Origin of the sequence: Paenibacillus sp. SN-8-1 (assembly GCF_050995535.1) — a bacterium.
Classification (GTDB): domain Bacteria; phylum Bacillota; class Bacilli; order Paenibacillales; family Paenibacillaceae; genus Fontibacillus.
On the sequence record NZ_CP194782.1, the window covers coordinates 938,014 to 994,839 of the forward strand.

The 56,826-nt window shown below is 46.7% G+C and carries 60 protein-coding genes (2 of these 60 cut by a window edge); 41 read left to right on the forward strand and 19 right to left on the reverse strand.

Features of this window, described 5'->3' with window-relative positions; translation table 11 throughout:
• From ACRRNK_RS04375 to ACRRNK_RS04390, 4 genes are all read left to right on the forward strand, one after another.
• Positions 1-699 carry the 3' end of a WD40/YVTN/BNR-like repeat-containing protein gene (locus ACRRNK_RS04375; RefSeq protein ID WP_433945588.1) on the forward strand. The gene continues 1,134 nt to the left of window position 1, outside the view, so 699 of the gene's 1,833 nt are visible here — the last part of the coding sequence; its start codon lies off the left edge, out of view; it ends in the stop codon at positions 697-699.
• A 105-nt stretch (positions 700-804) separates the two neighbouring features.
• Entirely contained in the window at positions 805-1,479 is a 675-nt protein-coding gene (locus tag ACRRNK_RS04380; protein WP_433945589.1) for a hypothetical protein, read from the forward strand.
• A 62-nt stretch (positions 1,480-1,541) separates the two neighbouring features.
• Positions 1,542-2,537, forward strand: coding sequence for a Gfo/Idh/MocA family protein (locus tag ACRRNK_RS04385; RefSeq protein WP_433945590.1), 996 nt, complete (start codon positions 1,542-1,544; stop codon positions 2,535-2,537).
• A 329-nt stretch (positions 2,538-2,866) separates the two neighbouring features.
• On the forward strand, positions 2,867-3,043 hold the full coding sequence (locus ACRRNK_RS04390) for a hypothetical protein (protein WP_433945591.1): 177 nt from the start codon (positions 2,867-2,869) through the stop codon (positions 3,041-3,043).
• A gap of 86 nt (positions 3,044-3,129) precedes the next feature.
• Here the strand turns inward: ACRRNK_RS04390 and ACRRNK_RS04395 are convergent, their stop codons facing one another.
• Both ACRRNK_RS04395 and ACRRNK_RS04400 read right to left on the reverse strand, forming a co-directional pair.
• A complete protein-coding gene (locus ACRRNK_RS04395) occupies positions 3,130-3,438 on the reverse strand; it encodes a hypothetical protein (RefSeq protein ID WP_433945592.1) in 309 nt (102 codons plus the stop codon).
• Positions 3,439-4,079: 641 nt separating this feature from the next.
• Entirely contained in the window at positions 4,080-4,847 is a 768-nt protein-coding gene (locus tag ACRRNK_RS04400; RefSeq protein WP_433945593.1) for a hypothetical protein, read from the reverse strand.
• 266 nt (positions 4,848-5,113) lie between these two features.
• On the opposite strand from ACRRNK_RS04400, the gene ACRRNK_RS04405 reads away from it, so the two are divergent.
• The 6 genes from ACRRNK_RS04405 (at position 5,114) to ACRRNK_RS04430 (ending at position 12,450) form a co-directional block, all read left to right on the forward strand.
• On the forward strand, positions 5,114-5,731 hold the full coding sequence (locus ACRRNK_RS04405; protein WP_433945594.1) for a restriction endonuclease: 618 nt from the start codon (positions 5,114-5,116) through the stop codon (positions 5,729-5,731).
• Between the two features lie 577 nt (positions 5,732-6,308).
• A complete protein-coding gene (locus ACRRNK_RS04410; RefSeq protein WP_433945595.1) occupies positions 6,309-7,034 on the forward strand; it encodes an HAD family hydrolase in 726 nt (241 codons plus the stop codon).
• A 38-nt stretch (positions 7,035-7,072) separates the two neighbouring features.
• On the forward strand, positions 7,073-8,836 hold the full coding sequence (locus ACRRNK_RS04415; RefSeq protein WP_433945596.1) for an ABC transporter ATP-binding protein: 1,764 nt from the start codon (positions 7,073-7,075) through the stop codon (positions 8,834-8,836).
• Positions 8,817-10,646, forward strand: coding sequence for an ABC transporter ATP-binding protein (locus tag ACRRNK_RS04420; RefSeq protein ID WP_433945597.1), 1,830 nt, complete (start codon positions 8,817-8,819; stop codon positions 10,644-10,646). The genes ACRRNK_RS04415 and ACRRNK_RS04420 overlap by 20 nt, the downstream gene beginning before the upstream one ends.
• Positions 10,647-10,737: 91 nt before the next feature.
• Complete coding sequence (locus tag ACRRNK_RS04425) at positions 10,738-11,373, forward strand: spore coat protein (RefSeq protein WP_433945598.1); 636 nt, start codon at positions 10,738-10,740, stop codon at positions 11,371-11,373.
• 285 nt (positions 11,374-11,658) lie between these two features.
• Positions 11,659-12,450 carry a nucleotidyltransferase domain-containing protein gene (locus ACRRNK_RS04430; protein WP_433945599.1) on the forward strand — a complete coding sequence of 264 codons (792 nt, stop codon included), beginning with the start codon at positions 11,659-11,661 and terminating at the stop codon, positions 12,448-12,450.
• A gap of 136 nt (positions 12,451-12,586) precedes the next feature.
• Here the strand turns inward: ACRRNK_RS04430 and ACRRNK_RS04435 are convergent, their stop codons facing one another.
• Complete coding sequence (locus ACRRNK_RS04435; protein ID WP_433945600.1) at positions 12,587-13,726, reverse strand: zinc-dependent alcohol dehydrogenase; 1,140 nt, start codon at positions 13,724-13,726, stop codon at positions 12,587-12,589.
• Positions 13,727-13,898: 172 nt separating this feature from the next.
• On the opposite strand from ACRRNK_RS04435, the gene ACRRNK_RS04440 reads away from it, so the two are divergent.
• The 7 genes from ACRRNK_RS04440 (at position 13,899) to ACRRNK_RS04470 (ending at position 18,533) form a co-directional block, all read left to right on the forward strand.
• Positions 13,899-14,888 carry a Gfo/Idh/MocA family protein gene (locus ACRRNK_RS04440; protein WP_433946800.1) on the forward strand — a complete coding sequence of 330 codons (990 nt, stop codon included), beginning with the start codon at positions 13,899-13,901 and terminating at the stop codon, positions 14,886-14,888.
• Between the two features lie 180 nt (positions 14,889-15,068).
• On the forward strand, positions 15,069-15,353 hold the full coding sequence (locus tag ACRRNK_RS04445) for a hypothetical protein (protein WP_433945601.1): 285 nt from the start codon (positions 15,069-15,071) through the stop codon (positions 15,351-15,353).
• Between the two features lie 106 nt (positions 15,354-15,459).
• Entirely contained in the window at positions 15,460-15,684 is a 225-nt protein-coding gene (locus ACRRNK_RS04450) for a hypothetical protein (RefSeq protein WP_433945602.1), read from the forward strand.
• 48 nt (positions 15,685-15,732) lie between these two features.
• Complete coding sequence (locus ACRRNK_RS04455) at positions 15,733-16,323, forward strand: DUF1273 domain-containing protein (protein ID WP_433946801.1); 591 nt, start codon at positions 15,733-15,735, stop codon at positions 16,321-16,323.
• Between the two features lie 141 nt (positions 16,324-16,464).
• Positions 16,465-17,481: a TIR domain-containing protein gene (locus ACRRNK_RS04460; protein WP_433945603.1), complete on the forward strand. Its 1,017-nt coding sequence runs from the start codon at positions 16,465-16,467 to the stop codon at positions 17,479-17,481.
• Positions 17,478-17,651 (forward strand): hypothetical protein, encoded by a 174-nt coding sequence (locus ACRRNK_RS04465; RefSeq protein WP_433945604.1) that lies wholly within the window; start codon positions 17,478-17,480, stop codon positions 17,649-17,651. Before ACRRNK_RS04460 ends, ACRRNK_RS04465 begins: the two co-directional genes overlap by 4 nt.
• A 249-nt stretch (positions 17,652-17,900) precedes the next feature.
• Positions 17,901-18,533 carry a DedA family protein gene (locus tag ACRRNK_RS04470; RefSeq protein WP_433945605.1) on the forward strand — a complete coding sequence of 211 codons (633 nt, stop codon included), beginning with the start codon at positions 17,901-17,903 and terminating at the stop codon, positions 18,531-18,533.
• A gap of 126 nt (positions 18,534-18,659) precedes the next feature.
• On the opposite strand, the gene ACRRNK_RS04475 is transcribed toward ACRRNK_RS04470, so the two are convergent.
• From ACRRNK_RS04475 to ACRRNK_RS04485, 3 genes are read right to left on the reverse strand one after another with little or no spacing between them, the layout of a single operon-like run.
• On the reverse strand, positions 18,660-18,911 hold the full coding sequence (locus ACRRNK_RS04475) for a helix-turn-helix domain-containing protein (RefSeq protein WP_433945606.1): 252 nt from the start codon (positions 18,909-18,911) through the stop codon (positions 18,660-18,662).
• A gap of 8 nt (positions 18,912-18,919) precedes the next feature.
• Positions 18,920-19,090 (reverse strand): YvrJ family protein, encoded by a 171-nt coding sequence (locus tag ACRRNK_RS04480; protein WP_433945607.1) that lies wholly within the window; start codon positions 19,088-19,090, stop codon positions 18,920-18,922.
• Positions 19,063-19,701 (reverse strand): hypothetical protein, encoded by a 639-nt coding sequence (locus ACRRNK_RS04485; RefSeq protein WP_433945608.1) that lies wholly within the window; start codon positions 19,699-19,701, stop codon positions 19,063-19,065. The genes ACRRNK_RS04480 and ACRRNK_RS04485 overlap by 28 nt, the downstream gene beginning before the upstream one ends.
• Before the next feature lie 574 nt (positions 19,702-20,275).
• Here ACRRNK_RS04485 and ACRRNK_RS04490 point away from each other — a divergent pair.
• Complete coding sequence (locus ACRRNK_RS04490; protein WP_433945609.1) at positions 20,276-20,791, forward strand: mismatch-specific DNA-glycosylase; 516 nt, start codon at positions 20,276-20,278, stop codon at positions 20,789-20,791.
• 141 nt (positions 20,792-20,932) lie between these two features.
• Here ACRRNK_RS04490 and ACRRNK_RS04495 read toward each other — a convergent pair whose 3' ends face one another.
• The gene (locus ACRRNK_RS04495; protein ID WP_433945610.1) at positions 20,933-21,880 is read right to left on the reverse strand and encodes an exonuclease domain-containing protein; all 948 of its coding nucleotides are present in this window, start codon (positions 21,878-21,880) and stop codon (positions 20,933-20,935) included.
• Between the two features lie 195 nt (positions 21,881-22,075).
• Between ACRRNK_RS04495 and ACRRNK_RS04500 the strand changes: the two genes are divergently transcribed.
• From ACRRNK_RS04500 to ACRRNK_RS04510, 3 genes are all read left to right on the forward strand, one after another.
• Entirely contained in the window at positions 22,076-22,516 is a 441-nt protein-coding gene (locus ACRRNK_RS04500; RefSeq protein WP_433945611.1) for a MarR family winged helix-turn-helix transcriptional regulator, read from the forward strand.
• A 69-nt stretch (positions 22,517-22,585) separates the two neighbouring features.
• The gene (locus ACRRNK_RS04505; protein WP_433945612.1) at positions 22,586-23,536 is read left to right on the forward strand and encodes a ring-cleaving dioxygenase; all 951 of its coding nucleotides are present in this window, start codon (positions 22,586-22,588) and stop codon (positions 23,534-23,536) included.
• Positions 23,533-24,144: an alpha/beta hydrolase gene (locus tag ACRRNK_RS04510; RefSeq protein WP_433945613.1), complete on the forward strand. Its 612-nt coding sequence runs from the start codon at positions 23,533-23,535 to the stop codon at positions 24,142-24,144. Before ACRRNK_RS04505 ends, ACRRNK_RS04510 begins: the two co-directional genes overlap by 4 nt.
• Before the next feature lie 92 nt (positions 24,145-24,236).
• On the opposite strand, the gene ACRRNK_RS04515 is transcribed toward ACRRNK_RS04510, so the two are convergent.
• Both ACRRNK_RS04515 and ACRRNK_RS04520 read right to left on the reverse strand, forming a co-directional pair.
• Positions 24,237-25,214, reverse strand: coding sequence for an aldo/keto reductase (locus tag ACRRNK_RS04515; RefSeq protein WP_433945614.1), 978 nt, complete (start codon positions 25,212-25,214; stop codon positions 24,237-24,239).
• A gap of 111 nt (positions 25,215-25,325) precedes the next feature.
• A complete protein-coding gene (locus ACRRNK_RS04520) occupies positions 25,326-27,044 on the reverse strand; it encodes a DUF2339 domain-containing protein (RefSeq protein ID WP_433945615.1) in 1,719 nt (572 codons plus the stop codon).
• A 192-nt stretch (positions 27,045-27,236) separates the two neighbouring features.
• Between ACRRNK_RS04520 and ACRRNK_RS04525 the strand changes: the two genes are divergently transcribed.
• Positions 27,237-28,853, forward strand: a complete 1,617-nt coding sequence (locus ACRRNK_RS04525) for an S-layer homology domain-containing protein (RefSeq protein ID WP_433945616.1) — start codon at positions 27,237-27,239, stop codon at positions 28,851-28,853.
• 3 nt (positions 28,854-28,856) lie between these two features.
• On the opposite strand, the gene ACRRNK_RS04530 is transcribed toward ACRRNK_RS04525, so the two are convergent.
• Positions 28,857-29,276: a threonine/serine exporter family protein gene (locus ACRRNK_RS04530; RefSeq protein ID WP_433946802.1), complete on the reverse strand. Its 420-nt coding sequence runs from the start codon at positions 29,274-29,276 to the stop codon at positions 28,857-28,859.
• A 26-nt stretch (positions 29,277-29,302) separates the two neighbouring features.
• On the reverse strand, positions 29,303-30,082 hold the full coding sequence (locus ACRRNK_RS04535; protein WP_433945617.1) for a threonine/serine exporter family protein: 780 nt from the start codon (positions 30,080-30,082) through the stop codon (positions 29,303-29,305).
• Positions 30,083-30,320: 238 nt separating this feature from the next.
• Between ACRRNK_RS04535 and ACRRNK_RS04540 the strand changes: the two genes are divergently transcribed.
• From ACRRNK_RS04540 to cyoD, 5 genes are all read left to right on the forward strand, one after another.
• Positions 30,321-30,581, forward strand: a complete 261-nt coding sequence (locus ACRRNK_RS04540) for a hypothetical protein (RefSeq protein ID WP_433945618.1) — start codon at positions 30,321-30,323, stop codon at positions 30,579-30,581.
• A gap of 280 nt (positions 30,582-30,861) precedes the next feature.
• Positions 30,862-31,782, forward strand: coding sequence for a ubiquinol oxidase subunit II (locus tag ACRRNK_RS04545; protein WP_433945619.1), 921 nt, complete (start codon positions 30,862-30,864; stop codon positions 31,780-31,782).
• 24 nt (positions 31,783-31,806) lie between these two features.
• Positions 31,807-33,789 carry a cbb3-type cytochrome c oxidase subunit I gene (locus ACRRNK_RS04550; protein ID WP_433945620.1) on the forward strand — a complete coding sequence of 661 codons (1,983 nt, stop codon included), beginning with the start codon at positions 31,807-31,809 and terminating at the stop codon, positions 33,787-33,789.
• Positions 33,789-34,394, forward strand: a complete 606-nt coding sequence (gene cyoC / locus ACRRNK_RS04555; protein WP_433945621.1) for a cytochrome o ubiquinol oxidase subunit III — start codon at positions 33,789-33,791, stop codon at positions 34,392-34,394. Before ACRRNK_RS04550 ends, cyoC begins: the two co-directional genes overlap by 1 nt.
• Position 34,395: 1 nt before the next feature.
• Complete coding sequence (cyoD, locus tag ACRRNK_RS04560) at positions 34,396-34,728, forward strand: cytochrome o ubiquinol oxidase subunit IV (RefSeq protein ID WP_433945622.1); 333 nt, start codon at positions 34,396-34,398, stop codon at positions 34,726-34,728.
• A 186-nt stretch (positions 34,729-34,914) separates the two neighbouring features.
• Here the strand turns inward: cyoD and ACRRNK_RS04565 are convergent, their stop codons facing one another.
• Together ACRRNK_RS04565 and ACRRNK_RS04570 are read right to left on the reverse strand one after the other, a co-directional pair.
• Positions 34,915-36,993, reverse strand: coding sequence for a class I SAM-dependent methyltransferase (locus ACRRNK_RS04565; protein ID WP_433945623.1), 2,079 nt, complete (start codon positions 36,991-36,993; stop codon positions 34,915-34,917).
• A 94-nt stretch (positions 36,994-37,087) separates the two neighbouring features.
• On the reverse strand, positions 37,088-37,798 hold the full coding sequence (locus tag ACRRNK_RS04570; RefSeq protein ID WP_433945624.1) for a peptidylprolyl isomerase: 711 nt from the start codon (positions 37,796-37,798) through the stop codon (positions 37,088-37,090).
• 191 nt (positions 37,799-37,989) lie between these two features.
• On the opposite strand from ACRRNK_RS04570, the gene ACRRNK_RS04575 reads away from it, so the two are divergent.
• The 4 genes from ACRRNK_RS04575 to ACRRNK_RS04590 all read left to right on the forward strand — a co-directional run bounded on the left by ACRRNK_RS04575 (position 37,990) and on the right by ACRRNK_RS04590 (position 42,746).
• Positions 37,990-39,066 (forward strand): diguanylate cyclase, encoded by a 1,077-nt coding sequence (locus ACRRNK_RS04575; RefSeq protein ID WP_433945625.1) that lies wholly within the window; start codon positions 37,990-37,992, stop codon positions 39,064-39,066.
• A 117-nt stretch (positions 39,067-39,183) separates the two neighbouring features.
• Positions 39,184-40,557 carry a spore germination protein gene (locus ACRRNK_RS04580; RefSeq protein WP_433945626.1) on the forward strand — a complete coding sequence of 458 codons (1,374 nt, stop codon included), beginning with the start codon at positions 39,184-39,186 and terminating at the stop codon, positions 40,555-40,557.
• On the forward strand, positions 40,550-41,647 hold the full coding sequence (locus ACRRNK_RS04585) for a GerAB/ArcD/ProY family transporter (protein ID WP_433945627.1): 1,098 nt from the start codon (positions 40,550-40,552) through the stop codon (positions 41,645-41,647). Before ACRRNK_RS04580 ends, ACRRNK_RS04585 begins: the two co-directional genes overlap by 8 nt.
• Before the next feature lies 1 nt (position 41,648).
• Complete coding sequence (locus ACRRNK_RS04590) at positions 41,649-42,746, forward strand: Ger(x)C family spore germination protein (RefSeq protein ID WP_433946803.1); 1,098 nt, start codon at positions 41,649-41,651, stop codon at positions 42,744-42,746.
• 89 nt (positions 42,747-42,835) lie between these two features.
• Here ACRRNK_RS04590 and ACRRNK_RS04595 read toward each other — a convergent pair whose 3' ends face one another.
• Positions 42,836-43,165 carry a hypothetical protein gene (locus tag ACRRNK_RS04595; protein ID WP_433945628.1) on the reverse strand — a complete coding sequence of 110 codons (330 nt, stop codon included), beginning with the start codon at positions 43,163-43,165 and terminating at the stop codon, positions 42,836-42,838.
• Positions 43,166-43,370: 205 nt separating this feature from the next.
• Positions 43,371-43,547, reverse strand: a complete 177-nt coding sequence (locus ACRRNK_RS04600) for a hypothetical protein (RefSeq protein WP_433945629.1) — start codon at positions 43,545-43,547, stop codon at positions 43,371-43,373.
• Positions 43,548-43,728: 181 nt separating this feature from the next.
• Here ACRRNK_RS04600 and ACRRNK_RS04605 point away from each other — a divergent pair, with 181 nt between their 5' ends.
• The 4 genes from ACRRNK_RS04605 to ACRRNK_RS04620 all read left to right on the forward strand — a co-directional run bounded on the left by ACRRNK_RS04605 (position 43,729) and on the right by ACRRNK_RS04620 (position 49,574).
• Positions 43,729-45,174, forward strand: coding sequence for a SulP family inorganic anion transporter (locus ACRRNK_RS04605; protein WP_433945630.1), 1,446 nt, complete (start codon positions 43,729-43,731; stop codon positions 45,172-45,174).
• A gap of 308 nt (positions 45,175-45,482) precedes the next feature.
• On the forward strand, positions 45,483-46,259 hold the full coding sequence (locus tag ACRRNK_RS04610) for a Cof-type HAD-IIB family hydrolase (RefSeq protein WP_433945631.1): 777 nt from the start codon (positions 45,483-45,485) through the stop codon (positions 46,257-46,259).
• Between the two features lie 108 nt (positions 46,260-46,367).
• On the forward strand, positions 46,368-47,378 hold the full coding sequence (locus ACRRNK_RS04615; protein WP_433945632.1) for a LacI family DNA-binding transcriptional regulator: 1,011 nt from the start codon (positions 46,368-46,370) through the stop codon (positions 47,376-47,378).
• Positions 47,379-47,681: 303 nt separating this feature from the next.
• Positions 47,682-49,574, forward strand: coding sequence for an ATP-binding protein (locus ACRRNK_RS04620; protein ID WP_433945633.1), 1,893 nt, complete (start codon positions 47,682-47,684; stop codon positions 49,572-49,574).
• A 37-nt stretch (positions 49,575-49,611) separates the two neighbouring features.
• On the opposite strand, the gene ACRRNK_RS04625 is transcribed toward ACRRNK_RS04620, so the two are convergent.
• The 3 genes from ACRRNK_RS04625 to ytaF all read right to left on the reverse strand — a co-directional run bounded on the left by ACRRNK_RS04625 (position 49,612) and on the right by ytaF (position 51,833).
• Entirely contained in the window at positions 49,612-49,875 is a 264-nt protein-coding gene (locus ACRRNK_RS04625; protein ID WP_433945634.1) for an NHLP leader peptide family RiPP precursor, read from the reverse strand.
• A gap of 75 nt (positions 49,876-49,950) precedes the next feature.
• Positions 49,951-50,886, reverse strand: coding sequence for a hypothetical protein (locus ACRRNK_RS04630; RefSeq protein ID WP_433945635.1), 936 nt, complete (start codon positions 50,884-50,886; stop codon positions 49,951-49,953).
• Between the two features lie 329 nt (positions 50,887-51,215).
• Positions 51,216-51,833, reverse strand: a complete 618-nt coding sequence (gene ytaF / locus ACRRNK_RS04635; protein ID WP_433945636.1) for a sporulation membrane protein YtaF — start codon at positions 51,831-51,833, stop codon at positions 51,216-51,218.
• Positions 51,834-52,052: 219 nt separating this feature from the next.
• Here ytaF and tatA point away from each other — a divergent pair, with 219 nt between their 5' ends.
• Positions 52,053-52,256 (forward strand): twin-arginine translocase TatA/TatE family subunit, encoded by a 204-nt coding sequence (gene tatA / locus ACRRNK_RS04640; protein ID WP_433945637.1) that lies wholly within the window; start codon positions 52,053-52,055, stop codon positions 52,254-52,256.
• A 50-nt stretch (positions 52,257-52,306) separates the two neighbouring features.
• Here the strand turns inward: tatA and ACRRNK_RS04645 are convergent, their stop codons facing one another.
• Positions 52,307-53,986 (reverse strand): alpha-amylase family glycosyl hydrolase, encoded by a 1,680-nt coding sequence (locus ACRRNK_RS04645; protein WP_433945638.1) that lies wholly within the window; start codon positions 53,984-53,986, stop codon positions 52,307-52,309.
• 279 nt (positions 53,987-54,265) lie between these two features.
• Here ACRRNK_RS04645 and ACRRNK_RS04650 point away from each other — a divergent pair, with 279 nt between their 5' ends.
• From ACRRNK_RS04650 to thpR, 5 genes are all read left to right on the forward strand, one after another.
• The gene (locus tag ACRRNK_RS04650) at positions 54,266-54,655 is read left to right on the forward strand and encodes a DivIVA domain-containing protein (protein WP_433945639.1); all 390 of its coding nucleotides are present in this window, start codon (positions 54,266-54,268) and stop codon (positions 54,653-54,655) included.
• A gap of 181 nt (positions 54,656-54,836) precedes the next feature.
• Entirely contained in the window at positions 54,837-55,301 is a 465-nt protein-coding gene (locus tag ACRRNK_RS04655) for a Dps family protein (RefSeq protein ID WP_433945640.1), read from the forward strand.
• A gap of 208 nt (positions 55,302-55,509) precedes the next feature.
• The gene (locus ACRRNK_RS04660) at positions 55,510-55,677 is read left to right on the forward strand and encodes a hypothetical protein (RefSeq protein ID WP_433945641.1); all 168 of its coding nucleotides are present in this window, start codon (positions 55,510-55,512) and stop codon (positions 55,675-55,677) included.
• Between the two features lie 429 nt (positions 55,678-56,106).
• On the forward strand, positions 56,107-56,448 hold the full coding sequence (locus ACRRNK_RS04665; protein WP_433945642.1) for a KGG domain-containing protein: 342 nt from the start codon (positions 56,107-56,109) through the stop codon (positions 56,446-56,448).
• Positions 56,449-56,632: 184 nt separating this feature from the next.
• Positions 56,633-56,826 carry the start of an RNA 2',3'-cyclic phosphodiesterase gene (gene thpR / locus ACRRNK_RS04670; RefSeq protein ID WP_433945643.1) on the forward strand. Its footprint extends 370 nt past the window's final position, so the window shows 194 of its 564 coding nt (coding positions 1-194); its start codon is at positions 56,633-56,635; the stop codon falls past the right edge of the window.

The window sequence follows — 56,826 nt, forward strand, 5'->3', positions numbered from 1 at the left end:
TACACGATTGACTATTCCATTGCGCCGTGGCTGGATTGGGGAGAGAACAAGAATCTTCCTGAACAGAATCCTAAGCTCGGCTGGATGATTGGCGATCTGGAGATCGATCCTTTTAACTCAGACCGAATTATGTATGGCACGGGGGCTACACTATATGGTTCAAATAATGTAACCGCGCTTGATCAGGGGAAGAATGTGAATATTTCCGTGATGGCTGACGGGATAGAAGAGACAGCGATTCTAGGTCTGATTAGTCCTCCGTCCGGAGCACCTCTGCTCAGTGCCATGGGTGATATTGGCGGGTTCCGCCATGAGGACCTGACGAAGGCTCCAAGTATGATCACGAATCCAACTCTCGGTACCAGCACGGACATTGACTACGCGGAGCTGAATCCGAATATTGTGGTTCGAGTGGGAAATGCGAGCGGGGAAGCGCCTAGAATGGGCGTATCCACAGATAACGGCCAGACCTGGAAGCCGGCAGCTCATGCATGGCCAGCAGAGAAGGAAGATGAGACCGGGGGTGGGCATGTGGCTGTTGGAGCCGATGGTTCATCCATTGTCTGGAGCCCATCCTATGACAAAGCGCCTCGCCCTGTTAGTTATTCGAAAGATATGGGAGCTACCTGGATGGCTTCCTCGGGGATTCCGAGCGGGGCAAGAGTCTCCTCAGACCGGGTCAATCCAGCCAAGTTCTAAGGGATAGCTGACGGGAAATTCTATCTTAGTACGGATGGCGGGGCTACCTTTACGGCAACTAATGCCGCCGGATTACCAACCCAGCTTACGAGTAATTTCAAAGCTATGCCTGGAATAGAGGGTGACATCTGGATAGCTGCCGCAGGAGATAACAAGAATGGAACAGGTATATTTGGCTTGTGGCACTCGGTTGATTCGGGCAGCACCTTCAAGAGACTGGATCAAGTACAAGAGGCCGCTACGATTGGATTTGGCAAGGCGGCACCAGGCAAGAAGAACATGGCATTGTACTCTTATGCGAGATTAGGTGGCAAATTTGGAATCTACCGTTCCGATGATTATGGGCAAAGCTGGGTTCGGATCAATGATGACCAGCATCAATTCGGAGCTGCAAATGTCACAATTACCGGCGATCCAAGGGTATATGGCAGAGTATATGTAGGCACGAACGGGCTTGGAATCGTAATCGGGAATCCTGCAGGGAAGCCCGCAGACGCGGATAAAAAGGCGCCAAAGATTGAGATGATTAGCAAAAGTAATCCCGTACGCTCGGAGACCTATGTTCTGACGGGTAAGGTGAATGAGGATCTGGAGAACGATGCGGTTACGGTTCATCTTAACGGAGGAGAACCTGAACAGGTCCAAGTAGTGAACGGTATGTTCACCAAGTCTTTTACCTTGGTAGAGGGGAATAATATCTTCGAGATTGAAGCGAAGGACCTGGCAGGCAACCGTTCTATGAAGAGAGTAACCGTTAAATATAAACTTCCAAAGAAATGATCTGATGAGGAGAGACGTGTTAGACTAACCTGGACAGCGGATATTTAAGGGAGGCTTGAACGATGGGAGAGAACAAGGTGACATCAGTAAAATGGGGCATTCTCGGTACAGGATGGATTGCCCGGAAATTTGCAGACGATCTTGCCTTTGTAGAGAATGCCGAGTGTCTGGCTGTAGGCTCGCGGTCAATCGAAAGCGCGTCACGCTTTGCTCAAGCTCACGGGGTAACCCGGGCTTATGGAAGCTATGAGGAGCTCGTACAAGATCCAGACATCGATGTAATCTATGTGGCAACGCCGCATCCTTTTCACAAAGAGAATACACTGACTACTCTGCGGGCGGGGAAAGCTGTGCTGTGTGAGAAGCCATTTACAGTGAACAGCACGGAGCTCGAAGAGATGATTAAGCTGGCCCGGGAGAAGAAGCTATTCCTGATGGAGGCGATGTGGACCCGGTTCCTGCCCCCGATTGTTAAGGTGAGAGAATGGATTAAGAGTGGACGAATCGGCGAGGTGCAGCTGGTAAAGGCTGAATTCGGCTTCAAGACGGAATGGGCCCCCGAGCATCGCCTGTTGAACCTGGAGCTTGGCGGAGGGGCTCTGCTGGACACGGGGATTTACCCGGTATCCTTCGCTTCCATGATTTTTGGAGCAGCGCCAGAGAAGATGTCCAGTACATCCCGAATCGGGACCACTGGGGTGGATGAACAATTCTCCCTACTGCTGGATTACGGCGGCGGCAGGTCTGCCTTGCTCAGTGGTGCCGTCTCATTAGGACTGACCAACGATGCGTATATCCATGGAACTGAGGGTTACATTCATATCCCTTCCTTTCTGAATGCGAAGACAGCAACCCTGCATGCAGACGGGGCAGAGGCGGAAGTGTTCACCGATCATCGTGAATCTGCAGGCTACAACTTCGAGGCGGAGGCAGCCGGGCAGTATCTTCGTGAAGGACTTCTGGAGAGCCCGGTCATTCCATTGGATGAATCTTTGAATATTATGAAGCTGCTTGATGAAGTGCGTGCCCAGTGGGGCCTCAAATATCCGTTTGAATGACATGATCATTCTACAACTAGGCTAACCCAAAAGGGTTCACAATATGATTTTTGAAACTTGGAGGATGCCTCGAAATTGTATAAATGGCGTCACGGATCTTATATCTGTGGCGCTATTTCTCGTCTTCGGCCTATTGCAGCTTTCTTCAGCAATTATGGCCGATTTAAAACCAACCAACCGACAGATCTACGTCTTTTATGCGCTCGGATTGGAAACGGTTGGCGGTCTAAAGTATACTTTTTAAAGAAATCTCACTTTAGGCATCAAAAGAAGAAGAAATCCAGCGGACAAAATTCCTGCTCTCTAAATATACGAGTATGCTCTCACTGATGAGCGACTTCGAGAAGTTTGAGCAAGAATTAAAGCGAGTGGCGGTCGATGGTGAAGCAGCTCGCCGGATGGACCACCGACAGCACGTTCGTCGTAAGATCATCGAAGGAACTGAGAGTATGAGCAATACATTGAAGCTTATGGGTTTCTTAGAGCAGGACAATGAGAAGTTTTAATAAGGCAGAGGGCTACCGATGAAATACGATCGGTAGCCCTCTGCCTTATTAGTGGACTAAGCTCCTCGTTAGTGCAGAAAACGAACTTAAAATGCTGGGGACTGCTTGCCATCAATATCAGGACCCAAAATCGGAAATATCATTCCGAGTATACCCACACCCTTGTAGGTGTCGTATTCAGTCATAATATCAGTCTGTTGCCTTACAATTGATAGTTCATGTATTGAGAAAAATAGATAATTTTTGCTTTGAAAATTAACAGGCTGTAAAGGAGTTCCTCTTTGATAATTACTGACTTCCTTCTTTAGCACCCACTTTTCGAAATCAGATTTATCAGGGTTTGTCCACAGCAGAGTAAGTAATATCACACCCACCAAAAGAATAACCAATCTCACATCGAGCCCCTCCCATATTAAGCAAGTACATTTTAGTCTATGGTGTGTCCCAAAAAAGATGACTTGATTTTGTCTTCTCATTTGGAAGGGGCTCGTCTCAACTAACCTTTCCGTCAGCTTAATAAGCTCATTTATATTAGAGATCATTTTAATATGGAATGAAAGCTAGGTATTTGAACCTAAAGTGAACACAACCTGACTCTAATGTGAACCTAAGATGATGAACACCATATGACTTTTTCCATGATATATTGGTAACGTAGAAATAGGGGGAATGACACGCACGGCTTTAAATGTGGCATATAAGCGGGGCGTACCTCTTTTTGTTTTGTTCTTTAAGTAGCAGAGCTACTATAAACAGGAAGCATGTATAAATTGAAATAACGTAAACACTTTTAATTCAGGTTTGATACTCACTCAAAACGCAGGAAGTAAAGCCCCTCAAATTTTTGAGGGGCTTTACTTACCAAGAAATCATCCCATATAGACCAGTAACGAAATAAATGAATATTAACAAAGCAATGAACCCCAAAAAAAGAATAAATAAATTAATTTTTGTGAAATTAAAAAGCTTCATGTTTACTTCACCACCTGTTATTAGTATTATACCCAAAAGGTGGTATGATGGCACTACATTATGGTTAAGCTGAGGAAGATGTAGCCTTATCATTTTGTACATCCAGAATTAAATACTGGAGGGTGTCTCCAAGTTTGGTCGAATATTTCCAGCTAATCGACGCTTTTGCGCTTTGATAATAAGTTTCAGTTGCTCTAATAATTGTTGGTCCAGATAGGTCACTGTATGATCCAGCTAAACAATAAACAGAAGGTTGATAGACTCTATTAATAGTATCATATCCACCAGTTCCATAAGCGAAAGTATAGTCTGCTAAGAAGTAAGCACTGACCACCCCGTTATCCCACTTTACTTTAGCATCCCTTATTGCACAGTATCCAGATCCACAAACGGTACCTGGCCCGGGAGTTACGTCTTGAGTACTCATTCCTCCATCGTTGGAAGTTGATGATGGTGGTGTGACGCTTACAGTGATATATGATCCATCTGGAAAAACTGTTTTAGAAGAAAAACCTGCTGGAGTATTTGTCGACTTTACAGAGACTTTAGGACGCGTTGTTGTAGTAACGCCATCTTTTGCTTTCTCTGGGTTCATTGAATCTAAAAGTTCGCCATTTTTTATCTTCTCTAATAATTTTTCTTGAGTAGCTTTGTCAACTCCGTTTTTCTCAAAACCTTGTTGAATCGCATTCACGTCAATTTTTGAAACGACAGTCGATACAGGGTTTTCCACATTACTAGTTTCAGCAGATACGCTAACGGAAACAGACATTAAAAGTCCAACTGAGAGAACTGCAGTTACAATACTCTTTTTTACTGTAATAGACTTCATATATTCCTCCTATATTTGTTTTTTGTTCCAATTAAAGGTAACACGCTATTGTTAAAGTTTATATAGTAGACAGGAACTAAAATAAAAAAATGAGTACAAAGGTTACTTGCTTTGTTGATATTCTATAGTGAAGAGGTCCAAAAAATAAAGGATAATATCTAATTCGTCAAAATAAGCTCTTTATGTCAATAATTTATTTTGCTACTTAATAAAAAGAATAATTTGTCGTATGCAACATATACTATTATTGATTCGGGGGATTTATTATGGCAAGACGAAAAAGCAAAGCTAAGCAGCAAGAAGAGTTTTTACAAGCAGTCCTAGGAGCATCATTTGTATTCCCGTCACTACTGACGTATATGGTAACAAGCTCACTTCAGATAGCAGGGATAGTTGGTGGTGTATGCGTAGTAGCTTCTATTTGCTTTATGATCCACATTGCCAACCTTAAAAGGGAACGTTTGAAACGATCTGGAATAGCTGAGATAGATAAAATGGACGGTATTCAATTTGAGAAGTATCTCGGTCATCTCTTTCGTTCCCAAGGTTATAAAGCAGAAGTGACACAAGCAGCGGGAGACTATGGGGCTGACCTGGTGCTAACTAAGGACAGCAAGCGGATTGTAGTACAAGCTAAAAGATACAGTAAGAATGTCGGGCTAAAGGCTGTCCAGGAAGTTCAGGGGGCAATTGCTCATTACCGTGCTTCTTCTGGTTGGGTCGTGACAAACAGCGACTATACGGCCCAAGCATTTAAACTGGCCAAGTCCAATGGGGTAAGGCTAATTAATAGAGATGAGCTCATTGAAATGTTGTTACAAATGAAAGATAAATTATCAGGGGCGAAATCAGCCGCGACAGCAGAAAAGAAGACAAGTGCTTAAAAGAGAAAGTGAGAATTTCCAAGAAAACTGAATCTTATGCCTTGTTATTCCTCTCTAGTAACTAAGTACATATGCTTTTAAGCAAAGAGCGGAGCATTTTTGCGGCGACCGTTTGCGGATGCAATGAACTAACTGATCTCTTAGCACGATAATCCAATATATAACCAAAGTCGTTCCTATCCGGGGGCGGCTTTTTATTTAAAATGGGTTGGTGTTACATGTTAACTTCTATTCAACAAGGTGAGGTTTGTAATGCTTTTAAAATTTATAGGTTAAACCAAAACGGAGCAGGTCGAATGATTCTGGAGAAGCGCCAGCGTCCGCCTTTGTTCGGGGATTCCCTCCTTTGTAAGTTCCGATCAAGGAATCCCCGAACAACAGCGGCCCTTAAGAACATTCGAATGCGCAGTGCATCGGTTACCTAGCCCCCCTTTTTCCGCAAAACAGCTTCGTTCCCGGAAAATTATTAATTCTGAGGAATATACTATGATTTCTTTGATAAACCTTTCCGAAAGTATTAAAATCATATTTACATATATATCAATATTTAAATGGAAAGTAAGTTGAGGTGTAACCGATGAACAAGAAAGCTGTATTTTTCGATGTGGATGACACGCTCTACGATCATTTATCGCCCCTGCGCAGCGCCTTAATGGAGGTTCTTGGATTGCCTAAGGATTTCCCGTATGAGAGGGCCTACTATTTATTCCGCTATTATAGTGATCTTCTATCTGATGAGGAAGGTCTTTCTGCGGTTCCGGATCAGGCCAAAATGGAGCGTATGCGTAAGAGACGGTTCATGCTGAGCCTGGCTGAGCTTGGGGTGAACGTGACGGAGGAACAGGCTGGCAGATTGCAGTCCGCCTATTTAAAGGGACAGTTCGAAATTAGACCGTTTGAAGGTGCGGTGCCGCTCATTCGCTGGTTAAGTGAAGCGGGTTATGTCGTTGGACTGATCACCAATGGCCCGATGGAACATCAAATGAGCAAAATTCTGGCTATGGAAATCGAGAAGGTTGTGCCGGAAAGTCACATCTTCATCTCCGGTGCAGTCGGAGTTGCCAAGCCGGATCCTGGTCTGTTCACTCATGTTAATGCAAGCACGGGAACTCGTGCGGAGGACTGCCATTATATTGGAGATTCCTGGCGTAATGATGTGGTGGGCAGTCTGGGTGCAGGCTGGACCTCCATCTGGTTCAATCACCGGGGAGCGAAGCCGGAGTCGGATCATCAGCCTCATCACGTCGTGTCTAATTACGAAGAGATTGGTAAATTGTATGGAATGAACGAGCTTGGCAAGTAAATGAATTAAATGCCTTCAAAGGCCTTGGAGGAATACTTATGGGAATGGTCTTATCTTTTCTCAAGAAATACCGTGCTGCCTCCATTGCGGCCCTGCTCATGATGCTGATTGAGCTGTCTGTGGAGCTGATGCAGCCTTATCTGATCTCTAAAATCATTGATAACGGGATACGTGTGAAGGATCTGTCCGTCGTATGGCTGTGGGGCGGTGTGCTGCTTGGAAGCTCGGTCATCGCCTTCATTGCCGGCATTTCGAGCTCCTTCTTCGCGTCCCATGCCAGCCAAAGCTTCGCATTTGATCTGCGGGATAAGCTGTATGGTAAGGTGCAGTCCTTCACCTACTCTGTATTCAGCCGGTTTGAATCTTCTTCCTTGATCACACGGCTGACCGGGGACGTTACCCAGCTGCAGGATATGATCTTCATGAGTCTCCGGTTCGCGACCCGGGTGCCGCTTGTCGTATTTGGCAGTATCCTGATGGCACTTATTGTGGATGTGAAGCTGGGGCTGCTGCTTGTCGTGACCGTTCCCTTTTTGATTGTGTTTGTCGTGTGGATGATGAGGAAAGCGGCAGCCAACTTCGGCAGAGTCCAGAGGCGGCTGGATAAAGTGAATGAAATCATTCAGGAGAATCTGACGGGAATCCGGCTGATCCGGGTATTCGTACGGGTAGGGCATGAAATTGAACGGTTCGCAAAATTCAGCCTCGCGCTGATGAAGGATACCGTGGGGTCGCTCAGGCTTATGGAATCGACGGTGCCTTTCATTCTCCTGCTGGTGAACTGCGCGATCATCGCGGTGCTCTGGTTCGGACGGGTAGATATCGCCGCGGGCGATGCCACCGTTGGTCAGGTCGTCGCCGTTGCCAATTACTCCTTGCGGATTATCGGGGCGCTCTCGGCCCTGTCGTGGATACTTATGAACTATTCCCGGGCTATCGCCTCAGCGAAGCGGATACAAGAAGTGATGGATACAGAAGATCATGCCGAAGCACCTCTTCCTGAGGCTATTGGCGGATCGAAGCAATCGAGTGAAATAGCCGCGCCTATCCGCGGGCAGGTTGAATTCAGAAATGTAGGTTTTCGATATCCTGGCAGTGACATTACCGTCCTCCGTGGGATTAGCTTCAAGGCGGAGATGGGTCAACGGGTCGCTATACTTGGAGCAACAGGTGCGGGTAAATCCTCGCTCATTCAGCTGATCCCCCGCTTGCATGAGCCAGCGGAAGGGGAGATCCGTATCGATGGAGTGGATATCCGGGATATCCCCCATTCGCGCCTCCGGGCCTCGATTGGTTATGTGCCTCAGGAGGTCATGCTGTTCACAGGCTCGGTTAGGGATAATATTGCCTGGGGCCGTGAGGATGCTTCTTCCGGACAGATAGAGACGGCGGCCAGGCAGGCCCAGATTCATGAGACAATTGAAAGACTGCCTGAAGGGTACGATACAATGCTCGGTCAGCGAGGGGTCAATCTGTCAGGTGGGCAAAAGCAGCGGCTGTCGATTGCCAGGGCTCTGGTCAGACAGCCATCGATTCTGATTCTGGATGACAGCACCAGTGCGCTTGATGTGGCGACAGAAGCGGCCCTCCTTGACGCTCTTAAGGCCTTGTCCTTCACAACGTTCCTGATTACACAGAAGATCAGCTCTACGAGGTCTGCGGATCTGATTCTGCTCCTGGATGAAGGCCGGCTCGCCGCCTGCGGTAAGCATGAAGACCTTATGGAGACCTCCTCACTGTACCGGCAAATCTATAAATCTCAGTATGGGGAGGGATCACATCATGTTCAAAGCCTTAGCTGAACCGTTTCGACATCCTTTTCCCGAGATTGAACTGCAGAAGGGGAGCGGCGGCAGGAAGCCAAGGGCCAAGGCGAGGAACGTCTCGGGTACGGTGGGAAGGATCTGGTCTTATCTTGCCCGCCGCAAGGCGAAGCTTATCCTCGTTCTGTTCATGGTGGTTCTAAGCTCCGGGCTTGCTCTTCTTGGCCCGTATATGATTGGTAAAGCCGTCGATGATTATCTGGAGAGCCGCCGCGGGGACTTTGGTCTATTTCTTGCAGGGCTTGGGCTTGTATATACGCTATATTCTGTAACCTCTTGGCTGCAGAACATCTGGATGATTGAAATTTCCCAAGAGACGGTATATCGGATGCGTACGGAACTGTTCACCCATCTGCACCAGCTGCCGATTCCCTTCTTCGGTAAAAGGCAGCAGGGCGAGATCATGAGCCGGTTGACTAACGATATTGAGAACGTCAGCTCCACACTGAACAGCTCTGCGATTGAGATTTTTGCAAGTATTCTCACTCTGGTGGGTACACTTGGCGTGATGCTCTATCTTAGCCCGCTGCTGACGCTGCTGACCTTCCTGGTTGTGCCGCTCATGATTCTGGGCATGCGCTGGATTACCCGGCGAACAGGTCCACTATATAAGCAGCGGCAGAATAATCTGGGGGACCTGAACGGATATATTGAAGAGACGTTGTCCGGTCAGCGGATCATTAAGGCATTCTCACAGGAACCGAGGGTAATTCGGGGCTTCCAAGAGCGTAATGAAGCCATTCGCCGCTCGGGCTTCTGGGCTCAGACGATATCGGGCTTCATCCCCAAGCTGATGAACAGCCTTAACAATTTGAGTTTTGCCATTGTGGCTGGCATCGGGGGGATTCTTGCGATTCGCGGTGCGGTCACGATCGGGATCATTATTGTGTTCGTGGAGTATGCGAGACAGTTCACAAGACCTTTGAATGATCTGGCTAACCAGTGGAATACCCTGCTGACGGCGATCGCGGGAGCAGAGCGGGTATTTGAAGTCATGGACGAGGAAGTGGAGATCAAGGATGAGGGCTCTTCTGTGAAGCTGGATCATGTGGATGGAGCGGTGAGCTTCTCCCATGTGTCGTTCTCTTATGAAGAGGACGGGGATACGCTGGCCGATATCACCTTTGAAGCGAAGCCGGGCGAAATGGTTGCACTGGTAGGTCCAACTGGAGCAGGCAAGACCACGTTAATCCAGCTGCTGTCGAGATTTTACGATCCCACAGGGGGACTAATCACAGTAGATGGACGTGACATTACGACCATTCAGCGACAAAGCCTGAGATCACATATGGCCTTCGTGCTGCAGGACTCTTTTCTTTTCCAGGGAACCATTCGTGAGAATATCCGCTTCGGCCGTCTGGATGCATCCGATGAGGAAGTTGAGGAAGCATCCAAACTTGCCAATGCGCATGCTTTCATTATGCGGCTTGAAGGTGGATATGATAAAGTGCTGGAGACTGGAGGAAGCGGAATCAGCCAAGGACAGAAGCAGCTTCTCGCTATTGCCAGGGCCATTCTTGCAAATCCTTCGATTCTTGTATTAGATGAAGCCACGAGCAGTATCGATACGATCACCGAGATCAAGATTCAGGAAGGTCTCCAGCGTCTAATGAAAGGGAGAACCAGCTTTGTGATTGCTCACAGGCTGAATACGATACGGCAGGCAGACAAGATTCTTGTCCTGAAGGATGGAAGACTGATTGAGCAGGGTCCGCATGAAGAGCTGCTTAAGGAGAATGGATTCTACAGCAAGCTGTATCACGGACAACTTAGGAATGAAGATATGTAGTGAGGGCCGCAGCATCTGAATAATAGATCAATTTTTTATGGATACTAATTCAGGTTCACTCATTACATTAACTTCAAAGGAGAATCTACCGATGCAGCAGCAACATGGATTAGGGCAGCAAACCCAAGGTCAGAGTATTCCACAGTTCAATCGCGGTGGGCATGAAATATTTGAAGCACATGAAATTATCCAATGTACCATCAATTTGCTTGATAACTATACCATCTACAGATCATTCGTGAAGGACCAGGAGCTTATGGGTATCCTGGATCGTCAATCGGCTTATATTCGGACCCAGTACGACTTGACGGTGGAGTGCTTCAAGTCAGGGCAGAAACCAAGTCAAGAGACAGAGCCTTACTTGATTCCGCAAATGAAGCAGCCGGTATATGGCATGCAGCAGCAAGGTCAGGCTAAGAAACCAGCAGCCTCACAGGCAGAGATTAATGATGCGGTGATCAGCACGTTAATGCTGAATATCGTTAAGCCGCACGCTTCTGCCCTGGCTAGATCAGCTACAGAAGTAGTTAATCCTGTAGTAAGACGGGTGCTGGCTTCCCAATCGCAGAATTTTGTTGAAATGGCTTATGAGCTGTTCGAATATCAAAATGTTCGCGGTTATTACCAGCTTCCTCAGCTTCCAGGTCAAGATATGCATGCCATGCTGAACGAATTCGCACCATCTATGGGCGGGAACCAAGGTATGGGGATGGGCCAGACTCACTAACTAGCCTTTCAGATTAGGTGCCTCAGTCAATCTGGCTGACCGTGGCAGTGGGAGTCGCTTTACCGAATCACAAAGCAGCGATTCTTCCGTTATGGGAGAATCGCTGCTTTGTTTTTTTCGAACTGTCTTATTACGATTCTGATCAGCTTGTCCGGTTTACAAATTTTAGGACAGTAGGTATAATTCACTGATATTAAACGCGGTTTTCAACCAACAATACAATCTGCCATGGACGTAAGGGTTCGCGGCTTTTTTTGGACCAATACAGAGAGGTGATCTCAACAAATGATGGAGGATAAGATCAGACAGGAGCTGCGAAAAATCGAACAGGAGGAACGGGTACGCATTCTGTATGCCTGCGAATCCGGAAGCCGGGCCTGGGGATTTCCATCCAAGGATAGCGATTATGATGTCCGGTTCATCTACATACGTGAGGTTGAGTGGTACTTATCCATCCATGAGAAGCGGGATGTGATCGAACGTCCGATCAGCGATATGCTTGATATTAACGGGTGGGACCTTAAGAAAGCCTTGTTTTTATTCCGGAAATCCAATCCGCCTCTGCTCGAATGGCTGCAATCCCCGATTCAGTATCTGGAGACCTCAGCTGTGGCGGAACAAATTCGCCGGATATCTCCGCTCACCTTTTCCCCAAGATCCTGTATGTATCACTATCTCAATATGGCGAGGGGCAATTTCCGGGACTATCTAACAGGGGATACGGTGCGGATTAAGAAATACTTCTATGTATTAAGACCGATTCTTGCCTGCGGCTGGATAGAACGTAAGGGTACCATGCCGCCGATGGAATTTGATCATCTGGTTACAGAGCTTATTCCGCCGAATAGTGAGCTTAACAAGGAGATCAGGGAGCTGCTTGAACGGAAGAAGGCTGGAGATGAACTTGATTATGAGCCGAAGCTCAGCCTAATTCATGAGTATCTGGATGAGAGAATTGTCCACTATGAGAATACGATAAGTGAGCAGAAGCAGGCGGATGGAGGACTTGATGGACAGCTGGATAAGCTGTTTGTTGGAGCCCTGCAAGAGGTATGGGGTGTGCCGCTAAAAGTATAGGGAAAAGCGCGGTCAGTCCTCGGAGTGCTCATTCTAAGCACTTAAATTATATCCTGCTCACATTAGCAAGGGGGTGCCCTATGGGAGCCATATGATATGGCTCCCATGAGGCACCCCCTATTTTGTGCTAACGGGATTATGGCTTCAAGATGACTTTAATACAATCATCCTCATGTTCATAGAACGTTTTGTAAGCATCGCTGGCCTGGTCAAGCGGAACCCGGTGCGTAATAATCTCCGTGGGATCGAACTCTCCAGCGGTGATCATTTTGAACAATTTCGGCATGTAGTGAATGACCGGAGCCTGACCCATCTTCAAGGTGATATTCCGTTCAAAAATATCCCCAAGCGGGAACATATTATATAGGGATCCATATACTCCGGTAATCTGCATCGTGCCGAATTTGCGGACCGCGTGAATTCCGATGTCCAGGGCGCTCAGTGTACCGCCTTGAAGCTTTAATTTTTGGCCAATGGCCTCCAAGGCATTCTTCTTCCCATCCATCCCCACACAATCGATTACGATATCGGTTCCGCCATGAGTGATTTCCCTAATATACTGGCCCATATGATCGAACTCATCAAAGTTATACACTTCCGAGTTGTTCATCTGCTTGGCTTTATTCAAGCGGTAAGGAACATTGTCAATGGCGATGACCCGCTTGGCGCCCTTCATCCAGGCGAACTTCTGGGCCATGAGGCCAACCGGTCCGCAGCCAAGTACCGTAACGGTGTCGCCGGGCTTCACACCAGCATTCTCTACACTCCAATAAGCTGTTGGGAGCACGTCGGACATGAACAGCAGCGCTTCATCAGGAAGCTCACAGGATTCGGGAATCACAAAAGGCATGAAGTTGCCGTAGGGTACATGCAGAAGCTCGGCTTGTCCACCGGGGTAATTCCCATACCGCTCCGTGAATCCAAAATAGCCGCCTGTATCGATCTCTTCATTGCGATTCGAGTTGTCGCACTGACTTTCCATATCATGCTGACAGTAATAACACTGTCCGCAAGAAATATTGAATGGGAGAACAACACGATCCCCTTTCTTCACATGAGTCACCTCAGGCCCTACCTCTTCAACAATGCCCATAGGCTCATGGCCGATGACGTAGTCCTTGGCGGTAGGAAGCGCACCCAGATAAATATGTAGATCGGAACCGCAAATGGCGGTTGAGGTAATCCGTACAATAATATCATCTTTCTTCTGCAGCTTGGGGTCCGCCACCTGCTTTACTTGAATGTCTTTGGCTCCTTGAAAAGTGACAGCTTTCATATCTGCTCTGACCTCCTAAGTAGTGATAGTTGAAATATACCCTATGCCTTCTTTTTTAAACGAGACAATGGTAATTAATTTCCAAACTTATGAACCTTGCCTTACGAGGTAGACATCGACTTGACAGAGTGAGAGAATAATCATATCGATGTTCTGAGGGAAGGAATGAGATATAGTGGTACGATTCGGTATTATCGGGACGAATTGGATAACAGAACGATTTGTACAGGCTGCGTTGGAGAATGACCAGTTTGCTCTGACGGCAGTCTATTCACGAACTAGAGAAAAGGGCAGTACCTTTGCCGCGAAATTCAACGATCCAAGGGTGTATACGGATCTTACGGATATGGTCACAAGCGATGACGTGGATGCGGTTTATATCGCAAGTCCTAATTCTTTTCATGCGGAGCAGGCTATTCTCTGTATGAATCACGGGAAGCATGTCCTCTGCGAGAAGCCTATGGCGTCTAACGCCGCAGAGGTACAGCGTATGATTGAGGCTGCGCAGAAGAACGATGTGGTGCTGATGGAAGCGCTCAAGTCCACGCTAATGCCTAATTTCAAAGTGATCAAAGATAACTTGTACAAATTAGACCGGGTCCGTCGTTATACGGCGAGCTATTGTCAATACTCCTCCCGATATGATGCCTTCAAGCAGGGAACGGTACTTAACGCATTTAATCCTGAGTATTCCAACGGATCTCTAATGGACCTGGGGATTTACTGCCTCTATCCGATGGTGGCGCTCTTCGGTAAGCCGGACTCCATTCAGGCCGTAGGCGTCATGCTGTCATCAGGGGTAGATGGGGAAGGCAGTATGATCATGAAATATGACGAAATGGAAGGCGTGGTTATGCACTCCAAGATTAGCGACTCCTATCTGCCGACCGAAATTCAAGGGGAGAACGGAACCATGGTGATTGATAAGATCAATCAGCCTTATTCCGTGAAGATTCATTACCGGGATGGGACGATCGAGGATCTCACCAAGCCTCAGATGCATGAATCCATGTACTATGAAGCCCGTGAATTTATGGACTTGATCCTAAGTGGTGAGCGGAACAGCGAGATTAATTCCCATGCGACCTCGCTTGCCGTGGCGGAGATTATGGAAGAAGCAAGACGGCAGATGGGTCTGAAATATAAGGCGGATCGCATCTAAGAAGTAACCAAATTAGGATATAAAAGGTAGATTCCTGTTGTTGTTTTACCGATTTTGGGAGCGCTGGTCGCAGCAGTCCTGGGTGCCGTACTTTGGACCGTTGTTGGCGTAAGCACCAACCGCGAAGTAGGTTATGTCGCTTTGGGAGTAGGGGCATTAACTGGTTAGGCGGTACTACTCTTGGCGAACAAGCGCACGACAAGAGTTCATCAAATCATTGCAGTAATCACAAGTATTATCGGGGTCCTGTTAGGTAAATATTTATTGTTTGCCTACGTCGGTAATGATGGAATGGATGGCATGTTTGACAGCTATACCTTCCAGATGTTCCAGGAAATGAGCGGAGAAATATTTGATGCTCTAGATATTCTATTCTTGGCACTAGCTGTTGTTCCCGCTTGGCGGATCGCTGCTCCTAAAGTAGCACAGCCTGTTCAGCCTCAGCAGTCAACACCGACAGAGTAATAAGTTTAGAGAATAGGGACGTTCTACCAGGTCAATGGACCTTGGGGAGCGTCCCTTTTTGTGCGCCTGCATGGTATAATGCCTTCACAAGATTAGGCTGTATATAATGAACTTAGAGAAATTGGCATGCAAGGAAGGAGTAACGGAGGGGAAGCTTGGAACTGTAGGAGCGAAAGCGATCGCCTACAAGCTTTCTGAAAGAAAGCTGCATCGGAAGCATATGCTTGTCTCCGGATTTCAACAACTAATGTGGTTTGATAAAGAAATCTGGAGGAGGGCAGCGGCCGAAAGTCCAAGCATTCCTCGTAGTTTCGACCGTACCAGAATGTAAAGATTTTCTGTGGGCTTATATAGCGTAAGGGTGTGACAAGTTATGACTATCAAAAATCTACTCGTAACCGGATACCGTGCTCATGAACTGGGGATCTACAATCAAAAGCACGAAGGAATTACTTATATACGCAAGGCAATTACGGGGAAGCTCATTCCGCTGATTGAGGAAGGACTTGAGTGGGTGATTACACCTGGTCAGTACGGAGTCGATCTATGGGCAACTGAAGCGGCGATTGAGCTTAAGAAGGAATATCCTCATCTGAAATGCTCGATCATCACGGGCTACAAGAATCCCGAAGAGAATTGGAAGGAAGACAAGAAGGAGTACTATGAGCAGATCATCAGAAAGCTGGATTACTATGCATCTGTGAGCAACCAGCCTTATGACGGTGTATGGCAGCTCACGGCCCGGGATAACCTGCTGCTGCGGAAGACGGAAGGGATTCTGCTCTTCTATGATGAGGATGCTGGCGAGGCCAGTCCCAAATTCATGAAGAAGCGGGCTTTGAAGAAGCATGAGGAAGAGGGATATTTGTACCTAAGCTTAACTTCTGAAGATATCCAGAGCATTGCGGATGAGGAAGCTATGAACGAACGACCGGGCGATGAATCCTTAGGCCTGCCTGAAGAGTGGTAATGGTCGACTAACTGGCGTTCGACTCATCACAAGAAATGAAGCTCGGATCTCACCAACTACTTCCTAGTTCTCCGTGTCTTTGGACGACTCTTGCATGCTATAATATTCCAAATGAGGGATTATGGGGATTTGGGGGATAACATGAGTAGACCGTCTGTATTTATCGGCTCATCAAAGGAAGCCATTCCGATTGTTAATGCTGTTCAAGAAGAACTGGAGCACTTCGCACTGGTTACCCCTTGGCACAGGGGAGTTTTTCAGGCGGGACGTTATACAATGGAGGATTTGGAGATCCAGATTCGTGAGAGCGATTTCGCTGTATTTATATTTCATCCGGACGATGTCACCTCGATTAGGGGAAAGTTATATTATACGGCAAGAGACAATACGATATTTGAAATGGGGTTGTTCTGGAGCCGGCTGGGCAGAGAGCGGGTCTTCTTCCTTCTCCCGGCGAGCATTCCAGTTCAGGAAGCAGACGAGGAGATGCAAGTAGACGGATTCCGCACGCCTTCTGATCTTCTTGGCATGACCACGCTAACCTATCAGTTCAATCCTAAGAACTGGAATTCTTCAGTTGGGGTAGCTTGCAGTAAGATGGGCGCGAGGTTTACGGAGCTGGGCTCCAAGAACACAGACCCTGCGGAGCTGCTGAGGCAGTCCGTGGAAGAACGCGAGCGCCTGCTGCGAATTATCGGCTTCTTCGAAGAACTCAATCATAAACCCTCCATGGGAACCGAGCTGTATAACCGGATATGCCGCGCGCTGCGTCTGTCCTTCGTAGCAGCCCCATATACCGTCAGTGGTTCGGCGCTGTTCAAGGCAGAGGAGCGGGTGATCCGCCAGGTAGGCAGTGACGGGATTGGCGAGCTTGGACGCGAATATTCACTCGAAGTGAATCAGGATAAGAAGGCGGCGCACGAGATCATTCACGTGGTTGATGTGCATCTGAGCGGAAATGTATCTTTTAGCCAACGTAACCGTAAATCCATTGTGAAGGAATATATCTTATGTTATCCTCTAGCTAAGAGGTATGTATTCACCATCCATCTGAAAGGTACCGTCCAGGTGAATGAGACGTTGTTCGAGACGATCTGTTATGTGAATAAGACGCTGCTTGATTCAATCCATGATTTGCTGGGAGGGGAAACGACATGAAATCCAGACCAAGAATGACTTTCAGAAGATACAGACTGAAGAGTCCCATTCTGCTGCCTGGTCATTTGAAGATCGTGCTGGCTCCTACCTTGGATGGGGAAGATGAAGAGGCGTTCACGGTTCTTTTTGAACGTAAGGCGGAGTATGATAAGCCGGTATATCGGATCTAAATTAATACTAAGATGACGTTGTACATTTAAGATAAAAGGGTTGTTCTAAGCACGGAGTATGCGTGCGAGGGACAGCCCTTTTTTTGTATAGTTGGCCTTTAAATCATACGGGACGGCGAGGGAGGTCTGGCCACTTCCAAGACCAAAGTCCAGTTCAAAGACTAAACCACAGCCAATTACAGATCCAGACAATTATCGATACAATAAATGTAAAATCTGGAGCAATTTCAGCTTGTTAGGAGCGAATGTATGGAGTGGATCAGTAATCTTTTTGAACACTATGGATATTTCGTTTTATTTCTCGGATTATTTGCGGAGTCCTTGGCTATCCCCTTTCCGGGGGAGCTGGCGATGGCGATTTCAGGTCACTTATCTACGCACGGAAGCTTCAGCATTCCTTTAATTATTGCTTATTCTTACAGCGGAGCTGTAGTCGGCACGCTGTTAACCTATCTTCTAGGTTACAAGCTGGGAACGCCCTTCTTCGAGAAATATGGAAGATACCTTTTTCTTAATGAGGACCGAATGATCAAGCTGACAAGTTGGTTCGGCAAATATGGTGACAAGCTCATTCTAATCAGCTATTTTGTCCCTGGTTTACGGCATTTTACAGGCTATTTCTCTGGTATTCTAAGGGTTAAACTGCGCACCTTCATCTTGTATAATTGCACAGGCGGGATTCTGTGGGTTCTGACCTATGTCATGATCGGCAAGATATTCGGGCAGAAAATAGAGCTGCTGCTTCACCTCATCTCCCAGTATTCCTCAGTCGCTATTGTTGCGGGAGTGATTGTGGTGATATTAGGGCTCTTGATCAAGAAGAACTTCGGGGCTATTCGCCATTGGTTAAGAGCCTTAAGCCGTCAGAAGGAACAGGACTAAGGAGGATATGAAGTGGAGCTTTACATAAAGTATCTTGGGGACTTACCTTGTGATTAAGCCCTAATCGAATGAGTTAAGGGGAACCCGGCCTAGGCTGGTCCCCCTTTCTGTATATAGCTGGCCGTTCTATTTCGTCTCATCACGATCGAGAGAACTTATGAAATCCGTGAAGCTTGGGATACGACTGAGGTCGTACGACAGAATCTTCTCGGTTAGCTTTTCGTGTATACTCTGCTCCAGATCTTCTTGATCGGAGGGGTGGGCCATTCTGCTGTGTTTCTTAATCAGCGGAGAGAACTGGTGAAGGATTTGATAGAGCGCGTCCCGATCCCCTTGCTGGGCCTTGATCACCAGATCAAGAAGTGTATCATTCTCCATTTTGCGTGCTACTCCTTTGCTCTATTTAGGTTGTGGAAATCTGCATCTAATTCTTGGATAGAATGATCCAGCGAACTCAGTTTCTTTTCAAACCGGAAGAACAAATACCCGCTAACCACGATGGGAAAACCGACATTGTTAATGGCGTGCATCAGGAAATTGAGCAGTGCTTCATCCACTTTTCATCACCTCCTTTATCTGGACGGACGGAGGAGCGGAGTTTGTTCAGCGCTGACTGGCGTGTCTTGAATATCGCTTGCGGGCTCACCTGAAGACTTTCTGCAATCTCCGTGTCCCTGTAGCATAGAACATAAGACATTAGCACAATCTGCTGCTGCTTGTGGGTTAATAGGCGAAAGGAGCCGTACAGCTTCTCATCTTCAATGTTCTCGGCAAAGGCCGAATATTCCTTGAAATAGTAATCCACAGATGGGCCATAATCGAATAGGATAGAGTCATTACCGCCGCTTTCCTCAGAGCGGGGCTGGTCAATAATTAGCGGATTGCGCTTATGGATCCTGTGGGTGGACCGGATAAAGGAAATAGTGGACAACTGGACGATCGATGCTATATATCTTACAAAACGGAGCTGAAACAAATGCTGCCGGAAAGCCTCTTGGAGCCGGTCCCAGCTTTCTATATGGCCTTTGATAGCGTTTACCAAAATAGCGACATGGGGCGTGTGGCTGAAGAAGGACTTAATGACAGGATTGCGGAAGGCGGCTTCATGTACGGCTGCATATTTCTCAAAAATATTTAGCTCATCGCGGGTTAAAGCTCTTACTTTCATAAGTCTAAACCCCCTTCATTATATGAATGACCAGGCATCGTCTCTTGCATTCGACCCTATTAATAAGATATTAGCATGTTATCCAAAATAAACCTGTATTTGAACATACGTTCTTGTTTGAGCGAAAAAAAATATGAAAAGTCATTAGATATAGATTATTTCACAAATGGAATTAAATGGCATGAGGCTACAGACTGGTTATCACTCATGCAAATAGAAGGACTTTAGCTGGGAGGGGCGGCAAATAGTGGTGGCATTTCAGTGAATCGAGCCAAGCTAATTAGGGCAAAGCGACCGGCATGGATTTCAGTTATCAGAATCATCAACCTGCCACAACAACCCCTCCCTCTATTTATTTAAGCCTTTGGAATACACAGTGAGCTATGAAAGAAGCATCCATTGTCATTCCATATATTTAGCTTATAGTAATAAAGTGTCCTAAGTTTTGGGAAAAACAACCTATTTTACTTGCTGCCATCAATTTTGTAAATGAGATTTCTCTCACAAAACGTATGAACAGCTCTATCATTCACTTCATATGGTTAATTGTTTTCAGATGAGGAGGAGGTATCCCATGAACGAAGTTGCCGATCATCTTGACTATGGTCTTCAAATTGTTTTTATTGGCTTCAATCCTAGTCTGCGCTCAGGGGAAGTTGGGCATCACTATGCCAATCCCCGCAATAACTTCTGGAGAATTCTGCATAAGTCGGGACTGACGCCCAGGCTATATGAGGCTTCCGAGGATCGGGAGTTACTTAAGCTTGGGTATGGCTTCACGAATATTGTAGCCAGACCGACCCGTGGTGTTCAGGATATCTCCCGGGAGGAATACCGAGCTGGCCGGGAGATTCTGAAGAGCAAGCTGGAGCATTTCCGGCCGCAGGTTGCCTGTTTCGTTGGCAAAGGGGTGTATACGGAGCTTACCCGCAGGACGAAGGTGCATTGGGGCTTCCAGCCGGATTCTTTCATGGAAGGAATTCATGAATTTGTAGCTCCCTCTTCAAGCGGCCTGGTCAGAATGCCGATGGAGGAGATTATAGAAATCTACCGAAGGCTGAAGTCATTCGTCTCTCCAGAGTGGGAGTAGGTACGGTAATAGCCGGCAGTAATGCTGGGGCATTGCGGCCCCGGCAATAGAGGGCACTAATTGTGAATCGTTTCTGAGTCGCTTGCCAGTACGCGAAACAGCCTTGGCCGTGAATCGGCCAAGGCTGTTTGACACTTGTGACTACTTGGGAGCACCACAGGATGAGCTGAGCAAGGGCAGGAATTCCTCCTCCGGTAGAATTCGGATCTTTCGGCCAGAGGAGGATAGCTTCTCGGCCTTTCGAATCTTGCTGTTGCTCTTGGTCCCATTCTGATGCTTCACATAGTCTTTGGAACCCACGACTAGGTAGTGCGTATTGGGCAGCACCTGATCCGCAAGGAGTCCTCCCGCATCAGCCACCCGCTGCATCGCCTCCCGGCGGGACAGCGAACCGAGCGTGCCGGAGAAGACGACATTTTTACGATAAAGGGCATGATTCTCATCGAACTCCGATACGGAGGGGGCAATCTGGCTGGCCCTGACACTGCCCCCGCTGCTGCGGGTTGAGGCAAATGTGATATGGGTATAGTCCGGCAGAATGGAGCCCAGCCGGTATTCGCACCGGGCAGCGAGCTCGGGAGCAAGCGAAGCTTCGGCTGTCTCCATGCACTTCATAAATACAAGTGCGGCAGCTCTTGCATCTTCAAGTGCGTCATGATGGCGGAAGGCATCCAGATCCAGATGCCTGCTTATGGAATTAAGCCGGTAGCTGGTTAGCCCGGGCCATATTCTTTTGGCAAGCAGGTAGGAGCATAAATAGTTGAAGCCATCGCTTGACAGCTCATGTAAGGTCATGCAGTGCCTCAGCACACTCATATCAAAAGCGGCGTTATGCGCCACAACAATCTGGTTGTTAAGATAAGGTCCAATGGAGCCCCAAAGTTCCTTAAAAGTAGGAGCGTTCTCTACCATGTCTTCGGTGATCCCGTGAATCTGAACAACATAAGGATCAAAGTCATCCAGCGGATTGACAAGGGAATAGAACTCCTCCGTGATCTCACCGTCTCTGACGACCACAATCCCCACAGCGCACACGCTGCCCCGGTTCCTCATATTCGCCGTCTCAAAATCAATAGAGACAAAATTCATCGATGTGTCACCACACTTTCTAGTATGTGATTCTATTTTACACGAAATAGATTTGGTTTTTCTAATAAGGAATACATAATAATACAGAATGTTCTAAGAAGTATTTGACAGGTGATCATCTTGGAGGTATAATTATCTTAAATTAAAGATAATTGTTATTAAGATAAATATTTATGTGATCGGAGGGGAACGCTTATGAATAGCGATCAAGAGCTATCGTTGAAGCTGCTGGTTGTTTTGTCCAAATCCTACAAGATCATTATGGATCAAGCGGTCAAAGATATGAAGAAGTATGGACTGTCTACTTCTGAATTTACTGTACTTGAACTGCTGTACCATAAAGGGCAATTTCCACTCCAGCAGATTGGTGACAAGATTCTGGTGACCAGTGGAAGTATTACTTACAATATCGATAAGCTGGAGAAGAAAGGGCTGCTTAAGCGGGTTCCCTGTCCGGATGACCGGAGAGTAACCTATGCTGAAATTACGGAGGCAGGTCAGGCGTTGTTCGATCAGATTTTCCCTGAGCATGCAGAAGTGATTGAATCCTTAATGAAGGGTCTGTCAGCCGAAGAGAAGAATACGACAATTACCATGTTAAAGAAACTTGGTAAATCAGCCAAAGGATCCATATAACCTATTTTTTTATAATAAATCTTAAATTGAAGATAATTAATTTAAAACTATTTAAGGAGAGTGTTCACGATGACACAAAAAACCGCAGGAATTCACCATATCACCGCATTTGTTCGGGATCCACAGGAGAACGTTGACTTTTATGCGGGGGTGCTTGGACTCAGATTGGTGAAACAGACTATTAATTTTGATGCGCCGGAAGTCTACCACTTATATTTCGGTAACCAGATTGGCAGCCCGGGAACAGCCATTACATTCTTCCCATGGCCTGAATCCCGTCTCGGCGAAGTGGGCGGTGGTCAGGTTGGAACGGTGACCTTTGCTGTACCGGTAGGTGCGTTGTCCTTCTGGCAGGATCGTCTGCAGCGGCTGGGTGTACCGGCAGTGGCCTCACGGAGATTCTCCGAGTCTTATCTTAAATTCAAAGACTATGATGGACTGCAGCTTGAAATTGTGGAACGCGCAGAGGGCGCTGAGAGTGAATGGTCATTTGGCGGTGTCCCTGCGAACAAGGCGATCAAAGGGTTTGGCGGTGCACAGCTTCTAAGTATGGCGCCAGCTAAGACGATGGATCTGCTCGGGAATGTAATGGGCCTAACTAAAGTGGGCGAGGAAGATGGCTGGGTTCGTTATCAATCGTATGGAGATTTGGGTAATATAGTTGACGTTAACTCGGAACCGGTGAAGCTTGGAAGAGGCGGAAGCGGTACGATTCACCATATTGCTTGGCGTGCCGCGGACGATGAGGATCATGCCAAATGGAGAGCCCATGTTCTTGAGCATGGATTCAATCCTACCCCTATTGTCGACCGCCAGTATTTCAATGCCGTGTATTTCCGTGAAGCTGGGGGAATTCTATTCGAAATTGCTACGGATACACCAGGTTTCGATAACGATGAACCTGCGGAAGCGCTGGGTGAGAAGCTGATGCTGCCGGAATGGTTCGAGCCGCATCGGGCTGAGATCGAAGCAGGCCTTCTTCCATTCAAAGTCCGTGTACTGGAGGGCGATCAATCATGATTCATTTATTTAAAAAGGGTACGGATTCCTCGGCCCCAACTCTTCTGCTGCTTCATGGAACCGGGGGGACAGAGCAGGATCTGATTCCCCTTGCGGGACTGATAGATCCCAAGGCATCCTACCTAAGTGTTCGCGGGAATGTACTGGAGAACGGCATGCCGCGATTCTTCCGCAGGCTCGCAGAAGGGGTGTTCGATGAAGAGGATCTGATCTTTCGGACCGAAGAGCTGAACACTTTTCTAAATACAGCCTCGGCTCAGTACGGATTCGACCGGAGTAATGTCGTAGCCATCGGTTACTCCAACGGGGCTAACATTGCGGGTAGTCTACTGTTCCATTATCCGAACACTCTAAGAGGGGGGATACTTCATCATCCTATGGTTCCGCGACGAGGCATTCAGCTGCCTGACTTAACTGGAATCCCCATCTTTATTGGAGCAGGGTCCAATGATATGATGTGTCCGCCTGCAGAGACCGAGGAATTGGCTTCACTGCTGGAAGGGGCGAATGCCTCGGTAGAAGTTCACTGGGAACAGCGTGGACATCAGCTAACCCAGACAGAAGTGAACGCCGCGGCGGCATGGTATCAGAATAAGTTCACATCTTGAGCCTGTTAACCCTGATTTCATTTAAATAAGGAAGAAGCTCTGATCGGGTGATCAGGGCTTCTTGTGCTTTGGTCGTATTTATCTCTGGATAGTTATGGCAGATTGACTCCCCGGGAGGAGACATAGAGCTTGTACCATTCATCCCGGGTCATCATTCGCGACTGGCTCTCGGCATCCCGGCAGGCTCGAATCCGCTCGGGATTAATCGTGCCAATAACCGGTTGAATCTTGGCAGGATGTCGCATTAGCCAGCCGAGTACAATAGCTTCGGGAGTGGTCCCTTTATCATGAGCCATTTGCTGAACAAGCGCTGCAGTCGCTCTGATATTCTCAGGCTGATCCTCCAAGGGCCGTCCCGAGAATTTGCCTTGTGCAAGGGGTCCCCAAGCCTGAATCTGAATATGGCTTAATTGGCAGTATTCCATTAAGCCTTCGGAGAAGCCCACCGAGGTTCCGGCCTTCTGATTGACATGAACGCCTTGATCCAGGAAATCCAGCCGCTCCAGACTGAGCTCCAGCTGGTTAACGACCAAGGGCTCTGGGAGAGCTTGCTCCAGGAAGCGGATTTGGGCTGCATTCATGTTAGAGACTCCGAAGTAGCGTACCTTGCCTGTGGATTTCAGCTTGCCGAAAGCCTCGGCTACTTCATCCGGCTCTACGAGCGGATCAGGGCGGTGAAGGAGCAGAACATCGAGATAGTCCGTGCCAAGTCTCTGAAGAATTCCGTTCACAGACTCCAGAATGTGTTCCTTGGAGAAATCAAATCGGCCAGGAACATCCTCGTTCCCAAAGCGGATTCCGCACTTGGACTGAATGACAATCTGTTCACGCATCCCCGGTCTGGCTTGCAGAATTCGGCCAAAGGTCTGTTCCGCCTTGCCACGGGTATAGATATCTGCATGGTCGAACATGGATATGCCGATAGATAATGCGGCATCCACCGCTTTCTCAGCTTGAAGCACATGCTCCTGGGTGATTGGCGCATCGTTCCATTCCCCGCCAAACGGCATACAGCCCAGAATAAGGCGGCTCGTTGATATTCCTCTTTTCTCAAGCGGCATAATTCTCATAGTTACCATACCTCCATAGTTATTCAAGGATGTTAATCGGTCTCTCTAAACATACAGCTTGAAGAACGGCCTTTCAAGAAAGCAACGGAATCAGAATTGTAAAACCGCGTCTTACGTAGATGGAGGGCCCGAAGTGCTGCCTTGATCGTGCTCAGGTGGGATTCGTCTGTACAGCAGCCGGGATACCGCAATTCCAACCGCACCGAGACCCATGAACAGAATAGCTCTGATTGCTATAGATACACCTGGAAGGTCGATATAGATGACTTTGGCCAGCGTCAGGAACAAGAAGAAGATCCCTGCCATTCTTACGCTGCGCTTCTTCAGAACATTGCCGGAGATGATGATGCCTGCGGCATACAGCGCCCATAATGCGGATAGTATAAGGTGCCTGCTGTCAAAGTCCAGCTCCCGTGTAAGAACATCATCAATCTGAGTCATGAATATTAGGAACAGAATCGGAACCGCCCAATTCCAAACGGGACGTTTTAATAGGAAGTAAGGCAGCACAGGCAGGCCGCTTAGCACTCTTGCAACAAGGGCTGCAGAACCTAGCAATACGATCCAGGCTGCGGATTCTAGTGAGATGACTTCCTGAATAGGATGGAGTGCTAACCATAATAATCCCGAAGTGTAGATTACTCCGCCTATCACAAGCTGCAGAGTTCGGCGAGGCTTCATTCCGAGCAGAAGGGTCAGCGTCCCCAAAGTGATAAGGGCAGCGGCAAGACCGGCAGCATGTAATACATCGAAGAGCCAGAGGAACAAGGCGAAAGAGGCTATGCTGGCGTGAATGGAGTAGTCTTTTTTCCAAATGAAGTTCCAGAGAGCAGTTATGCTGTAAATAAATGCCCAGATGGCAGTCACAATCTCGTAAATGATCGCTCTATCTCCATGAAACAGGAGAGCTGTCCAGCCTGAGAGCAGTATGAACCCGGTGAATAATAGAAATGGGATGCCGCGGGTTAGAATGAGCGGCCTAAAGAATGAGAGGACAAATAAGCCCAGGTATTGAAGCATCAAAGCAGTTAAATAAGCATAACGAATGGCTTCCGTGTCTGAACCCAGATACAGGGCGAACAAAGGGATATGAAGCATAAAGAAGGCGGTGAAGTAAGAAATCCGGAATGAATATATTGCCGCGATAACCATGATCGCAACCGAGAACAGCGCCTCATAGCCTGCGAAGATCCAGGCGTCAGGTACCTCCGAGCGGATCAAAAAGGGAATTAAATAACCGCCCACCATTGTAATCATGATAAGTACTTGAGACCTGTGCCGGATGGCGGTGAAGACACCTGCCCCTATAGATAGAATATAGAGAACGAATGAATGTGGAGCCGGAATCAATTCATATAACATATGGGCTGCAAACAAGGTAAGCATAAGAATCGCGATGGACCCGCCCTGAAGAACCTGGCCGAGCGCCTGGCGTTTGTGACGGAACTGAATCTCCCCGTACCAGAACAGGAGTGCTGCAGCGCCAAGTCCCATTATGCAGCGGGCAGGTTCGGTAATAATTCCCGAGCTTACAGCCGCACTGAATCCCCACAAGATGCCCAGCAGCAGTACAAGCACAAATACTCTCGGCAGCCAAATCCGGGCAATCAAATGCTCCCAGTCAATCGGGGGTTCGGGGACGTGAGAGTGAACGGTACTGTATACCGGTTCATTGCGACGATCTGCTTGGGGGACGTTGCCTTCTTGCCGTGTTTTCGGGAAAGGCCGCACTTTCTGATCCTTGCTCTGGTGTTGCTGCAGGCGTTCAAGCTGTCTTTCCAGACGCTGCACTTTCTTCTCTAGCTCATCAACCCGGCGATGGATATCCAAGACTTAGGCACCTCCTTTAAGTTGCCGTACAACTATGCTGCTGCCGTTTTCATAAATTTGGTAATAGTATATCACGAATTCGGGTCTGCAAATCCACGTATGCGCTTTGCCTACCAATATTTTCGTATCGATAGAGCCATCTTTTTCTGATAGTATTGCGGGGGTCAATCAGTTATTCAGAAGAGGTGGGCTATGGTGAGGCAGGCAAAAGTGAGAACAGCGGTATTATTGGTCATTTGTATATTAAGCGGTATTCTGGGTACACAGAGCCAGGTCTCTGCGGGAGCAGAGAATCTTCCATTCACAGACCTCAGCGGTGCATACGGAACTAACGAGATTGCTAGTCTATATAACAAGAGCATTATGAAAGGAACCTCTCAAACCCAGTTCTCTCCGGACAGGCCGATTACGCGGGCCGAGAGCTTGACTGTGCTGATTAGGCTGCTGAAGCTTGAACCGGTACAGGGAGCCGTTGCCGCATTCACGGATGTACCTGCAAGCAAGTGGTATTACGGTACGGTGCAGGCGGGTGTAGATCTCGGAATAACCGAGGGGACATCGTCAACTAAATTTGCTCCTGAGCAGCCTTTAACTCGTCAAGAGGCGGCGGTATGGCTTGTTCGGGCTTTGAAGCAATCGGATACAACAGTCGAGACAGCGCCAGCATTCAGTGATAAAGGGGAAATGGCAGCCTGGGCTGTACCATCGATTGCCATCGTACAGGAGTTAGGCCTGATGAAGGGGGATGGGGGAGCGTTCCGTCCAAATGATCCGATTACACGCCAGGAGACGGCGGTCATGATGGCAAGAGTTCTGGAGACCCGCGATTGGTCCTCCAAGATTGACCAGCTGCCTGCTTCAAGGATCGAGATGGGCTGGCAGTACGGACAGACCACAAGCCAATATGAACAGAGTATCCTGAAGTCGAATGTGAATACCCTTTCTCCGCGGTGGCTCTTTCTGGAGAAGAATGGGACGATCAGTCAGTCGGTCGACCGATCGCTTGTTACTTGGGCGCATCAGCATAACAAGGTGGTATGGGCGATGCTTGGCAACCGATTTGATGCCGACGCCACACATAGTATATTGGCAGATAAAGTCAAGTCAGCGGCAGTAATCAAACAGATTGGGGATCTGGTTCGGAATTACAGCCTGGATGGGATTAATTTTGACTTCGAGAATATATATCCATATGACAAATCCGGCTTGACCTCATTTATTCAAGATCTTGCGGCACGTCTTCATAACGAACAGGCGAAGCTCTCCGTCTGTGTCTCACCAGATTTGGGGACGGATTGGACAGAAGCGTTCGATTATGCGGCGCTGGGCACAGCAGCGGACTACATGGTGCTGATGGGATACGATGAGCATTGGGGAGGGGGAAGTGTGGCGGGTTCAGTATCTTCACTGCCTTGGCAGCAAAGCGGACTGGATCGGCTTATTGCTAGTGTCTCTGCCAAGAAGGTAATACTAGCCCTTCCATTCTATACGAGAGATTGGTCACTGAATAAAGATGGCTCAGCAGCTTCCTCGGCAGAGCTGACTCTGGCACAGCAGAATAAGCTGATGTCAAGTTATAGCCTTCATCCTAAATGGAACGGGGCTGTCCAGCAGTACACGGCCGAATATACGCTAGGAAGCGTTCGCCACCGGATTTGGATGGAAGATGGCCGTTCCCTGTCAAGGAAATATGTAATGGGGGCAAGCCGCCAGATCGCGGGCTTCGCGTATTGGTATATGAACAGCGAGAGCGCGGATGTCTGGTCGGCTCTGCGAAATGCTAACCGGTACACCGGGTACTCATTCTGAGGATTACTTCCCTCTGCGGAGCACTTGATTCAATACCTCGGATAAAATAAGTCCCATAGCTATGGCGCCCGAGATTAGAAACGCCTCGGCAGCGAGTTGGACGGCTGTGTTATATTCGTTCTCGACAAATTTGCGCATAGAATCATAAGCGAGGCCGCCGGGGACCAGAGGAATTATACCGGCAACACTGAATATAATGACAGGCATCTTATAGAATCGGGCAAAAAACAGGCTGATCATTCCCACAATCGCGGATGCGGAGAGTGAAGCCAGAACTGGACCAAAGCGCGGCTGCAGCATGAGATAGATCACCCAGCTCAGCATGCCAGCAAGGCCGCATTGAAGCAGGGAGCGCTTAGGCGCGTTGAACAAAATTGTGAACGCGGAGGATGCTATAAAGCTGGCGACCAGCTGGGCTACCATAACCATAACTGAAGACCTCTTTCATCTTAGAAAAATATAAACACTACGGCGATGCCCGCACCAATGGCGAAGGCGGTAAGAAAGGCTTCCGCTCCGCGGGAGAGACCGGATACCAAATGGCCAGCCATTAGGTCTCGGACGGCGTTCGTGATCAGAAGGCCGGGTACGAGGGGCATCACCGAGCCGATGATGATCTTGTCAAGTGAGAGTCCGATCCCTGCACGGACCAGCAGCACGGAGACCAGACCTACGAGAAAGGCGGCGAACAATTCGGCGAAGAATTTGACCTTCACCAGCCTATGAAAATATATGACGGCAGAGTAGCCGAGTCCCCCGCTAACAAGGGAGGGGAGAAGATCCTGCCATCCGCCCCGGAACATGATCATGAAGCAGGCGCTTGCAATTGAGGCCGCGGCAATCAAGACCCACACGGGAAAGGCATGGGCGGCATGATCTATTCTCATCAGTTCCTGATGTGCTTCTTCTGCCTGAATCATACCGCTGGTGAGCTTGCGGGAGACACTGTTCACAGCCGTCACCTTCTGCAGATCCGTGGTTCGTTCAGCAATCCGGATCAGCTTCGAGGATGCTTCGCTGCCCGCTTGAAATATAATCCCTGTTGGTGTTACATAGCTATGGGAAATGGGGATACCGAGACTTGTGGCAATCCGTGTCATGGTATCCTCCACACGGTAAGTTTCGGCCCCGCTTTGCAGCATGATTTTACCGGCTAGCAGACACAAATCAGTAGCCGTGTCAATATCGGCTTTATGATTTGGTTTAGAAATTTCCGGGGTAAGTTCCAAATTGATCTACTCCTCTTGGCTTGCAACTCGATTTGACCGTCCACATTATATCATGTGGAAGCAGGGGGCGGCATGTTTAGCTTGGTGGAGAAAGGGTAAGTGATGAATAAGTGACGCAAGTTATAAATGTGACAGAATTATAAAAATAATTTGAACAAATTATGAACATTTTGTTGCGGTTTGTGGTATACTTAATTCATAAGCAAGCCCTTTCAACATTTAACCAGGAGTGATGAACATGTCAGCTAAAGTATATCCTTTCAGTAAAGTTCAGCAAATGAAAGATGATGGCTATACCGTTGCTTTTTATATGACCGTAATATCCTGGGCGCTCCTTGCATTCGGTGTTGTGCTGTGCCTCTTCAACTTATCTGAGTTCAACGACCGTAATCTGGCCTTGATGGGCGGCCTTGGCGCTATGATCTCCAGTGTATTCGTGTATACGATCGGAACCTCGATATATCTGGTTCAGTCCAATTCGAATAAGAATGATAATTGATTAGCTTTCAAGCGAGATAAAAAATTATTAAAAACCCTTTAGACTGATGTCTTAAAGGGTTTTTTTGCGTCCATATTAATAGTTGTGAACACTTCGTGAAAATAATGCCTTCAAATGGAAAGGAATTTATGACGATTTGGTTAACACGTGACAAATCTCACATGCAATCTGATAAACTGAAACAGCTTTGATGTGTATGGGTAATTTATATTAATAAGTACAGCTTGAACTTGGATATCCATTCGGTTCATTCTGTACCTGATGAAGAGGTGATGGGAAAATGAAAAGCAAGCGGTCCGGCTGGAAACTGCTCACGATTCTGGTCTTGAGCTATGCTGTGATCATCGCAGTGTCCGTAGCCCTCGGATGGGATAAGTTCATCGTGCTTGATCCGAAAGGACCTGTGGCTGAAGTTCAGCAAAAGCTGATCATTCTAACAGGACTAATATGTATGGCCGTCGTGATTCCAGTTATTGTTCTCATGGTGTTCATTGTATGGAAATACCGGGATACTCCAGACAATGATGCGCCTTATCAACCTAATTGGCATGATAGCAAGCTGCTTGAAACCATTTGGTGGGGGATTCCAATCGTTATTATTATTGTGCTTGGTATCTTCACTGCGCGCGATACGTATAAGCTTGCCAAACCCCCTGTAACGGATGCGAATCCGATTACGATCCAGGTTACTTCACTGGACTGGAAATGGTTGTTCCAATACCCGGGACAGAAAATTGCGACTGTGAACTATGTGCAAATTCCGGCAGGCGTTCCGGTACGCTTCCAGCTGACATCGGATGCTCCGATGAACTCCTTCTGGATTCCACAGCTCGGCGGTCAGGAATATTCGATGCCAGGTATGGCTATGCAGCTGTGGCTGCAGGCAGACAAGCCAGGCAAATATTTCGGCTCTGGTGCTAACTTTAGTGGTAGGGATTTCGCTCATATGCAATTCGAGGTGGAGTCCAAGCCACAGGCAGAATTCAATGAATGGGTGAAACAGGTCAAGGCTTCTTCACCGGAGTTAACCAAAGAGGGTTACACTCAGCTGGCGAAACCAAGTACGGCCAAACAAGAGTTCTTCTCGTCCTATCCGGATGATCTGTACACCGAAATTGTTGATAAGAATGGCGGTATTTATATGAATCACAGTATGGATAGTATGAATTCCGGCAGTTATAACGGTTCAACAAAACCATAATGACAGGCGAAAGAGGGTTACGTAATGTGGGAAAATATTAAAGATTTCGCCTCCACTTTTTTCGTCACCGGTGATCCGCTAATTTATGGTGCGGATGTGTCCATTGCACTGACGAGTATCGCAATCGTCTTTGTTCTGACGTATTTCAAAAAGTGGAAGTGGCTTTGGCGGGAATGGATCACAACCGTCGATCACAAAAAAATCGGTATCATGTATCTCATCGCTTCACTGCTTATGCTCTTCCGCGGCGGTGTCGATGCGCTGCTGATGCGTACACAGCTGGCTCTGCCGAACATGAAGTTCCTTCAAGCAGATCACTACAATGCTGTATTTACAACTCACGGTACGATCATGATTCTCTTCATGGCGATGCCGCTGATGTTCGCCTTGTTCAACCTGGTTGTACCTTTACAGCTGGGTGCAAGGGACGTAGCTTATCCGTTCCTGAACTCGATGAGCTTCTGGCTGTTCCTTATGGGAGCCATGTTGTTTAACTTGTCCTTTGTCATCGGGGGTTCACCTGATGCCGGATGGCTTAGCTATCCGCCGTTATCCGAACTGTCTCACAGTCCGGGAGTCGGAGAGAACTTCTACATTTGGGGGATTCAGATCTCAGGTATCGGTTCCTTGGCAACAGGGATCAACTTCCTGGTAACCATCTTGAAGATGCGTGCACCAGGTATGAAGATGATGAAGATGCCGCTGTTCTCCTGGTCTGTACTTTCCAGCTCGATCATGATCATCTTCGCGTTCCCGATTCTGACCGTTACGCTGGCTCTGCTCTTCCTGGATAGATTCCTGGGGGCTCACTTCTTCACCATGGATCTGGGCGGCAATCCGATGATGTATGTCAACCTGATCTGGATGTGGGGTCACCCGGAAGTGTATATCGTGGTTATTCCGGCATTCGGTATCTTCTCTGAGGTTGTAGCAACCTTCTCGAAGAAGAAGATATTTGGTTATAAATCGATGGTATTCTCTATGATGCTCATCAGTATTGTATCCTTCTTCACATGGGCCCACCACTTCTTCACGATGGGTTCCAGTGCGAACGTTAACGTGTTCTTTGCCATCTCGACGATGGTTATCGGTATACCGACAGGGGTTAAGATCTTTAACTGGCTGTTCACGATGTTCCGCGGGCGGATTACCATTTCACAGCCGATGCTGTGGACTCTTGGATTCATCCCATGTTTCGCCGTGGGCGGGGCAACCGGTGTCATGCTGGCTGTAGCTCCTGCCGATTATCAATACCACAACAGTTACTTCCTGATTGCCCACTTCCACCAAGTGCTGATCGGGGGCGTTGTGTTCGGTTATCTAGCGGGGATGTACTACTGGTGGCCGAAAGTATTCGGATTCAAACTGGACGAACGTCTTGGTAAATGGGCGTTCTGGCTGTGGAACATTGGTTTCTATGTATGCTTCATGCCGCAGTACGCACTCGGCTTCATGGGTATGACTCGTCGTCTGTACACTTACGGATCAGACACTGGCTGGGATCTTGGCTGGGCACCGCTTAACCTTGTATCCACAGTGGGTGCGTTCCTGATGGGTCTAGGATTTATTTTCCAAGTGTGGCAGATCAGTTACAGTATCCGAAAAGGCGAGCGCGACCTCACTGGGGATCCATGGGGTGGACGGACGCTCGAATGGTCCATTCCATCTCCTGCGCCAATGTATAACTTTGCGGTAGAACCGCAAGTGACTACAGATGACGCATGGTGGAAAGTCAAAGAAGACAGAGCGAAAGGCATTAAGCCCGCACCTGTCAAGTATGAACCTATTCATATGCCGAAGAACTCGGCGATACCGTTCATTATGTCGGTATGCTGGTTTACTGCCGGATTCGGCTTTGTATTCGATTGGATGTGGATGGCAATTCCGGGTCTGATCGGGGTAGCAATTTGTTTGCTGGCACGTTCCTTCTCGTACGATACGGATTATTACATTCCGGTTGATGAAATTGAACGCACTGAGGCAGCTTTAAGAGGGAGGACCGTCTAATGGCACACGCGACAGCAGAGCATTCCCACGCGCATGAAGCCCACGAGAGTCACGAGTCCTTGAAGGTGCTTGGCTTCTGGATCTTCATCGTTACCGATATCTTGATATTCGGCACATTATTCGCCTGCTATGCGGTTCTTCATACGCATACGAACGGCGGACCTGGCGCCAAAGAGCTATTTGAAATGCCAGGGGTTATCGCAGAGACCTTTATCCTGCTTACAAGCAGCTTCACAAGCGGTTTGGCTGTGCTTGCCATGCATAAAGGCAAGGTGAAGCAGCTGATCGCTTGGCTGGCCGTGACCGCGGTTCTGGGCGCTGCCTTTATCGGGATGGAGCTTAATGAGTTTGTTAAGATGGTCGAAGAAGGCCATAAGATCTCAAGTAATGCATTCCTGTCTGCTTTCTATACACTGGTTGGTACACACGGTCTTCACGTATCGATTGGTCTTGTATGGATGATAGGGCTCATGATTCAGTTGTCCCGTAGAGGCGTTACTGAAGTGACTACCCGTAAAGTAACAAACCTCAGTTTGTATTGGCACTTTTTGGATGTCATCTGGATCTTTGTCTTCACCGTCGTATATTTGATGGGGGTGATGTAAGATGAGTCAGCATAATACCGGACATGAACATGCCTCAGGTGAGGGACATGGTTCACTGAAGTCTTATGTGATTGGTTTTATTTTCTCCATCGTACTGACGATCATTCCACTCTTCATTGTTATGAATGGTCTGCTTAACAAAACTCAGACTGTCATCACAATTATGATTATGGCCGTTCTTCAGCTTATCGTTCAGCTCTTCTTCTTCATGCATATCCGTGAAGGCGAGAAGCCAAGATGGAACGTCATGACGTTGATCGTTGGGATTATTATCGTACTCACAATTGTAGGCGGATCGATCTGGATCATGTCCTTCAACTCTACAGTACAATAGTAAGAAACAGCTCCAGATCATTTGAATCAGATTACAGCGCAGGACGGGAAGGCGCCCTGTATGGTGATCAAATATTAGAAAGCCGGGTCCTATAATGGGCCCGGCTTTCTCTTTATATAGATAATATTTATGATCCTATGGATTTCTACATTTGCGATCAAGGGGTACTCGAATGTGAAATGTATACTAAGCCTTCACTTTCTCGATCACCATCAGGCATGTGCTGTCAGGAAGCGGTGCCGGCATACCCTGCTCGTCCATGAACAGGACCCTGTTCTGGAGAGCTTCCGTATAACCTTCTTGAAGAAAATGACGGTTCTCCACAATTAGAGCGGCGTCTCCCAGGGCTGAATGGATGAAATCCAAGTAGCCGCTTGGAGTGAAATAACCGAACTGCTCCTGGACTTCGTGAACATAAGCCTCTTCTCCCCAAGTGTAGGTGTAGAGGAACTCCATAGCATCATTAATCGGCATCTGTACTTCCTGTTCGCCGCAGATTTCAAACTCAATATTTCGCCCGGCAAAATCTTTCTTATACCTCTGCAGCCATTCCAGCCCGTCCGCTTCCAGAAAGCGAATGCGCCGCTTGAGCGTAGCTGGCTCAGTCATAATACCGTCCCTGATAATAATCCTTCCTCCTGCAGGGAGGACCTCGAAAGCACTGATCAGGGCTGCCGCGATGGTATCATGATTGAATCGCCTTCCTTCAAACTCAATATAGGAATACATCTCATGAAGGATGGACGAGAAGATGATGGTGTCTGCCCGGCCTGGCTTCACATAGCTGGAGAGATGGAGAGCATCTCCCTTGAGCACATTCCAGTTGTGTCCCTCTAGCTGCTTCTTGCGTTCAAGCGCTTCAATGACATTGGCTGAGATATCGATACCGGTTGCCTGAATATGAGGGAGCTCCCGCTCAATCAGATCAAGCATTACACCTCCGCCTGGACCAATATCAATGGCCCTGTCCCCAACGATATATTCCAGAATTACTTTCTTGTAATCGGCTGTCTGGTTCATACCTGCAAGGTAGTCCTCTTCGTTATGGAAGCGGTCATAGGCGTCACGCCGAAGGTCAAACAGGTCGAACAGCATGAGGACTGCCTTCTCATAGAGGGGCGACTTCTCTGCCTCGATACAGAATTCAATTAGCTTCTCTGCCGCAGGAGAGAACTCGAATGTGAAGAACAGGGTATCTGGAATCTCTGGATGATGCTGAAGGGCGTGCTTGAGATGCGGACTTGCTATGCTTTGTCCGTTCACGATCATCGGCAAGGAGAGATCAAGCAGGTACTTTTCGATAATCCGTTTCTTATAGACATTTATTTTCTTGGTGCCCTTATAGTCGTAATACATTAGATTCATCAGTCTCTCGAAGCTGACATGACGTACCGGAAGGACGGTAGTCTCATGCCTTACAGCTAGAAGGAGTATCTTGATGAATTCGTCCAGTGAGAAATCCTGTAGAGCCGATTCTACATACCAAAGCGTCTGTGTCTTCATTGGATCAAGACTATGCTCAAGGTCTATCTGCTCCTGGATCAGGCTGATCTCTGTGTCGAAACGTTCACCGTTACGAATGGAAAGAGTTCTTAGCAGTCGCAGCCGCTGGAGTACAGTTGGCTCCCCTGAATAGGTATGATAAGCAATCTGCTTAATCAGCGCCTCTACTTCTCCCTTAATTGAAGCCCATAGGTCCTCGGACACCCCGGCGATAATGCATTGATTGAGAGGAAGCAGGATATTCACAAGTTCATCCGGAGAGAGCATACCGGTGCTTACCAAGTCCTGTAGAGGTTCATTCTCTATAAATGGAACCTCACCACGGAGCTGTTGACCGATGAGTCCATGTGTCGCAACCAGGGTATTAATGACTTTAAGGCGTTCATTTTGAACTGTTGAATGATTCTTCTCAATATAAATTTGAGCAGAGCCGATATTATGTACAAATAGATTTATACCTTGCTTCTGCCAGGCTTTGCGCTGACGAAGGGTGCCTCCTTTGGATACCTCGGACCAGATGAGTACTTCTTCTATAATCTCTTTGATCCAGAAGGACAAGGGAAGCTTATCCAGAATAAGTAAGGTTCTTTCAACATAATCGAGCACCGGATTAACATCTTCCAGTTCGTGAAATGAGTGGATACGCTCCAGATTGAAGATGGTCTGTTCTGCGGTGACAATATAACTCAGCCATTCGTTATGGCTCGTAACTGATTCATGACCTTCACGATAATCAGCAATTGCTGAGAGTGATGCAAGCATCGATCATTCCTCCTCTGCAGGTTCTAGTATCAAATTATAACAAAAGACAGGCCAGGGATGAATTCATCCCGGCCTGTCCCTGATAACCTGATAATTATTTGATCGTCTCCGGCTCTTTGTAATCAACACCAAAGGTATCTACGGTGACTTTCTTCATGACCTGCTTGGTGTTAGGGGCATCATTGGCGTCGCGGGGTTGGTTCACAATCTCATCGACAACATCCAGGCCATCGGTTACTTTACCAAATGAGGCGTACTGGCCATCCAGGCTTGGATAATCGGCTGCCATAATAAAGAACTGGGATCCGGCTGTATCCGGCATCTGGGTTCTGGCCATGGAAATGACGCCGCGCGTATGCTTAAGGTCATTCTCGAAGTTATTTTGGGTGAATTCGCCCTTTATGTTGTAGCCAGGACCACCTGCACCTGTGCCTTCAGGGTCCCCGCCTTGAATCATAAAGCCGGGAATGACACGGTGGAAGATGGTTCCATCATAGAAGCCCTTTTTGACTAGAGAGATGAAGTTGTTCACCGTGTTCGGTGCAACTTTAGGATAGAGCTCCACTTTAATGGTTTTGCCGCTGTCCATCTCAATGGTTACGACCGGATTCTTGCTGTCTTTGTTCGCAATTTTGTCCTGCAGACTTTCGGCAGCCGTATCTTGGCTAGTCTCGACTGGAGCGGCAGGGGCAGCCTGGGACCCGATATCAGCGGCCTTCTTCTTGCCCCCGCAGGCTGAGAGTACGAGGACGAACATCACCAGCATGATGATGAAGATCGGCCGGGTTTTCATTGCATTCTTCATTTGTTTTCTTAATCTCCTTTGTATTTGTCTCAGGATCTATTATACCTTCTTTAATCACAGGAGAGAAATAAGCTGATAGAACTTGAGAAGTTCACGCTGTCATTCTTCAAGTATGCTATGCTGGAAACAATTGCGTAAGATATTCATAACACTGCCTATTCAACATCATGAACGCATGCGAGGTATCTTCTATGTTTGAGAAACTAATTAATAATTTTACGCTGTTGACTTCGTTTCTTTTCTTTGGAAATATGGCCCGGACTCGCTTTCTGAAAGGGAGACTGGATCATAAACTGAATCTTTTTATAAGCGGGGTTGCCCTTGGATTGTTTGGACTGCTGCTGATACACTTCGCTTTTCCGATCAACAGCCTGGTTGTCGCGGATTTCCGGCAGCTTGCCATTATAGTGTCCGTATACTTGGGAGGAGCCGTATCGGGGTTCTGGACGATGCTCATCATCGCGATATACAGACTGATCTTTCTTCACGGACTGAGCTCGGCCTCCATATTCGGAGCCTTGAATGCCGTGGTAACGTTCCTGGTAGCGGTTTGGCTGCTGCCGTCGCAAAGGAAATTCAAATTGAGCAAAGGGGTCCTTGTACTGGCTTTGTCACTGGTCACATCTCTAGCCACGTTCTATTTCACTTTACACGGGAACATAGTTGCTGTGCTTATTCCGTTCTCCTTGCTATTCACACTTGCAGGCATGTTCACCTATTACCTACTGAGGTACTTAAGAAGGTCGGATGATCTGCTCCGTATGATGAAGGAAGCGGCACACCGGGATTTCCTTACAGGTCTGCATAACCCCAGAGCATTTAAAGCTTTTTTCGATTCCAAGGTGGAAGCCAGTTACAGCGAGCCGGATGTGTTCTCCCTGCTTGTCATCGATATCGATCATTTCAAGCAAGTCAACGATACGTATGGACATTCGGCCGGGGATGCTGTACTCTCCCAGCTGGCGAATGTACTTCGGGATACGTTTCATCCTGGAGATTACATTGCCCGTAAAGGTGGAGAAGAATTTGTGGTCATCGTGGACGACTGCGGGGTAGACAAAGTATGGCAAGCAGCTGAGAAATTAAGGAGAAATGTCGAGAATCAGATCTTTGTCCTGCCTGAAGGTGAAAGCATTTGTGTGACGATATCAATCGGCGCTTCAGTCTATCCGGATATTGACCAAGAGCAACTGTTCGAGAAAGCGGATCAAGCGTTATATGCCGCCAAAGAAGCAGGGCGAAACCAAGTTTGTCTTATAAGCAATTAACATTGAGGAAGAATACCCATGGTATTTCTTCCTCTTTTTTGTATGGTTTGCTTCTCTTTGTGCCAAAATAGGTAAACCGTGAATGAAATGGAATTTTACAAGAGGAGGGAATTGCACATGCCAGGTAGCAGGAAGGAATCAGACAGTCTTCTGAAGTGTGCTCGGGAGAAGTTGTCCAAGAGTTCGGACTTGGAGCAGCGCTGCTTGGGCACCTCTGATCAACAGGTGAACCTTATTTACTTGCGAAGTGTATCTAACTCCGACACGGTGAACCAGTTTGTGATTAGCCCTTTCTTTGAAATGAAGGACGAGAAGGTCTATGAAGATTACATTGCTTCTTTTCCTGGAAGTAAGTCAAGTAATGAGATGAAAGAAATCCTGGAGCTGTTGCTTGATGGTTATATAGGTATTTTTTTTAATGAGGACAAGGTGTATTTGTTTGATGCTGTTCGTGTTGAAGCAGGGCCTGTAGAAGATGCACAGACAGAGGTTATCGTTCAGGGGCCATCAGATTCTTTCAATGAGAGCCTTGATGTAAATATGAATTTGATTCGGCGCCGTTACCAGTCGGGTGATCTGAAGGCGGAGACCACAACAGTCGGTCACAAATCGAAGACCAAGATAGCCATTATGTATGATGAGACACGGATTGATCCCGAGGTGTTGAAAGAATTAAAAAAACGTCTGGATGGAATCTCGATTGATATTCTCCAAGCTGCGTCAGAACTGGATAAGTATCTGTCAGGCAATAAATATCGCTTGTTCCCTACAACGATTGTAACTGAACGGCCGGACCGGGCTGTCTTCAACATTTCGGAGGGGAAGATCGTCCTTATTGTGGATACTGCGGGATTTGCGGTCATCCTGCCTGCGGTGTTTAATGATTTCTTCACTGCCATGGATGACAAGCTTCAGGTGCTTCCGGTTGGATGGTTCCTCAAGGGGATTCGCTATCTTGGACTAATTCTTACCGTACTAATTCCCAGTCTATATGTGGCGTTCACCTCGTACAATCCTGAGGTATGGAAGGTGCAGATTGCGTTGTTAGTGGCGGGCAGCAGAGCAACCGTTCCCTATCCCTCTTATATCGAAGTAATAATTATGCTCCTCATGATGGAATTCCTGACCGAGGCGAGCTTACGATTACCTAAAGCCATCGGCCCAACGGCTACGACTGTAGGCGGGCTTATTCTGGGGACGGCTGCTACAGAAGCGGGGCTTGTCAGCAATATTATGATCATTCTCGTCTCGGCGGTGGCGATATCCAACTTTGTCATCCCGATGAATATGATGGGGTTCACGGTAAGGGTAATCAAATATCCCTTTATTCTTCTGGCTACTCTATATGGCTTCTTGGGAATTGTGCTCGGTTTAGTCAGTGTGATCATGTATCTGTCTAGTCTGCGGAGCTTTGGGAAGCCTTATTTCAAGATATTTGCACTTGAGAGAGTCAGAATGAACAATGCACAGAGGGAGAGAGATAATGGTTAAGAACAAATATTTTTACTTTCTCTTTCTACTTAATGCCTTGATCAATATTGTCAATTTCGTACCTCGGGGGCTAATTGCAGAGCGCTTTAACGGAGCTATGATGGCGATTGTAGTCTCTGTTCCAATCGGACTAACGCTTATGTATCTGTGCGTTAAGATGTTGAATAAATTTCCCGGTGAGGGGCTGCCGGAAATTTATAACGCGAACTATCCGAAGCTGGTATCCAAAGCCATGCTATTCGGTCATACGTTATTCTGGTACATGGCGGGATTAATTACCTTAATCTCGTTCGTAGACGTAACGATGAGGTATATTACCAGCGATGTATCGTCACTTTTGATTATGATTGGCTTTCTGGTTGTTGTCTGCCTGGCTATCCGTTTAACAGCTGAATCGATTCTCTATGCCCTTGAAGTAGTGATTATTCTTAATGTGCCGATCATCATCTATGTCTTGATCAAAGCGCTTCTGAATCCTATGTTCAGCTGGGATGCGGTCATGCAGGTAATCACCTACTCATTCAAAGTACCCTCATATGGAGCGATTGCTGATGCCACCTTCATATTCACCGGGTATCTTAACTTAGCCATCTTTAACCGGACATTTAACAAGGTTCGAATAAGACATATCTGGTTGATTGGTGTTGTGGGATTCTTAGTTCTAATTACATCCGTACTTATACCGGTCGGTTATCAAGGGACCTTGGGTGTAGAAAGACACGTATACCCGTGGTTCTCCACGGCGGATGTGCTCCGTACGAAGAATTTCATTATTGAACGGGTACTGTTCTTCTTCTACTTTACTTATTTGACGTTATCGCTAGTGAGCTCCATCGTTCACTGGCATGTGGCACTTGAGATGTTTAAAGGCGTATTTACGATTAAAGAGAAGAAGAAGCGAAAAGTTGACCCGGAATGGTGGATGATCCTGGCATTCTGTATTGCTGCCTTGTTCGCATTGAATACAGGTCAATTTCTCCGGAATCGTGCTGGGCTTTGGTTTCTAAATATTCGGCTTGTTGCTGAAATATTTCTTATCGCAAGTGTATATCTAGCTCATAAATTGAGGGGGGCTAAGAAACGTGAATAGAATGGTGATCTGTCTGCTGGTTCTTTTGTTAATCCTCCCCCTTCAAGGATGCAAATTCAAAGATATTGACCTTAGGCTGTTTGTTATAGCAATAGGCATCGATGAATCGGAGAACAATCCGGGTAAGCTGAGTGCTACTTTCAAGATTGCTATACCTCAGGGGGATCCTAAGAAAGCAGAAGAGCAGGTACAGATCATGACACAGGAAGGAGACACCATCGCAGAGATTGCCCGTGAGATTAAGTCCAGAGTCGATAAAGAGCTTGATTTTGGGCACTGCAAGGCACTCCTTTTCGGGGAGAACTATGCCCGAAAGGATATTAAGGAGGCGCTGGACTGGTTGATGCGCAGAAGAGATCTCCAGCTTACCATCTTTACAGCGGTAGCAAAGCCTTCAGCGAAAGAGGTGCTCAATGTGCAGCCTGTAACGGAGCGCATTCCTGCGAATTCGCTTCTCCTTGCCTTAAGTAAGGATGGAACGGAATCTCCCTTTATTGTTCCGCCTGCCTATTCCTATATCTTGCAGAGACGCATTGATGAGACAGGAGTAGATCCTGTCCTTGCTCTGGTTGAGATGAGGAGTGACCATGAATTTCTGATCAACAAAGCCTATGTGTTCAACAAAAGTAAAGCTGTAGCTGTGTTAGATCCTGATGAGACGAGAATATATAACTTACTCAAAACGAAGAATCTCAAAACCTCATTTAATGTGGATTTCGAAGGTCTTAAATATGCTTACAATGTGGAGACTTCCAAAGCGAAGTATAAGATAGTAACTCCGAAGAATGGTGCTCCCTATATCGAGTATAAAATTAAGATGCTAGCTGAGCTGGAGGAAACTAGTAACGGAGTTATCTCTACCGAGGAGCTGCTTAAAAATTTGTCCAAAGCCGCAGGAGAGCAGCTTAATGATCATGTAAAACAGGCTCTCTCGAAAATGCACCAGACTAAATGTGATCCCTTGGGCTGGGGATTGCATTACTATGCTACGCACTGGAATAATTCAACGGAGCAAAAGGACTGGGCTGATCTTAGTGAGCAACTGGAATTCCGCGTGCAAAGTAATGTGAAAATCAATTATACAGGAATGGTTCGCTAATAAAGTGCAGTCTCTATGGAAAGAACCAAGACAAATGGCCACAGCTTCTATGATGAAGACTGTGGCCATTTGCGATTAAGATTCTAATTCTATTCCTCGTCTCCGCCATCGTACCCATTGATCAAATCCGTACCATGCATAATGATCTCAGGCGGGGTGGCCGGATCAACCGGGCTGTTCTCCTGTATAGCATCTGCATCGGGTACATCCTCAAGAGGAGCATCTACAGCGGTGTCTGTGTAAGTATCCATCTCTTCATCTCCATAGGAGCTTAAGCTTTGAGTAATCCGGGTATCATGAGGGAGCAGGTCATCACTTGGAATGTCGTTCTCCGGGTCATAGTCCGCTAAAATTTTATATTGTTCATATTCCTGATCTCCGCGGTTATCCGGGTTCAATTGGTTACGTTCACGATCCATAGGCGTGGTCCTCCTTCAGGGTTACACTAAAATAGGGTCTACTTGGAGCTTACCCCAAACAGGCTTTTTCCAAACGAAAGAGACTGAGTTGGCAGCCAATCAAAGTTGGGTTCGAAGCGGGGGAGGGAGCATGGCGAGTGGCGGTGAAACGATCAATACCCCGAAGAGCTCGGCTCCTCGGGGTATTCATTAAGTTACTTGAAGCTTAAAATTTAGGGAATACGTATTTGACGAGAAAATAGAGGAATCCGAAGAACAGGATAATGTACGCAGCGTATTTAATGAAGGTTGAAGCAACCATACTGGAATCGGATTTATGCTGAATGTCCCTTCTTTCCACTTCAACATTGTTTACCTCTGTACGTTCCTGGGGATTAATCATGATATTCTCCTCCTTTTCCGTTAAAAGCTGATCTGATTGTGTTATTGATAATTAATACACGCATGCGTAGAAGTTGAAACAAACGGGCAGGGCGCTACTGAAAGTCAGGTTGCTGCACTTGACGTGTGCCTTATACTTGAAGGGATGACTTAAGAGATAAATACAGAGGAGTGGAATTTTTTTGTTTGTGGATTGGTTGAAACGAGGTTTCTTGGGAAATACCCGGAGAGATATATTGTCCGGACTTACCGTCGCATTTGCTTTAATACCCGAGGCCATTGCCTTCTCAATCATGGCAGGAGTCGACCCCATGGTCGGACTTTATGCTTCATTTACGATAGCTGTAAGTATTTCATTCTTTGGGGGAAGACCAGGGATGATCTCCGCTGCAACCGGAGCCATGGCTTCATTAATGGGGCCGCTCATTGCCGGATACGGAATCGAATATTTATTTGCGGCCACGTTGCTTACCGGAATTCTACAGTGGGTGATGGGGGCGCTTCGCTTCGGACGCTTTATTACTTTTGTCCCTCATTCCGTCATGGTCGGATTCGTGAATGCATTGGCCATCATTATATTTATGGCCCAGCTGCCTAACTTCGAAGGAGCTTCCTGGGAAGTCTACGCGATCCTGGCAGGAACGCTGCTCATCATCTACTTGTTCCCGCTGCTGACTAAGGCGGTTCCTTCGGCATTGGTAGCTATTATCGTGATGACGCTGGTCTCCGTATTTGCAGGAGCTGATGTAAGGACAGTTGGCGATATGGGGAATATTACACAATCACTGCCATTCTTCCATCTGCCACAGATCCCGCTGAATTTCGATATGCTGCTCGTGATCTTCCCTTATTCACTGGCTCTGGCCGTTGTAGGGATGACGGAATCTCTGCTTACCGCCACACTGGTTGATGAGCTTACGGAGACGGGGAGCAATAAGAACCGTGAGATCCGCGGACAGGGGATTGCCAATGTGATCACCGGATTCTTCGGCGGAATGGCCGGCTGCGCCATGATCGGACAGACCGTGATTAACGTCAAATCTGGTGGACGCACCCGGTTATCTACCTTTGTCGCGGGCGCTTTCCTACTATTTCTTATTCTGGTGCTGGGTGATGTTGTTCGGGAGATTCCCATGGCTGCCCTAACGGGAGTCATGTTCATGGTGTCCTTCGGAACGTTCGATTGGGGTTCCCTTCGAACCTTGCATAAAATTCCGCGTACCGACGCGGTCGTCATGGTGGCCACAGTCCTCATCGTGGTTGTAACTTCCAACCTGGCTATCGGTGTGATCTGTGGGGTAGTGCTGAGTGCGGTATCCTTTGGCTGGAGAGCAGCACGCCTTAGATCTACTACGGAGACTGACGCCCACGGTGTGAAAAAGTACACTGTGACCGGACCGCTCTTCTTCGGCACGACTGCACAGTTCATTCATTTGTTCCCGGCTTACGAAGATCCCCGAACTATTGTTATAGACCTCTCCAAATCACATGTATGGGATCATTCAGCTATCCATGCGATTTCCAAAGTGACTGCCAAGTATGAAGAGCTTGGAAAAGAGGTTAGAATCCAAGGTCTGAATGAAGAAAGTAAATCTTTGATGGAGAAAGCCGGGTATGCCCAAGGCTAGGCAGGAATTACACTTGACCTGAAATGCATTTCATATTCTATGATTATCCTCGTCAACTTAATTAGCTATATAAGCTGAACTTAAAAATTACAAATAGACAAGAGTGTGAAATGATTCTGGAGAAGCGAAGCGTTCGCCTACAAGCTTTCTGAAAGAAAGCTACATCGGAAGCATATGCTTTGTGACTGGATTTCCACCATATAATTTAATTAAGAAATCTAGGAGCAACAGCGATCGGAAGAATATTTCACACGGCCGTCTTAGGGTAATTCAATAGTTTAACTTATATAATACTGCGAGGGATAATCATGAAGAGAAGATTAATATTTTTTGATATAGACGGCACGCTGCTGGATCATCAAAAGAAGCTGCCTGACTCGACCATTCAGGCTGTTCAGTCCTTGAAGAAATTGGGCCATGAAGTAGCGATTGCTACAGGCCGTGCACCCTATGCCTTCAAGGAGATCAGAGAGACCTTGGGAATTGATTCGTTCGTGTCGCTAAATGGACAGTACGTGGTGTATCAGGGCAAGGTCATATACAAGAACCCTATTGATCCGGCAATTATCCAATCACTCACCGAGTTCTCAATCCAGAAGAACAATCCGATTCTATATGTTGGCGAAGAGGCCATGAAGATGAACGTGGTTCAGCATGATCGGGTCGATGCAAGCTACATCCCCCATCAAATGGACCTTCCGGGATATGATCCAGAGTATTATTTGGACAGGGAGATTTTCCAGTGTATTGTGTTCTGTACGCAGGAAGAGGAGCCTGATTATCTGCTTAAGTTCGATCAGCCCCTTAAATTTGTGAGATGGGATGAGGTAGCTACCGATATTCTGCCACAAGGCGGCTCCAAGGCTGCTGGAATTTCAAAGTTCATAGAGTATGCGGGAGCTAACCGGGAAGAGGTTGTTGCTTTCGGCGATCATCTGAACGATATCGAAATGCTGCAGTTTGTTGGTCACGGTGTAGCGATGGGCAACGCGCTTGAGGCGGTGAAGCGAATCGCGAGATATACAACAAAGGATGTGGGACAGAACGGGATTATGTATGGCCTGCAGAAGCTCGGATTAATATAGAGGGGTGAGCTGTAGGGTAACGGCTTTTATTATTGACTTCTCTGATGCCCTTGTCTACAATTTGCAGAAGAATACATGGCATATCATGAATCCGGGAGTTGAACCCCTTTGATCACCATATACGATATCGCTCGAGTAACCGGTTATTCACCGACCACCGTCTCCAAGGTATTCAATGGCTACACCGATGTGAGTCAGAAGACAAGGCGGATCATTCTGGATACGGCGGCTGAAATGGGTTATGTACCCAATGCGAATGCACGAAGCTTGACCACCAAGCGTTCCTGGACAATCGGAATGCTCTTTATTGAGCCTGCGGGGTCAGGGATTCGGCATCCTTATTTCGGCGGGGTAATTGATGGATTCAAGAAGGTGGCCACTTCCAAAGGTTATGATCTGATGTTCATTTCCAAAGATATTGGGGGCCGAAAGAGCGGATATCTGGAACACTGCAAAATAAGAGGTGTGGACGGTGTTATTGTTATTTTACCGGATCCAGCCGATCCTTACTTCCATGAATTGATGGACAGCAATATACCAATGGTTATGCTTGATCAGCACTCCACTTCGTACAGTACGATCAGCTCGGATAATATCGAAGGAGGAGTTAAGGCTGTAGAATATCTGTATTCGCTTGGTCATCACAGGATTGCCCATATTTCAGGTGGACTGGCTACCTTCGCTGGAGAGAAGCGGCATGAAGGTTATCAGATGGCTTTGAACAAGCTGGGTATTGCCTTGAAGCCGGAATATGTTGTAGAAGGCCCTGCCGATTACTCAGTAGAGAGTGGGTACCATGCGATGAAGCAATTATTAGGCTTGGAGGAGCTTCCTACCGCCGTCTTTGCCGCTGGGGATAATCTTGCGGTGGGGGCGATCCAGGCGATACGGGAGCGGAGACTGCGTGTACCTGAGGACATCTCAATAATAGGCTTTGACGATATTGAAATGGCTCAGTTCCTTACGCCTGCACTGACAACGATTAGGCAGGATACTCATCTGCTAGGCAGCAGGGCAGCCGACATGTTAATCAGCACCATTGAGGGAGCCACTGAGGTTCAGTGCGAGATCCTGCCTACGGAGCTGATCGTTAGAGACTCCTGCCAGCGTAATGCATAGTTTTTATTTGTATCTCTTAAAAGAGACCTCCAGAAATCGGGGGTCTCTTTTCCTATGCAACTGGGTATTTTGGAACTTAATACCTATGAGTTTAAGCAAAAGTATTTACCTAAATGGAAAAATTTGATAGTCTTAAGAGAGTCGGCAAGCAACCTGCCAACTGAGAGATAGGGATTACAAAGCACCATTACAAGGTGCTTTTATTGTGAATACACATAACTTTTCAGTCAGACAAACTTCCAGAATTCTTTCGGTGCTTGAGTAATAAGTGAGAGGGTTCTATTAAATCGTCGAGGTGTATAAATGAAGGGTCTGCTTAAAGGTAGCATTATCGTAATGGTTTTAGTGGGGCTGGGACTAGCCCTGTTCCAAACTGGCCTGTTAAATACCAAGAAGTTAGACGCCTACAGTGTTCCTAAATGGAGTGTGGGCTGGGTGGATAGTCTGGATATGCCTGGAGACAGCACGCAGATTAAGACAATCAATGGTTGGCATTCAGCGGATCTTAGCAATCCCATGCCCGGAAGACCAGGAAATGCCACAGAGGCCTGGATCAAATTTAACTTGCCATCTATGGATGAGGGAACTCAGGCTATATTGCTGGATAAGGTGTTTGCTAGTAAAGTCTATGTATATATTGGTGATCATAAAATTTATGAATCTCCGAGTGAAGAAGTATACGGAATTAAGAAGATTATTGTTCCGTTCAAGACCTCGAACTATGCGGAAAAAGTATATATTGGTTTGGCTTCCGAAACGGCACGAATGGGACTGGTGAAGGATTTAGTTCGAGTTGGGAACTATGATGAACTTCAGAAGTATTATGTGAAGCGAGATATTTTTGATTTTGTGCTGAGCGGGTCTCTGATTTTTATAGCTATTATCATGCTGCTATGTCTGTTCTTCCTAAATATTGAATTGTTATCTATTTGGCTTGCGTTAACTATGGTTATTCTATCCAGCGGCCTATTGGTTGTTACATATTCGTCTTTCTTATACACCTTTTATCAGGTTAATGCGAAAACTACGCCGTGGGTATTTGATATTTCCTTGTTTGTTCTGCTGTATTCTATGAATTTCTTCTTTGAGAAAGTTTTTGGAAAAGGATTTTTCTCGATTATAACGATTCTCCGCAGATTTCACGCAACTTACTCACTGCTTTGTTTTGCATTTGGAATCTTTAATGTTATCAATGATCATAATTACGATACTCTATACTACTTGCTTACCACAACTATAATGGGTTGCATCATGATCACCGAGTTTGTGATTTTGATTAGTGTTGCGATTATTGAGGCTAAGAAAGGGAATATGGAAGCCATCATATTTTCGATAGCATTTACTTTACTAGCCTCACTAAGTTTGGGTGAGTTGGTTTGGTACTATATCGAAGATCAGAAATATGATTTTGTTTTATGGAAATTGGGGTTAATCTGTTTCCTACTAGGACTTATTATTATTCTCGGAAGAAGGTTTGCCAGGAATCATGAACAACTTGTGGAATACTCCCAGCGGTTGGAACTGTTCAATGATGAAATGCAGCGTTCTGAGAAAATGGAGATTATCAGTGAGCTTGCCGCTTCCGTGGCCCATGAAGTTAGAAATCCGCTACAGGTTACACGTGGTTTCCTTCAGCTTTTAGGTGAGAAGCAGCAGTCCCAAGACAAGATCTACCTGAATATGGCTCTGGAGGAGCTTGATCGCGCATCCGGAATTATTACGGACTTTCTTACCTTTGCGAAGCCCGAAGCCGGGAAGAACACGGTTCTGAATATACTGAATGAGTTCATTCATATTGAGGGGATCTTGGTACCTATGGCTAACCTTCAAGGCGGGCGGATTACTATGGATATTCCACCTCTGCTTGAGGTTAAAGGGAATTCTTCCAAGTTCAAGCAGGCCTTCATTAACATCATCAAGAACAGTATTGAGGCTCTTCATGGTCAAGGAGAAATTCATATTTGGGCATATGAGAAAGAAGGACAGATCTATATCCATGTGAAGGATAATGGGGAGGGCATGAATGCAGCGGAGCTTGCTCGGCTTGGCGAGCCCTACTTTTCTAATAAAAGTAAGGGAACTGGACTAGGACTAATGGTTACATACAGTATAATTGAAGTGATGAATGGGGAGCTGATCTTTAAGAGTGAGAAGGGGATAGGAACTGAGGCAATACTCCGGTTTCCTATGGTTTAGGAAACCGGAGATTTAAGATTAAGTATAAGTTAGTTAGTTAGCCTCGATCAGGGGATCCTGTCCCCCAAGCAGATTTTGTTGCAACAACTTTATTCAGAGCCCCAGCCGGATTAGGTGGCAGTATCAGATAGAACTCGTCCGGCTTTTCTTCCACAGCATTAACTCTGATATTTTCTGGAAGGATTACACCTAATGCATCTTGGATAGCTTTCTTGGGATTAGCCAGGAGTTGTTCCTTGAAACTTGGGTCCTGCCAGGCTTTTTGAATTACTTGATTTGTAAGAATAGCATCAGTTGACATAGTAATCTTCCTTTCAAATTAGGTATTTTGTTCCAATTACAATGTATCATATAGTCGATGGTTTATCTAGTAATTTTATACATTTTTAGAAAGCCAATAGTTCAATCCTCCTGTTTGCAACAGGATTCGATCTTTTTCGATATTTTTCGTTACGTTTAGAAGCTCTTCAAGCAAATGATGACTGAAATCTCTTAAGTGTGGTGCCATTTCATTAATGGCTTGAACCTGAAAATGGTTAGCTGAAGCTTGTTCTGAATAATGGATAAGACAGTCGTCTATGTAGATAGCTTGTTCGATCTGTTCCCGTGATATCGCCTGATCAGCTGGAATCTTGAGCTTGGCACGAATAAAGGCGACCAGACTATTGTAATTCGCTTCCTCCATATCTTTCTTCCAATCCATGGCATCATCCAGCATTTGCAGTGTGATTAGAGTGTTATCGGTAGCATCTTCGAGCACAGGAATCAGTGAGAGCTGCTCAGACAGAATGAGGCTGCCTGCAACGGATAACTTGATTGGAGCGGCCTTGTGGGCCATGCGTACCGGATTATCCATGAAGTAGTTCTCTTGATTCTCATGGGTCACAGCCTCAGCCCACTGCTGTAAATAGGTTCGGTAATAGCTCCAGAATAAGGATTCAGCCGGGAAATACGAGCTGTAGATAGAAATGAACTCCAGCTGAAGCAGGTTCGCGAGCGGAAGAATCTCCGGGGAGCTTTCACCCGGGCTATCCATCACATCATCAATGAGCTGGAAATACATCATGCCAAAAATATTAGCGAGTGAGAATCTGCGGCTGTCTGGAATACTTAACTGTGAACAGCCCCGTAGCCATAAGGGTAATAGAAAACTGATGTAGTTACTCGAACTGTCTTCTTTCAATACATTGGCCTGATTCAGTATCTTCAGACCAGTAGTCCCGAAAGTACCGGGCATCTCCCCAATAATTCTCTCTGCTTCTGCGAAGACCCACTGCATGTCCTCTTCATAAGCATGTAACCATCCCTCCATATTTCGTCCCCCCATCATATGATTTTTTGATTACACAGCTGTGTTATATACATAACGTTCTTAATTTTAAATTAGTTCGTATTTGATTTGAATTTTCTTATGGACCTCGAATGGACCCCAATATTAAAAGCCAGACATCGGATGAACGATTGTGTACAAGCGGTAATGGTCGTCTTTGGTTTTAGATTTCATCCGCTAAAAAGTCATTCCGGAAATTTAAAATCAACAGCGTTGGGAGCAACGTTCGTTCTTGCAGTCCCTCGAACTCCAAACTGAACTCCTATACAAATGCAAGGGGCGTCTTTTGAGACAGCCCCTTGCATTTGAATTCAGAGCATCTGATGAATTCCTATGATAATGAGTAGAACTCCCGATACTACTGTAGCACGGTTGCCCAGCTTCTCGGCCGCATAACGTTCCCCGAACAAGGAGCATAGGGCAAGCAGAACAAAGCTAAAGAAGCCCACGGAGAGAGAGGTCAGCCATACATTAAGGTGCGTGATTCCCGCATTGAAGCCTCCGGCCAAGGCGTTCATAGCCAGTGCTATGCCTAGCAGCAGGGATTCCGCAAGGCTGATGGACTGGGAGCTGTCTCTGTCAGCTTCTTCAGGATTACTGAGCAGGCGGGTGAAGTTACTCCCGTTACTGCCCTCAGGTTCTGGCCTGCTGCTCTTCTCCCGGAAGGGCTGCAGCAAGACCCATACACCGACGGCGACGATGACGACGGTGCCAATGACCTGACCGACCCAAGGCTCCATCCATATCGAGATCAGACTGCCGAATAGACCGGATACCAAGGTTGCAAGAAAGGAAATGATGGCAATCGCCAGATTTGAATACCAGGGGATACGAATTTTTTGTACGCCATAGGCAATTCCAACTCCGGCATTATCAAGGTTGGAAGCCAAACCAATTGCTAAGACGGCCATCAAACTATAAGTAATCATGAGGTTCGCCCCTTTACCATTGCTTATGACATCAGCATATGCCCATCTGCTCGGTTTGGTTTCTGGAAATAAGGCGAGGTGAAGCTGGGGTAAGCCAATATATGATCTCCGGTGGAATGATATGCTGCAAGAATTGTTTCCATTTTTGTCGATAAAATGTTACCCACGAGCCGTGTAAACGTGTATAATTTGAGTATGATCCACTGAGGAGTGATAATAGTGCTTGAAAATTTATTGCGGCCAACCCATTTGCTGCTGCTAGTTATTGCTGCATTGCTGCTGTTTGGTCCAAGCAAGCTCCCTGAACTCGGACGCAGCTTCGGATCGATGCTGAAAGAGTTTAAGCGAGGCGCACGCGGAGATGTTGTGGAAGAAGAGAAGCTGACAGATACGAATAAGCTGGAAGAAGCAAATAGTAAATAAATGAGTAGGGCACCCAGCAATGGGTGCCCTTTTTGTATGATTTTTAAAGATTAAGGTGTAAGTATAACGGTACTATACGGAGGAAGCAGCAGCTTCGCCCCATCAAGCTTGGATGCGCTGTCCGTGGACTTCAGGATACTCTTAAAGGCGGGTACACCTGAGGGACTTGTAAGTGAGGTCGTCTGCTCCTCACTCGAAAGATTGTGAACTACAAGCGCAGTATCTTTACCGGATGTTCTAATATAAGCCATCACACTGGTATTATCCTGATTATATTCATCGATTCCACCGCCCTGAAGCGCAGGGATCTGCTTTTTCCAGGTAATGAGCTCTTTGTAGTGGCTAAGTAAGGAATTCGGGTCTTTCAATTCGGCTTCTACACTTGGGGCGTCTTCTCCGCTATTGTTCGCGGCTGTCTCCCAGCTCGTCTGTCCAGTACCATTACCGGCTGCATACCACTGCATGGGTTCGCGAATTTCCTCGTCAGGCTTGGAGCCTTTCATCCCGATCTCTTCCCCGTAATAGATGAATGGATTGCCGGGAAGCGTCAGCAGGATGGATGCCGCCATCTTGGCATGGTGGGTATCGCCTCCAAGGACACTCATCACTCTGTTCTGATCATGATTGGAGAGGAACACGGCATCGATGAACTTGCCGTTTGACTTCTGAGCATAATAATCATAGGTGCGCTTAAGCGTGAAGGCGAGATTATTATCCTTTTCCCCGGAGACGGCATTTAGGATTTGCTCTGCGAGTCCGAAATTGAAGCCTGAATCGAAAGCCCGGTCCAGGTAGGCTGCCACAGATGCAGCCGAGTTCTCCCACACCTCTCCCACCATATAGGCTTTGCGGTTAACTTCATTCATTCTGCTGCGGAACTCCTGCCACCAGGCGGCATTCTTCGCAGTCGTTGCCTCGTTGTGGTCGGACTGCAGATTCTCGTAAATATGCTTGGCTGCATCCAATCTGAAGCCGTCCAGCCCTTTTTTTAGCCAAAATTGACCTATATCCTCAATCTCATTTCGCACCTCAGGGTTGTCAAAATTCAGATCCGGCATGCTGTCCGAGAATGGCGCCAAATAGTGACTCCCTAGAAGCGAATGCCAAGCATTGCCGCTGCCTGTTGCACTGACTCCTTCAGGCTCCAGGTTCTGATCTTCTGCCCATGTATACCAGCTGCGGTATTTGCTCTTCTCATCCTTGGCTGACTGGATGAACCAGGGATGCTGCTTGCTTGTATGATTAACTACCAAGTCCATGATTATCTTGATATTTCGCTTATGTGCTTCCTTAATGAGCGTATCGAAATCGGCCATAGTTCCAAAGTCTGGATTGATAGCTCTGTGGTCGATAACGTCATAGCCATGATAGCTGGGGGAAGGATTGATCGGGGTAAGCCAGATTCCTCCAACACCGAGATCCTTCAAATAATCAAGCTTGGCTGTGATTCCGTTCAAGTCACCGATCCCATCTCCATTACTGTCCGCATAAGATCGGACAAATATTTCATAATAGACGGTTGAGCCTTGTTGTAATGTTGAAGCAGCACTTTCCTGGTTACCCGTCTTATTGTCTGGGGAAGGAGCTTCATTTACTACTTTGGATGGAGTTGTTCCCGTATCAGGAGCAGAGGACGAACTGCATCCGGATAGCAAAGCAGCTAGCAGAGCTGCTGATGTTAACCAGCGGGGAAGGTGGTGCACTGATTTTGGAGCTAAGCCATTGAACATAGGTAAGAAATCAATCCTTTCAAGGGAATGTAGCGATTAACGAATTAATGTCTGAGTAGGAGCTAATTCCCATATTAATAGATGAAAGCGGTTTAGTAAACGTTTGCGCCAGGTTGCTTTGGGATTTGTTCCAACATGATTCTGCTTATTAGGATCAGGTCTGCTGAAGATGGTGCCTTTCACAGGTCGGCAATTGTATTCCTGTATTAGAAATGTGATACATTATAAGAAGAAAAAGAACAATCAGATTTCATTTGTTCAGGTTATGGAGGGATTCAAATGCAGGAGGATTACGAACGCAAGCTAAAGGATCAAAAGGATTTGTTCAGACAACTCGGGATCAAGCTCGATGCGCTATCTATCCATGAGAAGGAGTTCCCTGTGAAAATGAGGGGTTATGAGAAGGAAGATGTCGATCGGCTGCTGGATGAGGTCATTATTGATTATGAGCGCTTTTACGATATTATTACGGATTTGCTCGATAAATATAAAGAAATACAGCGGAGACAGGCTTATTGGGAAGAAGAGAAGCGAGCATTGACAGCCCAGAAGGCCAAGCTTGAGAACACCAATGTAGTAGACCGTCATCTGGTAGATGAAGGAATACGTTCCTTGGAGCGAAGCATTGAGCAATTCAGACTGACCATTCGCAAGGAGTTCGACATTTGATCTAGTGTATAAATATGAAGATATGAACGAATACTTGTTCAGATGATTCACATCCAGTATTCATGCAATCTTCATGTCATAGTGCATCCGGTATGATATGATAATATCAAGATTTAGATCAAGTCTAAAATTAAATTAGATCAATAATTTACTAAGTCTTATCATATAGGAGGAATGACTTGTGGCTAATCAAACACTCTATCAAACAGGTTCCGTACTGGAGCAGAAAATTAATCTTCAGATCGCGAACTGGACGGTGCTCTATACCAAGCTTCATCATTTCCATTGGTACGTGAAAGGTCCTAATTTCTTCACTTTGCATGAGAAATTTGAAGAGTTGTACACAGAAGCTGCCGGTTACATAGATGAGCTTGCTGAACGGCTTCTCGCTATCGGTGGCAAGCCTGTGGCAACCTTGAAGGAGACACTTACGATCGCTTCGATTCAAGAGGCGGAGGGTACGCTGTCAGCTGAGCAAATGGTCGCCGCTGTTATTGAGGATTACAGAGAGGTAGTTACGCAGTTGAAGGAAGGAATTCATGCTGCGGAGGAAGCCGGGGATGAAGCGAGTGCAGATCTTCTGCTTGGAATTCAGACTGCGCTGGATAAGCATATCTGGATGCTTTCTGCCTATATAGCCAATTAATGAACTAAGAATTAACCCTTGGCCCCATGCCTATGCATGGGGTCTTTGCGTATAGTGAGATGGCAGAAATCATAGCCGGATGTTTCGCATTTTGATCGGTGGGTAAATTAATCAAGTAGCTGGTAATTCTTAAGTTCAACTTATCTAACCGCAAATGAAGACGAATAACCGGCAAGACGCCGTGGCAGGTATAAAGGAGAGAATGAATATGAAAGAACAAGAAAAAGCTTTTAAAAGAATTAAAATAACAGTAAATGGTGAACCTGTGGGAAGTGAGCTGTTCATCGATCAAGAGACTTACGTCCCGGTTGCGCGCCAGTATGTAATGACACTGGAATCGGCTCGGACCGAACGGGCTGAGACATCCGCACTATAAATTTAACCATATAGGACATGGGTTGCATTAAAGACACTCGGACGATCATCGGACGAGTGTTTTTGATTTTGAGATGAAGTTTAAATTTAAATGCTTTATAAGTTGAATTTAAAAATTACTTGTAGTCAAGAGTATGAAATGATTCTGGAGAAGCGGAGCGTTCGCCTACAAGCTTTCTGAAAGAAAGCTACATCGGAAGCATAAGCTTTGTGATTAGACTTCTACCTGTAAAAATTCAATTAAGAAGTCTGAGAACAACAGCGATCGTAGGAACATTTCATACGGCTGACTAGCATTAAGTAATTAGTTCAACTTATATAATCCATATAAATTTAAAAAGATGTTTATCTTCTAGAAGGTGGGGTAATAGAATAGCGTAGCAGACAAGACAGTCTGAACAACTTCAAAAACCATAAGGAGTGATTCATAATGGCACGTAATAATGACAACAACAAAATGAGCCGTGAAGAAGCAGGACGCCTGGGTGGAGAAGCTACAGCTAAAAATCATGATAAAGAATTCTATCAGGAGATTGGCCAAAAGGGCGGCGAAGCCACCTCAAAAAACCATGATAGTGAATTCTATCAGGAAATCGGCCAAAAGGGCGGCGAAGCCACAGCTAAAAATCATGATAAAGAATTTTATCAGGAAATTGGTCAAAAAGGCGGCGAAGCCAGAGGGAACTCTGACAGCGGCAGCGGTGATGGTAAAATGAGCCGTGAGGAAGCAGGCCGTAAAGGCGGCGAAGCGCGCGCACGCCAACGTGACTAAGATTAACTTTCAATAACTAAATTTACAAAATATTGACAGAAAATGCCTCGGGTTATTCACAGACCCGAGGCATTTTCTTGATTTTTTAGGTCCGATTAAGTTATAGTGGCTAAATGTGCGTGGAATACTAAATAACAAACTTCACCAAATATGGGATAAAGTTATTTATACAGGAGGTATTACCATGGACCAACGATCAGAGGTAGGGCGTTTATTTATTGCTGTTCCACTTGCGGATTCACTTCAAAAGGCAATTGGTGAATGGACTAGGGAACACCATGGACAGCTTCAGTTTCGGAAATGGGTGCACCCGGCGGATTTGCATATCACGCTTCAATTTCTTGGCGATACACCTATACAGAAGGTGTCGCAGCTTAG

Bases quoted from the DNA above. Each gene is read 5' to 3' on its own strand.
- ACRRNK_RS04380 (WP_433945589.1), top strand. From the start codon at position 805: ATGCCTGGAATAGAGGGTGACATCTGGATAGCTGCCGCAGGAGATAAC.
- ACRRNK_RS04385 (WP_433945590.1), top strand. From the start codon at position 1,542: ATGGGAGAGAACAAGGTGACATCAGTAAAATGGGGCATTCTCGGTACA.
- ACRRNK_RS04390 (WP_433945591.1), top strand. From the start codon at position 2,867: ATGAGCGACTTCGAGAAGTTTGAGCAAGAATTAAAGCGAGTGGCGGTC.
- ACRRNK_RS04400 (WP_433945593.1), bottom strand. From the start codon at position 4,847: ATGAAGTCTATTACAGTAAAAAAGAGTATTGTAACTGCAGTTCTCTCA.
- ACRRNK_RS04405 (WP_433945594.1), top strand. From the start codon at position 5,114: ATGGCAAGACGAAAAAGCAAAGCTAAGCAGCAAGAAGAGTTTTTACAA.
- ACRRNK_RS04410 (WP_433945595.1), top strand. From the start codon at position 6,309: ATGAACAAGAAAGCTGTATTTTTCGATGTGGATGACACGCTCTACGAT.
- ACRRNK_RS04415 (WP_433945596.1), top strand. From the start codon at position 7,073: ATGGGAATGGTCTTATCTTTTCTCAAGAAATACCGTGCTGCCTCCATT.
- ACRRNK_RS04420 (WP_433945597.1), top strand. From the start codon at position 8,817: ATGTTCAAAGCCTTAGCTGAACCGTTTCGACATCCTTTTCCCGAGATT.
- ACRRNK_RS04425 (WP_433945598.1), top strand. From the start codon at position 10,738: ATGCAGCAGCAACATGGATTAGGGCAGCAAACCCAAGGTCAGAGTATT.
- ACRRNK_RS04430 (WP_433945599.1), top strand. From the start codon at position 11,659: ATGATGGAGGATAAGATCAGACAGGAGCTGCGAAAAATCGAACAGGAG.
- ACRRNK_RS04435 (WP_433945600.1), bottom strand. From the start codon at position 13,726: ATGAAAGCTGTCACTTTTCAAGGAGCCAAAGACATTCAAGTAAAGCAG.
- ACRRNK_RS04450 (WP_433945602.1), top strand. From the start codon at position 15,460: ATGAACTTAGAGAAATTGGCATGCAAGGAAGGAGTAACGGAGGGGAAG.
- ACRRNK_RS04460 (WP_433945603.1), top strand. From the start codon at position 16,465: ATGAGTAGACCGTCTGTATTTATCGGCTCATCAAAGGAAGCCATTCCG.
- ACRRNK_RS04465 (WP_433945604.1), top strand. From the start codon at position 17,478: ATGAAATCCAGACCAAGAATGACTTTCAGAAGATACAGACTGAAGAGT.
- ACRRNK_RS04470 (WP_433945605.1), top strand. From the start codon at position 17,901: ATGGAGTGGATCAGTAATCTTTTTGAACACTATGGATATTTCGTTTTA.
- ACRRNK_RS04475 (WP_433945606.1), bottom strand. From the start codon at position 18,911: ATGGAGAATGATACACTTCTTGATCTGGTGATCAAGGCCCAGCAAGGG.
- ACRRNK_RS04485 (WP_433945608.1), bottom strand. From the start codon at position 19,701: ATGAAAGTAAGAGCTTTAACCCGCGATGAGCTAAATATTTTTGAGAAA.
- ACRRNK_RS04490 (WP_433945609.1), top strand. From the start codon at position 20,276: ATGAACGAAGTTGCCGATCATCTTGACTATGGTCTTCAAATTGTTTTT.
- ACRRNK_RS04495 (WP_433945610.1), bottom strand. From the start codon at position 21,880: ATGAATTTTGTCTCTATTGATTTTGAGACGGCGAATATGAGGAACCGG.
- ACRRNK_RS04500 (WP_433945611.1), top strand. From the start codon at position 22,076: ATGAATAGCGATCAAGAGCTATCGTTGAAGCTGCTGGTTGTTTTGTCC.
- ACRRNK_RS04505 (WP_433945612.1), top strand. From the start codon at position 22,586: ATGACACAAAAAACCGCAGGAATTCACCATATCACCGCATTTGTTCGG.
- ACRRNK_RS04510 (WP_433945613.1), top strand. From the start codon at position 23,533: ATGATTCATTTATTTAAAAAGGGTACGGATTCCTCGGCCCCAACTCTT.
- ACRRNK_RS04515 (WP_433945614.1), bottom strand. From the start codon at position 25,214: ATGAGAATTATGCCGCTTGAGAAAAGAGGAATATCAACGAGCCGCCTT.
- ACRRNK_RS04525 (WP_433945616.1), top strand. From the start codon at position 27,237: ATGGTGAGGCAGGCAAAAGTGAGAACAGCGGTATTATTGGTCATTTGT.
- ACRRNK_RS04530 (WP_433946802.1), bottom strand. From the start codon at position 29,276: ATGGTAGCCCAGCTGGTCGCCAGCTTTATAGCATCCTCCGCGTTCACA.
- ACRRNK_RS04540 (WP_433945618.1), top strand. From the start codon at position 30,321: ATGTCAGCTAAAGTATATCCTTTCAGTAAAGTTCAGCAAATGAAAGAT.
- ACRRNK_RS04545 (WP_433945619.1), top strand. From the start codon at position 30,862: ATGAAAAGCAAGCGGTCCGGCTGGAAACTGCTCACGATTCTGGTCTTG.
- ACRRNK_RS04550 (WP_433945620.1), top strand. From the start codon at position 31,807: ATGTGGGAAAATATTAAAGATTTCGCCTCCACTTTTTTCGTCACCGGT.
- cyoC (WP_433945621.1), top strand. From the start codon at position 33,789: ATGGCACACGCGACAGCAGAGCATTCCCACGCGCATGAAGCCCACGAG.
- cyoD (WP_433945622.1), top strand. From the start codon at position 34,396: ATGAGTCAGCATAATACCGGACATGAACATGCCTCAGGTGAGGGACAT.
- ACRRNK_RS04565 (WP_433945623.1), bottom strand. From the start codon at position 36,993: ATGCTTGCATCACTCTCAGCAATTGCTGATTATCGTGAAGGTCATGAA.
- ACRRNK_RS04570 (WP_433945624.1), bottom strand. From the start codon at position 37,798: ATGAAGAATGCAATGAAAACCCGGCCGATCTTCATCATCATGCTGGTG.
- ACRRNK_RS04575 (WP_433945625.1), top strand. From the start codon at position 37,990: ATGTTTGAGAAACTAATTAATAATTTTACGCTGTTGACTTCGTTTCTT.
- ACRRNK_RS04580 (WP_433945626.1), top strand. From the start codon at position 39,184: ATGCCAGGTAGCAGGAAGGAATCAGACAGTCTTCTGAAGTGTGCTCGG.
- ACRRNK_RS04585 (WP_433945627.1), top strand. From the start codon at position 40,550: ATGGTTAAGAACAAATATTTTTACTTTCTCTTTCTACTTAATGCCTTG.
- ACRRNK_RS04590 (WP_433946803.1), top strand. From the start codon at position 41,649: ATGGTGATCTGTCTGCTGGTTCTTTTGTTAATCCTCCCCCTTCAAGGA.
- ACRRNK_RS04595 (WP_433945628.1), bottom strand. From the start codon at position 43,165: ATGGATCGTGAACGTAACCAATTGAACCCGGATAACCGCGGAGATCAG.
- ACRRNK_RS04600 (WP_433945629.1), bottom strand. From the start codon at position 43,547: ATGATTAATCCCCAGGAACGTACAGAGGTAAACAATGTTGAAGTGGAA.
- ACRRNK_RS04610 (WP_433945631.1), top strand. From the start codon at position 45,483: ATGAAGAGAAGATTAATATTTTTTGATATAGACGGCACGCTGCTGGAT.
- ACRRNK_RS04620 (WP_433945633.1), top strand. From the start codon at position 47,682: ATGAAGGGTCTGCTTAAAGGTAGCATTATCGTAATGGTTTTAGTGGGG.
- ACRRNK_RS04625 (WP_433945634.1), bottom strand. From the start codon at position 49,875: ATGTCAACTGATGCTATTCTTACAAATCAAGTAATTCAAAAAGCCTGG.
- ACRRNK_RS04630 (WP_433945635.1), bottom strand. From the start codon at position 50,886: ATGGAGGGATGGTTACATGCTTATGAAGAGGACATGCAGTGGGTCTTC.
- ytaF (WP_433945636.1), bottom strand. From the start codon at position 51,833: ATGATTACTTATAGTTTGATGGCCGTCTTAGCAATTGGTTTGGCTTCC.
- ACRRNK_RS04645 (WP_433945638.1), bottom strand. From the start codon at position 53,986: ATGTTCAATGGCTTAGCTCCAAAATCAGTGCACCACCTTCCCCGCTGG.
- ACRRNK_RS04650 (WP_433945639.1), top strand. From the start codon at position 54,266: ATGCAGGAGGATTACGAACGCAAGCTAAAGGATCAAAAGGATTTGTTC.
- ACRRNK_RS04660 (WP_433945641.1), top strand. From the start codon at position 55,510: ATGAAAGAACAAGAAAAAGCTTTTAAAAGAATTAAAATAACAGTAAAT.
- ACRRNK_RS04665 (WP_433945642.1), top strand. From the start codon at position 56,107: ATGGCACGTAATAATGACAACAACAAAATGAGCCGTGAAGAAGCAGGA.